Genomic DNA, 46,413 nt, shown 5'->3' with positions numbered 1-46,413 from the left:
TCGCCAGGGAGAATCCTCGAATCGCGTGCATCCGATGCAACTCCACAGGGTTCTCAGGTGCGCTCATCTACATAGGGAATATTGGGAGCGGCTTCACCGATCGTCAGCGTCGCGAGCTACGCGATCAACTCATCGAACTCGAACGGCCCACCAGCCCCTTCGCAGTTGCTCCTCCGCGAGGAAATGTACGTGAATGCCGTTGGGCTGAACCTGTATTGGTGTGTGACGTCGAGTATCGAGAATATGTCGGCGGTAGCCTCAGGCACCCAGCTTTCAAAGGGATCCGAGGCGATAAACGAGAGGACGAAGTCGTTCTTCCAGGCAGGCACTGACGCACCAAAGATCACGACAATGATCGAGAGGGCCCACCATGGCAAACACGAGTGGTCAAGATTTGGCGAACGAGGTGGCGCGCCACCTTGAGTCTCTCCCGGGATACAACTCCCGGCACGAGCGAGCGAACCATCTCATCTCCTCAGCTATGTTCCAAGTCGGATTTGCGCGCATTGCTCGCGGTCTAGCCAGGTGGTCGCACGATGCCGACGGGCCCTCAGAGATGAGTGAAAAGCTCGCGGACGAACAATTCGACGGGTGCTGTCAAGTTGTTGAAAATGCCTGATCTGGGATGATCTGTAGGTGTCGTCCACGTACAAAGGGTTCCGGTTTCCTCGGGATATCATCTCCCACTGCATATGGCTGTACCACCGGTTCACGCTTTCGTTTCGCGAGATCGAACTACTGATGGCTGAGCGCGGGATCGACGTGACATACGAGACGATCCGCACCTGGTGCGCGAGGTTCGGACCCGAATACGCCCGCAGGCTTCGCCGACATCAACCAAGCACTGGCGACAAGTGGTATCTCGACGAAGTCTTCGTCAAGATCGGCGGAGTCCGAAAATACTTGTGGCGGGCTGTCGACCAAGACGGCAACGTGCTTGACATCCTCATCCAAGCGAAGCGAGATGGCACGGCGGCGAACAGGTTCTTCAGGAAACTACTGAAGAAACAAGGCCACCCGCCGCGGGTACTGATCACCGACAAACTCCGCAGCTACGAGGTCGCGCACCGGAAGACGATGTCGACAACTGAGCACAGGCAAAACAAGTACTTGAATAATCGGTGCGAGAACTCCCATCAACCGACCCGACAACGTGAACGCGCGATGAAAGGGTTCCGCTCTGTCGGTTCAGCGCAGAGGTTTCTGGCCTCATTCAGTCGCATTTCGCCGCACTTCCGCCCACCCCGCCACCGGATGGCCGCCACCGATCACCGCACCGAAATTGCCGCCCGATTTCAGGTGTGGGATCAGGTCACAGAACAGGTCCTCGCTGCCTGAACGTCGCTCGGCGTGATGGCGTGATGTGCCCGAAAACAGTTGCACACCAGACAACTTGACAATACCGTCTCGGACGCAGCCGGCTGCTTCCGTTCACGACGTCCGCGCAGCGGCACAACCTGAAGTCGCACGCGCTGAAATTCCTGGAACTGGCCGGTCTTGCCGTGCCGGACCGCATCTACAGCAAATACCCGCACGAACTGTCCGGCGGTATGAAGCAGAGGGTGCTGATCGCGATCGCGCTGTCCGGCGAGCCGGCACTCCTCATCGCCGACGAGCCGACCAGCGCGCTGGACGTGACGGTGCAGAAGCAGATCCTCGACCACCTCGACCGGCTCCGGACCGAGCTGAACATCGGCATCCTCCTCGTCACCCACGACCTGGGTGTCGCGCTCGAACGCGCCGACCGTGTCGTGGTGATGCGTGACGGCGGCGTAGTCGAGGAAGGCAGCAGCGACACCCTCTTGCACCGCGCCTCCGACCCGTACACGCGACGACTTCTCGCCGCCGCTCCCGGCCTGCAGACCGGAACCCTGACCCCGCGGCCGATTCGGGTCGACGCGCTCACCCCCCACGCCTCCGAGGAGCGCGCCTCCTCCGAGTATGCGATCGAGGTGATGGGTGTGTCGAAGACGTTCCACGCCGCGCACAGCAAGGCAGAACCGGTGGTCGCGGCCGACGACGTCTCCTTCCGCGTCGCAACCGGCACCACCCATTCGCTGGTGGGTGAGTCCGGGGCAGGAAAGTCCACGATCGCCCGGATCGTCGCGGGATTACGCACACCCGACGAAGGCGAGGTCACGCTACTCGGGCAGAGCGGCACCTGGGATCGCACCCGGCTGAGCAGACGCCTGCAGTTCGTGTACCAGAATCCCTATTCCTCCCTGAACCCGCGGATGTCGGTCGCCGACCTGATCACCGAACCACTTCGGGTGCACCGCAAGGACATCGACCGCGCACGGCGCCGCGTGATTGCCGAGGAACTGCTCGACGGTGTGCGACTGGACCGCAAGTATGCAGACCGCCGGGCAGGCGAGCTGTCCGGCGGACAGGCACAGCGCGTCGCGATCGCCCGAGCCCTGTCCCTGAACCCCGAAATCGTTATCCTCGACGAGGCGGTATCCGCACTCGACGTGTCGGTTCAGGCGGAGATCCTGCAATTGCTCGTGGATCTGCAGGCGGCGTACAAGTTGACGTACCTCTTCATCACCCACGACCTCGGTGTCGTACGCCTGATCGCCGACACGGTGACAGTGATGCGGCACGGATCGATCGTCGAAACTGGTTCGACAGCAACGATTCTCGACAATTCCGTCGACGAGTACACGCGACGCCTCGTCGATTCTGTGCCGGGCACCCACCTGTTCCTCTGATCACTCAGCTGCCCGGCCGATCGATCCCGACAAGTTGACAGTACCGGGTTGATCACCCGGTGTCGTGGTGTCGATGGTGTTGTCAAATCATCGGGTATGGAACAGATAACGAGAGAGTCGGGTCATCGCACGGAGAGTCCGGTCAGGAAGTGCGGGTATCGGTCGCCTCTGAGATCCTCTTCGGCAACGTGAGGTTGCCCGCCAGCGCCATCCTGCCCGGAGTTTGCGGAATGAAGGGGCTTCTCTCCTGCCTCAACGAGCACGCTTCAATATCCTGTTCAGCGAAGTGGCGCGTTACCCGAAACCGGCTACTGAACGAAATCTCATGCCACAATCCGCGCTTGAATCGCGGCTCACCTGGCCGACTGTCCCTCGTGTGGCGCTGCCTGCCTGCCTGTCCGCTACGCTGCAGCGTGAGATCTTAGGGTTTGTTGGCGCGACGTTCAACGAGCAGCGGCACGGAGTCGCGGATGTGGTTGTCGTCGAACTGTTCGTATGGTTGGGCGACGGCGCCATCAACATTCTCGTGCGCCGTGGAGGGAAATGGCGCTATGAGGTACTGCTTGACCTGAAGGACGTGTCGGGGCTCTTCTGCGGAGTCCATCATCTCTTTGCGATCATGCTTGCTCTGCCGGACACCTTCCAGGAAGTACGGGCGTTGACCATGTCACGAGCGGTGCGAGTATTGGTTTTCACGTGTTGTTTCGTCGGGTGTAGTCCGAGGATTTGAATTCGAGGAGTGGGAGCAGGGCGACGGCGGCCACCAATGCGAGTACGCCGCAGACCACCAGAAACCGCCAATCGGCGAGCCACGCGCCGAGCAACGGCGAGCCGGCGCGAGCCAGCGCTGTCGGGATGGTGATCGCGGCAAGGACACTCGCGAAGTGAGTCACGCCGAAGTTGTCGGCCAGGATCGATGGCCGTGCGATGACTCCGACGCCTTGTCCGAGACCCACGGCCGCGACGCACAGCAATGTCAGGGGTATCGACAAGCCCGCCAGTGGAAGCAACAGTAGGCCGAACCCTTGTATGGCGAAGGCGCACGACGTGACCGGTGTGATGGCCAGGCGGGTACCCGCCACTGTGAGTATCAACCGCGAGAGAATCTGCAGGACACCGACGGCGATGGGCACTGATGTTGCGACCGCAACGGAGTGGCCTTGGTCGAGCAAGTATGCGATCACGAGTAGGAGGAATGCCGATGCCGATCCTGCCTGAGCGACGAAGGCGATCAGCAGCAACCAGAATCGTCGCTGCCGCAGTGCTGCACCGAAAGGCGTTCCTGACCTTGTCCGGACGCGGTTGCGATGCGCGGCGCGCGACGGTACGGCCCATAGATGCCCGGGTACGGCTGTAGCGACGAGGATGGCCGAGAGGATGATCAAGGTGGTGCGCCAGCCGAAATCGCTGTTCATCCAACCGAGGAGCGGATATACCAGATAAGTGGACAGGCCGGCGATCATCGTGACGGTGAGAATTGCCTGATTTCGTTGATGCGCTTCGGTCGCAACCACGATCACGGCGAACGTCGACTCGTATGTCGACATCGCCAGTGCCAGCCCGATCAGCGCAAAAGCCGCGTACAGCGACACCAGATTGGTCGCTTGCGACCACATCAGCACCGAGCACGCCCCGATCAGTGAGCCGGTGGCCATGAGCGTGCGTCCACCTCGGCGGTCAAGGATGCGACCGATCGGCAAAGCGGCCAGTCCGCCGACGAGAGTCGATATCGTCGAGGCCCCGGCGACCGCGGTGCGTGAGACGTCGAGATCGGTGGCGATAGGAATGAGAACTACCGGCAGGATCTGGATCATCGCGATGAAACTGATGGTATTCGTGAGCGCGAACACCATCACCAGATGGCGGCGGTACTTGGGGCTGAGAGTAGTTGGAGTGTCGGTCTCGGCGGTCATCCGCGAAGTAGCGGAAGCAACTGGTTGCCTTGGCGTTCGATCTCGTGCAGGTACGGGGTGTCGGACAGAACGAAGTGGCTGATTCCGAGATCTTCGTATTTACGAAGCGATTTCGCTACGTCTTCGGCGGAACCGACCAGCCAGGTGGTCGCCGCACCACCACCGCCCACCTTGCCGGGGGTGGTGTAGAGGTTGTCGTCGAGTACTTCCCCGCGGCTGGCCAGATCGAGCAGGCGTTGTTGTCCCACGGCGGTACGACGGTGCGGATTCTGCGCGAGCGATTCGCTCGTACCGGCGTCGCGCTGGCGGGCCGCCATCTGCGCTACCTTTTCCTCGGCTTCTTTCCACGCTTGCTCGGTGGTGTCCCGGACAAACGTCGTGATGCGCAAGCCGAATTCGAGTGGGGCGTGTTCTCTTTCGATCCTTCCACTGAGCGTTGTGAGTCTGTCGATGCGTTCGGCGACACCGTCAAGTGTTTCGCCCCAGAACAATTGAACATCGGCCTCGGCGGCTGCGACATTCTCGGCTGCTTCGGAGGCGCCGCCGAAGTAGAGCTTCGGGTGTGGTCGGCCTGGCCTGGGCTGGATGCGTGGCCCAATGGTCGAGTTCTCCACGTGGAAATGCTGGCCGCGGTAGGTCACGTTCTCCTCGGTCCACAGTTTGCGAACGAGTTGGAGGAACTGTCGGGTCCGAGCGTAGCGATTCGCTTGATCGCCATCGGTGTCTCCGTAAGCTGCGAGATCGTCTTTGCCGGATACGATGTTGACCCGCACGCGACCGCCGGTGAGGTGGTCGAGCGCCGCCGCAGACGCCGCAAAATGTGCCGGCCGCCAGTATCCGGGGCGGATCGCGACGAGTGGCTCGAATGTGGTTGTCCTGGCTGCCAGTGCCGTTGCAACTGTGAAGGTGTCCGGACGGCCCCAACCGGCACCGAGCAGAGCTCCGGTCCAACCGTTCTCTTCCAGCGCGAGTGCCTGACGAGTGAGGGTGTCGAGGCTGTTGTGCCCGGCTTGTGTGTCGTCGCCGCGGTGGCCGGGGTCAACCTGGTTGGGGATGTACCAGAGGAATTCGGTGCTCATTGATTCTTCCTGATCTGATCGGAGACTGTCCGCTCGGCGTAGGTGCTTACTGCGCGAGATGGGACAATTGGGCGTCGCGTACCTCGGCTGTTTGTCCCTGCACCAAAACGAAGAGGGCTGCGCGTGCGTACAACTGCGCGGTGTTGTCGCGAACGATGCCGCGCCCCGCTCGGGCAATGACGAGCGCGTGGGTGAGGGTGACGAGGGCTTCGCCCATGGCTACTTTTGCCGCGAGCCGCTCATCGATGCGGTGCCTCTCGTTCCCCGTGCCCTTGGCTGCGTCGGAGAGCGCGTAGGCATCGGCCCGAAGCTGCGCGATCCGCGGGCGCCACAGGTCCGCGACCTCACGGGAAAATGGATGTGCTTGCTCGAGTTCGCCGAGTACCCGCTCGGCGAGCCCGAAATGATGTGGCCGGGCATCGCTGGCAGTGCTCAAATCACTTGTGCGGTACTGGGATAACGGGACCTTGCTGATGACGTTCTCTTGCGGCACGAACACCTCGGACAATGTCACGCGTTCGGTTCGACTACCGGCCACGGCGCTCAACTCCAGATCGGCGGACCGAATGCGGGCGCTGATCGGCACCAACGCGGTCACAACGGTGCGGGTCGAGCTTTCGACTGCAGCCACCATCAACACGGTATTCAGGCCCCAACCGCTGACCCACGATACGGTGCCGGAGAACGTCCAGCCAGCCGATTCGCGAGTCGCCGCAATGAAGTGGTCGGGGTATCGCCGGACATCGCTGATCGCTGCGCCGGTAAGGAGGCGCCCGCGGAGAATTTCGTAGCCGATAGAGGGCAACTCGGTTCCGCCCGCGTGCGCATCGGCCAGTCGCCCCACAACTGGAGCATGCTGAGCCCACACCAGCCACGTGTTCAGACAGGCTCCCGCCAGGACTTCGTGGAGGAGGCGATCGCCGCAGCGATCGAGAGCCGCCCCGCCGAATTCGGCTGGTGCCAGATGATTCAACAGCTGTAGGTCGGAGAACTCGGCGATGCGCTCGTGGGTCACACCTAGCCGATCTGTCTCGAGCGCGGTGGGCAGTAATACAGCATTGGCATACTGCTGGGCACTGGCAACCAGCGGATGAGTGTCGGCGGACGTAACTGTCTGCGTCGCCGCGCGTGTGGCGCGTTCGGAGACAGTCATACAGGCACGGTTCCTCTCTACGTGTGGATTTCGGTTGCGCCGAAACGAGGATGGGATCGATGTGGGGAGAGTCGAGGAGAGGTCTTCGCCATGATCGCGTGTACTCCTACGAAGGAATCTACTGCGGGGGAGACCGATTCGCCAGTTTGTGATCACGGTGAACGCAAGAGGTGACGTGGGCTCCGGGATCGGGTTGACTCTGATGCAGTGTCTATCTGACCCGCGACAGCTGCGTGCCATATTCAGTCGCGACGGTGATCGTATGGTCTCTCCCCGACGCCCTTTCAAGAAAGGCGAACTTTCGTGTTCACCAATAAATTCCACCGTGTCGTCAAGTCTGCGGCGGCGGCGACGATACTGGCCGTAGCGCTTGCCGCCTGCGCTGGAGCGTCGGCGTCGGACGACACCACCGGCACGCCGGTGGAGGGCGGGACACTGACCTTCTACGACCCCGTTGATTATGCGGCGTGGAAACCTACGAACTCCCTCTGGTCGAACAGTCAGGTGTCCAACAATCTTGCTGAGCGGCTGATCTGGCAGGACCCGGAGACTGGCGAATACAGGCCCTGGCTGGCACAGTCCTACCAGATCAGCGATGACCATCTCACGTACACGTTCACGCTCAAACCGGGCGTCACCTTCAGCGACGGCACTGCGCTGACTGCCGGGGTGGTCAAGGCGAACTTCGATCAGCACGGCATCGGCGATCCGCAGAAGGGCATCACCGCGGATCCGTTCTGGACGGACTACGTGGGAACCGATGTGATTGATGATCAGACGGTTGTTGTCAAGCTGTCGAAGCCGAATGCTGGCTTCATTCAGATTCTGTCGAACTATCGGGCCAGTTCGATCCTCGGGCAATCGCTTCTGGATCGAGACCTCAACGGCCAGAGCGATCTTCGCAACTGGGTGGGAACTGGCCCCTTTGTGGTCGAGTCGGTGAACGGAACCAGTGGCGTCACCCTCGTGCGACGCGACGATTACAACTGGGCGCCTGAAGGTTCCGGTCACTCAGGCAGAGCGTATTTGGAGCGGATTGTGTTCAAGACCGTTCCGGAGGCCGGGACGAGGGTTGGCGCATTGCAGTCGGGTGAGGCGCAGGTCGCACGCAACATCGCGCCGTACGACGAGGAGACCGTGACAGCGGGAGGCGGGGTTCTGCTCCCAATCGCGGTGCAGGGCGAGACCAACGACCTGACCCTTCAGTTGAAGGATCCGGAGGCACCCACTCAGGACAAGCGGGTCCGGCTCGCTCTGCAGGCGGCCACGAATCGCACAGAGATCAACCAGACTGTGCTCTCCCCGAACTACCCAGTTCCATCGAGCGCGCTGGTTCAGGGAACGCCGCTGCGTGGTGACGCGAGCAGTTATCTCACCTACGACCTCGACAAGGCCAAGTCCCTGCTCGACGAGGCGGGCTGGAAGCCGGGAGCCGACGGGGTGAGGGAGAAGGACGGTAAGCGTTTGGCCTTCCAATTGCGGGTCGCGCCCTACTATCAGGTCTCGCAGTCGGTTTTGGAGGTCGTGCAGTCGCAGTGGCGCAAGGCCGGTGTCGATGTCACACTGACCCGACCGTCGTTGACGGAGTACGAGTCCCAGTTGGCTTCCGCGCCGGACTGGTACTTCACGCAAGGCCAGACCTCCACCGCCGAGCCCAGCGTTCTGCGCACGTCGTACGGGAGTGACCGCCAGAACGGGACGAAAAACTTCCAGAAGGACGAAAAGTTCGATCAGCTCTTGGCTGCGCAGTCGTCCGCGTTCGATCCGAACGAGCGCAAAGCAGCGATCCAGGCGATCGAAGACCACATCTTCGCCGAGGGCTACTCGATACCGCTCTACGACGAGACCCAGGTCTTCGGCCTCGCTCCCAGCGTCCACGGCTTTGCCACTGAATCCACTGGCCGGTCGTGGTTCTACGACACGTGGGTTTCCCAGTGAGAGGCAATGGCGGAATGCGTACGTACATCCTGAAACGAATCGGACAGTCGGTTCTGGTGATGTGGGCCGCTTACACGCTGTCCTTCTTCCTCCTCAGTGCGCTGCCCGGCGACGCGGTGAACAACCGTATTCAGAACCCCGAGGCTCAACTAACCCCGGAGTCCGCGCGGGCGCTGGTGGAGTACTACGGACTCGATCGGCCCCTACTGGAACAGTACGTCAGTGGTCTGGGTGGAATCCTGCGAGGAGACTGGGGGTATTCCCTCACCAACGGCACGTCGGTGACCGGTCTTATCGGTAATGTGCTGCCGAGCACTATCCAACTCACCGGTCTGGCACTGGTTTTCGGCCTCGTTCTTGCTGCTGTCGTCGCGGTGGTGGCGAACTACGCGCCCTGGGCGTCGGTGCGAAGTGTGGTCGGTTCGGTTCCGGCACTGTTCGGTTCGGTGCCCACGTTTGTGGTGGGTATCCTTGTGCTGCAGTTCTTGTCGTTCAAGTTGCATGTGATTCCGTCGTCCGACGACGGTTCGTTTCTGGCGCTGCTGGCGCCGGCGGCAACATTGGCTGTTCTCATCGCGGCGCCGTTGGCGCAGGTGTTCACTACCTCGATTGCTGCAACCCGAGACTTGCCGTTCGTTCACGTGCTGCAGGCGAAGGGCGCTGGGGAGGGGTACGCCTTCCAGCGGGGTGTGTTGCGAAACTCGGCATTGCCGGTACTGACGCTTCTCGGACTTGCCTGCGGTGAGTTGATCGCCGGATCTGTGGTGACCGAGGCCGTCTACGCCCGGCCGGGGCTCGGTCAGCTGACCGTGAATGCAGTTGGTACCCAGGATCTCCCGGTGCTGCAGGGAGTGGTGTTGGTTGCGGCTTTGGCGTATGTGGCAGTCAATCTTGCGGTCGACCTGGCGTACCCGTTCATCGACCCGCGAATTCTGGTCGACGGGCGAAGACAACGCTTTACGTCTCTTCGGGCCCGTGCGAAGATCGTGCTTCCCGGTCTCGGCGTGAAAGCAGCCGGCGGCGTACCCGTATCCGTACCCGTTTCGGTTCAGCGTGGCTTGCCGGCGGAGGTGTCGATGCCATGACCGCAACTCTCGAAGACACGACGGGGCGCAACACGACCTCGCCGGGTGCAGGGGAGCCTGCGTCAGCCGCGTCGAACGTCGGCGAAGTAGTGCAATGGGCGGCCCGGAACTGGGGGTTGGTTCTGTCGACCGCGATTTTCATGCTCGCGGTACTGTGGGCGCTGCTTCCAGGTGTGTTCACCAGCTTCGATCCGATTGCCATCGACAACAGCCGTAAGCTGTTGCCGCCGTCGAGTGAACACTGGTTCGGCACCGATCTTCTCGGTCGTGACATGTACGCGCGCGTTGTCTACGGCGCCCGGGCGTCGTTGCTGGGCGCGAGCATGGCGGTGACTGTCGCCGTGATCGTCGGTTCGCTGCTCGGCGCAGTTGCTGGCTGGTTCGGCGGCTTCGTCGACACCGTCGTGATGCGGCTCATCGACGTGGTGCTCTCGGTCCCCGGGTTCTTGCTGGCTATCACAATCGTGGTGGTGTACACGGCAAAGGCCGGACAGGCAGGTCTGATCCCCGCCGCGATCGCGGTAGGCCTGACCTCCGCGGCGACCTTCGCGCGATTGATCCGATCCGAGGTCCTCAAAGTGCGGGCAAGTAACTATGTCGAGGCCGCGATCACCAGCGGGGCAACAACCTTCACGGTTCTGCGTCGCCACGTGATCCCGAATTCGCTGGCGCCGACCGTCTCGCTGATTGCCGTTCAGCTCGGCATCGCCATCATCTGGATTGCCTCGCTGAGCTTCCTCGGGCTAGGCGCTCAACCGCCGAATCCCGAATGGGGACTGCTCGTTTCGGATGGACGACAGTTCATTGCCACCCGAGGCTGGCTCACCCTCTACCCCGCGCTCACCATCATCGCGGTGGTTCTGGCGACAAACAACATCTCTCGTCACCTCACGGCAAGGAGCTCAGGATGAGCCTGGATCCGGTCTTGTCCGTCAAGGGCCTTACCGTTGGCTACCGGACGAATCGCACCCTCGCACCGGTGGTGCACGATGTCAGCTTCGACGTCGACCCCGGCCAAGTCCTGGCTCTGGTGGGGGAGTCGGGGTCGGGTAAAACCACCACCGGCCACGCAATCCTCGGCCTGCTCCCCACGAACGGAGAAGTGATCTCGGGCTCGGTCACCTTCCGCGGCCGAGAACTGACCGCGTTGAACCCCAAGGGGTGGCGCGATATTCGTGGCCGGTCGGTGAGTTTGATTCCGCAGGACCCGACAGTGTCCCTCGACCCGGTCCGGCGGGTAGGCCCTCAAGTCGAAGACGTGTTGCGTCTTCACACCGACCTCGACGCGGATGCGCGGCGTGAACGTATTCACGAGCTGTTCGGGCTCGTCGGTTTCGATGATGTCGAACGCCGATATCGGCAGTATCCGCATGAGCTGTCAGGGGGTATGCGGCAACGAGTGCTTGTTGCGGCAGCAGTCGCAGCGGAACCCGATCTGATCATCGCCGACGAACCCACATCGGGACTCGACGCGACCGTGCAAAAGCAGGTTCTCGATCTCATCGACAGTCTGCGGGCTCGGTCGTCGACGAGCATGGTTCTGGTGACACATGATCTTGGTGTTGCCGCAGACCGCTCCGATCTCATCGGAGTCATGCGCAACGGACATCTGGTGGAAGTCGGATCGACAGCGGAGGTTCTCGCGAATCCGCAGCACGCCTATACCCGGCATTTGTTGAACAGCGTGCCGTCACGGTTGCCGCTGCGCGAGAATCGACGCTCTGTGCTCGCGGCACGGAAGACGGTTATCGAGGTCACCGACCTGCAGAAGGATTACGGTGAAGTCCCTGCCGTGGACGGTATTTCGTTTCATGTCAAGCAGGGCGAGACGTTTTCGATCGTGGGCGAATCCGGTAGTGGAAAGTCGACCACCGCCAGGATCCTCGCGGGCCTCACCAACGCGACGTCGGGGCACGCATCCGTGCTGGGCACCGACATCACAGCACTGAGTCGTGCGGAGTTTCGGCCACTTCGGCGGGACGTGCAAATCGTGTACCAGAACCCGTACTCGTCCTTCGACCCCAGGTTCACTGTCTTCGACGTGGTCGAAGAGCCGCTGCGGTCATTTCAGAAGGCGCGGTGGGGGCGGCGCCGAGGCAACGTCGACCGGGTGGCCGCCGCACTGGAAGCCGCTGCACTTCCGGCGGATTTCGCGCGGCGTCATCCACGTGAACTCTCCGGTGGCCAACGCCAACGCGTGGCGATCGCCCGTGCGCTTGTGGTCGAACCGAAAGTGGTCGTGCTCGACGAACCGATCTCGGCACTGGACGTATCGGTAGCCGCACAGATTCTCGAACTCTTACAGCGTCTCCAAGAAGACCTTGGTCTCACCTATGTCTTCATCTCGCACGACTTGTCCGTTGTCTCCGCAATCTCCGACCGAGTCGCGGTGATGCAGCGCGGACGAATCGTCGAACAAGGTTCTGTGGAACAGGTCTTTTCGAATCCGACGGACGACTACACCGTGCGGTTGCTCGACGCGATCGCCGGACGCGAACTCACCACTACCCGAGGAATCTCATGACTACTCGACCCGACACACTCGAAGCCGCACTGGTTCGGTTCCGGTCCATTTTCGGCGAACTGGCAAAAGGTGCCGGTGAGCGTGATCTTCTCGGTGAACATCCGTACGAGCTGGTACAGGAGCTTGCCGACGCCGGATTCGGCAAGCTGCGCGTACCCCGCGCGTACGGCGGATTCGACGTCGACCTACCCACCTTGTTCGCCTTGCTCGCGGAGGCAGGCCAAGCCGATTCCAACGTGCCGCAGATCTGGCGTGGGCATTTCACCACTACCGAGATCTTGCGGTCGGAAACCGATTCTGACGTGCGTCGGCAGTGGTTGGCCGCCGTCGCCGGCGGCGCGGTATTCGGCAACGCGCAGTCGGAGCCGGCCGATCGTGTGGCAGGTCTGGATACAGGCTCGGGCTGGGGCACGATCACCACGCGGGTCAGGAAGAGCGATGCGGGCGAACAGGTAGTCTCCGGCACCAAGTTCTACTCGACCGGCTCTCGCTTCGCGGATTACATCCGCGCGGCGGTCGTGGACGGCGACGGGCACCGGGAGTTCGTGGTGCTGCCCGCCCGGCACCAGGGCGTGGACCACATTGACGACTGGGACGGCGTCGGGCAACGTCAGACTGGCAGTGGTACAACAGTTTTCACCGACGTCCCGGTGGAGTCCCACGGTGAGATCGGCCGCCACACCGAATCTCTGCGCGGACTGGACTCGTTCGTTCAGATCGTGCATCTGGCGAACCTGGTCGGGATTGCACGCAGTGTGCTTGCCGAGACCGTCGACATCGTCCGGAATCGAACCCGCACCAGCCGACATGCGCTGACTCAGGACGCGGCAGCCGATCCGGACGTGCTCGGTGTTGTCGGAACGCTCTACACCCGCACGCTCACCGCCGAGACATTGCTCGGTCACGCCGCGCGGCGACTCGAAGACGCGCATGCCACTGGCGCCGAAGCCGACTACGCCGATGCCTATATCCAGTCCTCTGCAGCGCAGGTGGCGGTCATCGACGCCGTCCTTGCCAGTGCCACTGATGCCTTCAATGCCGGTGGTTCGTCAACGGCTCGCGCGCGAGTACATCTCGATCGGCACTGGCGGAACGCGCGCACCCTCGCGTCGCACAACCCGGTCATCTACAAGCCGAGGGTCATCGGCGACTACTACGTCAACGGAAACGCGCCGGTGTCAGGCTATTACGCGGATCGACCGTCCGTCGCCGATGCCGACGGTGACATCGAAAGGGCTCAGTCGTGAGCAGGCAACTGCACCTGAACGTCAACATCCTCAATGCCGGTGTGTTCGGAGGTTCCTGGCGGTTCCCGGATACCGACCCGCTGGCGAGCTACACGATCGAGCACTACACAGCGATCGCCAAGAAGGCCGAGGCGGCCAAGCTTGACGCGGTCTTCCTCGCCGACGGACCTCTACTGGACCCGAGTATCAGGCACCGATCCGGCAACAACCTGGAGCCCACAACCGTATTGGCGCGGGTGGCCGCACAGACCGAGAAGATCGGACTGATCGGGACACTGTCGAGTTCGTACAACGATCCGGAGGAAATCGCCAGGCGACTCGGAGACCTCGATTACGTCAGCGGCGGGCGATTCGGTTGGAACGTAGTGACAACAGCGGGGCCGGTCGCAGCGCGCAACTTCGGCCATACTGGCGAGCCGGAGCACGGTCTCCGCTATCGCCGAGCCGCGAGTGTGGTCGACCAGGTGGTCACCAAGTGGGGAGCGCGAACTGAACTCGTATCACCGCAAGGACGGCCGGTTATAGTGCAGGCAGGAGGCTCCAGTGACGGAAAGCGGTTGGCCTCGCAGATCGGTGAAGTGATCTTCTCCGCGGAACAGGACCTGGACAAGGCGCGAGCATTTCGCACCGAGATCCGCGAAGGTGCAAGGAAGTTCGGTCGTTCCCCGGACGAGGTGGTCGTTCTTCCCGGGCTGTCGACAGTGTTGGGCAGCACGGAGGCGGAGGCCACAGCGCGCCGCGAACTCCTCGACGAGTTGCTGCCCGATGCGTACGCCCGCGATCGGCTTGCCGGACAACTCGGATTCTCCCTGGACGGACTCGACGACAATGCGCCGATTCCTCCTGAGCTACTGAGAAATCCAGATCACGCCGGCGGATCTCAGACGTTCTACCGGGTTGTCCTCGGCATCATCGAGCGCGAGAATCCGACCCTGCGTCAACTGTTGAAGAAGCTGTCCGGAGGTGGCGGTCACCGCATAGTCGTCGGCACTCCGGAACAGATCGCCGACGACATCGAGCGGTGGTTCCGCCATGGCGCGGCCGACGGATTCAACGTGATGCCGGATGTATTGCCTTCGGGGTTCGACGATTTTGCCGACCATCTCGTGCCGGAGTTGCGCCGGCGAGGCCTGTTCCGCACCGAATACGAGGGGACCACTCTGCGTGATCACCTCGGGCTCGGTGTGCCTGGCGTCCCATACACCACCACAGACGAGTACCCGCTCGTGAGCGCGGAATGAGGAGAAACAGATGACCGTGTTCGTGGAGTTGGCGGTGGGTGAGTCGGCGGGACAAGTATCAGTCTCCGCCGCAGATGCAATCGCACGAGTTGCCCAGAGCGTGAACGCAAGTGGCATCAGACTTGTCGACGAGGTCGACAGCCTGCGCACGATCGATCCTTCGATTGTCGGCAGCTACCTCGCTGGTCGGTACGGACACCTCGGGTACCTGATCGATGCGCGGACGACGCACAATGCGCCGTACAACCTGGCTCGGCGAGTGCTCTCGCTCGATCGCGCGACAGACGGCCGCGTGGGTGTTGTCCTCGCGCCGGGGGAGGGCGACGAGGTCAGCGATGCGACAACCCCAGACCCCCAGGCATCGGATACATCCGAACGGTGGGTCGAGTATGTGGACATCGTCTCGCGGCTGTGGGAGTCGTTCCCGCGGGCGGCACTGCTCGGAGACCAGGAGCGTGCCACCTTTGTCGACGACACGTTGATCGCACCGATCAATCACGAAGGTCGGTTCTATCGCGTGGCCGGACCGTTGGACGGACCGGCGTCGGTGCAAGGTCGCCCCGTGGTCGTGGCTGCCGATCCCGACGCTCTGGGCTGGTCGCGGATCGCTGCGGTTGCCGACGTGGTCATCGTGGAGCGCAACAACATCGACGGGGCCGACGCTGCCCTGTCGGGCGCACTTCATTCCGTTGGACGCCGGCGATCCGATGTTGCCCTGTTGGCGCGGTTGACCGGTGCCGTCAGTGCGGTAGAACTCAAGCAGTGGGCGCCTGACAACGGTGTCGACGGATTTGTCCTCGCGACAAGGGGACGTGACGAAGCTGCGATTGTGGACCTTGTCAGGGACGTGGTGCCTCAACTTGCGGGACCGATAGGGCGCACGCTGCGTTCGACACTCGCACTGCGTGAGAGCGCGGAGGTGTTTGCATGACCGCCGTACATGTGTCTGCGGCACCCGTACCGGAGCACGGCGTGGAGCGTCGGGAGGGGTACGTGACCGTCGCCGGAATCCGAGCAGCCGCCGCTCCGGTGTTGACCCGCCTCGGTGCCACTGCTCGGGCTCGCGAAGAGACACGTGACTATGCGTTCGGCGAAGTCCGTGAACTTGCCGATCTCGGAATTGCCCTTACCGGCATCGCCACTGCCGAAGGTGGCGGCGGAGGAACCGTCAGAGACGTCGTGGAGCTGGTCATCGACATTGCCCGTGCGGATTCCAATGTCGCGCAGGCACTTCGGCCGACCTTTTTGGCTGCGAACCAGGTCGCCAGTCGTGAGGACGTTCCGCTTCGGGAGATCAATCTGGAGCGTCTACGCCAGCGGGCGCTGTTCGTGGGTACCGGCAACGAGCGCAACGGCGGGGCGAGTGGAAGCGTATCCACCACAGCCCGGCGCCACGGAGATGGTTATGTCGTCAACGGACGAAAGTTCTATTCGACGGGCGCGTTGTACGCGACGTACTTCTCGTCGCAAGCAGTCACCGAGGACGGCACCATCATCCGATTCACGGTGCCCGTTGATCGCGCGGGCGTAGACCGACGTGACGACTTCGACGCTATCGGCCAGCGGCTGACACAGAGCGGTTCCACCTGGTTCAACGATGTGTGGGTCTCGGATGACGAGGTTGTCGTCGCGGAGGACTCGCGTCCGGACAATCCGTGGCAGGGCTCCTTCGCGCAGCTCTATCTCGCGGCGGTACAGGCGGGCATTGCGGCGCGCGCGCTCGATGATGCGGTGTGGTTCGTGCGGGAGCAGGCTCGTCCCATCAAGCACAGCTCGGCGACACAGAGCGTCGATGATCCGTACGTGCGGGCGACCGTCGGAGAACTCGGTGCGCGGGTACGGGCAGCACGCGCGGTGGTGTTGTCGGCTGCCGAAGAGCTCCAGAACTTGCGGGGATTGGCGGGCGAGGATGCGCGGCGGGCCGGCGCGAGCGCAGCCGTTGTCGTCGCCGAATCAGGCGTCATCGCGATCGAGTCTGCGCTTCGCGCTTCGGAATTGCTCTTCGATGTCGGTGGCGGTTCGATTACGAACCGCGAGTGGGGTTTCGACCGTCACTGGCGTAATGCCCGTACGGCTGCGAACCACAATCCGCGTCAGTGGAAAGCGGCAGTCGCCGGCGCCTATCACCTCACCGGGGAAGAGCCCCCTCTCACAGGGTTGTTCTGAACAGATTTGTGCACAGCACCATTCATGTGAAAGGAAATCAATGACCATCGAGGTTGACCGCATACTCGGCCGAACCGGTGTCCGGATCACTCCACTGACGCTCGGGACGATGAACTTCGGCCGCTGGCAAGAGGAAGGGGAGAGCCTTCGGATCATTTCGTCCGCTCTGGATCTCGGTGTCTCGGCTATCGACACCGCGGACGTGTACGCCCAGGGTGTTTCCGAGGAGATTGTCGGGAAAGCGCTCACCGGTCGGCGCGACGACGTGTTCCTCGCGACGAAGTTCCACGGCCAGATCGGGACCGACCCTCGTCACGCGGGCAATTCACGCCGCTGGATCACGCGGGCGGTCGAGGACAGCTTGCGCAGGCTGCGTACCGATTACATCGATCTCTATCAGGCACATCGCCCAGATCCGGATACGAGCCTGCTCGAGACGTTGCAGTCACTCAACGACCTGATCCGTCAGGGCAAGATCCGGTACTACGGAACCTCCGCGTTTCCGGCACATCTACAGGTCGAAGCCCATTGGCTTGCCGAGAAGTACGGTCTTGTCGCCCCTCACACCGAGCAGCTCCCTTACTCGCTGCTGGTGCGTGGCGTCGAGCGTGAGGTGTTCCCAGTGGTGAGGAAGTACGGTGTTGGCGTCCTCTCCTACGGCCCGCTTGCCGCCGGGTGGTTGTCCGGCAAGTATCGGCTGGGCGCGCAGCAACCGGAATCGGCTCGTGCCGAACTGATCCCGGGTCGCTTCGACGTGAGTGCCGAGCGCAACCAACGCAAACTGGTGGCAGCTGATGCACTTGCCCAGCTTGCGGAGGACAACGGACTCACACTCGTCGATCTGTCGATCGGATTTGCCCTCAATCATCCGGCGATCAGCAGTGTCATCATCGGCCCCCGAACGCAAGAACATCTCGAAGCGTATGTGAAGGCCGCGGCGGTGCAGCTGAGCGATCAGATCCTGGATCGCATCGATGAGATCGTCGACCCGGGTACACAATTCTCCGAGCGAGACACCGGGCGAGACACTCCGTCGTTGACCCCGGCCGAGCTTCGCCGCGACCACCGCTGACTTGTCGAAAACTACCGAAAGACATTCACACTCATGAGCTATGGCACTTTCGAAACCACCTACACTGCTGATGCCGAGCGCTACACCAAGATTCCGTACCGCAGAAGCGGTGCGTCCGGGCTCGATCTTCCGGCGTTCTCTTTCGGGCTGTGGCAGAAGTTCGGTACCGATTACGCGTACGAGACGCAGCGGGAGATCATCCTGCACGCTTTCGATCTGGGGATCACCCATTTCGACAATGCGGACCGGTACGGCCCGCCGCACCGCGCTGCGCAACAGAACTTCGGGAGGGTTCTGGCGAAGGACTTGGCGTCCTACCGGGACGAGATCATCCTGTCGACCAAGGCGGGGAACGCGATAGGACCCAGCCCGTACCTCAAGGGCGGCTCTCGCAAGTCCCTTCTGGCCTCGCTCGATCACAGCCTGCGTGACTTCGGCACGGACTACGTGGATATCTTCTACAGCCACAGCCCGGATCTGTCGACTCCCCTCGAAGAGACTGTCGGAGCACTTGTGTCGGCGGTGCAGCAGGGTAAGGCCCTGTACGTAGGACTCTCGAACTATCTCCCCGAACGTGCGCACGAGGCCGCAGTGTTACTGCGCGAGGCTGGTGTTCCACTGCTCATCCACCAGCCGCGGTACTCGATCTTCGATCGGCGCATCGAACAGAACGGATTGCTCGAGCTGGCGCAAGAGGACGGCTTCGGTCTGGTCGTGTATTCGCCGCTGGCTCAAGGCTTGCTCACGAACAAGTACCTGGAGACCATCCCGGCTGATGCCCGGGCAGTCAACAGCACGTTCCTCAGTCCCGATGTCCTCACCGACACCTATCGGCAGCGTGCGTCCGAGCTCAACAAACTGGCGGAATCGCGTGGACAGTCGTTGGCGCAGTTGGCGCTTCAATGGGTTTTGCGGCAGCCCGCGGTCACGTCGGCGTTGGTGGGGGCCAGCTCGACGTGGCAGCTCGACCACAATCTGCAGGCACTGAGCTTTCCGGAGTTGACCGACGAGGAACTCGCCATCATCGAAGAGCACGGTGTTCACGGCACCGGGCTGAACCTCTGAGATGACGTCTGTCGCAGCGCCGATCGGCGCGGGCATCGAGGACGGACGACCGTTCCGGCTCAATTTCCTGCTCCATCTGGACCGGGATCTGTCACCAGCGCAGGCCTACCGCGAGGCGATCGAATTGTTCGTTGCCGCTGAGGAATTGGGCTACGACTCCGGGTGGGTGATCCAGCGTCATTTCCGTCAGGGCAATGAACATATCTCGGCCCCGCTGGTGACACTTGCGGCGATCGCCCAGCACACAAGCAGGATTCGTTTGGGCACCGGGGTATTGGTGCTTCCCCTCGAGGATCCGTTGAAGGTTGCCGAGGACGCTGCGACGCTTGATGTGATCAGTAATGGGCGGTTGGAGTTGGGCCTGGGTTCAGGGCCTTTCCCGGGGGCCTGGGAAGCGTTCGGGCGAGATCTCTCAGACAAACAGCGGTTGGTTGACGAGTCGATCGACCGACTGCACGGAGCACTCGAGGGGAAGTCTCTCAACAGTGCCGGGGAGGTCCTGTACCCACCTGGTCACGGCGTACGGGATCGATTGTGGCAGGCCACGACGAGTGAACCCACGCACGCTCACGATGCGGCCAGAGCAGCAGCTCGCGCCGGCGACGGCTTGCAGTTGTCCAGGGCAACCACGTGGCGGGGTGGGAGCGCGCGAGAGGCACAGGAACGACAGGCAACGTGGATCGACAGCTACCGCGGCGCCTGGAATGATCCCGTGCGCTCGCCACGGGTACAGGTGTCGCGCGCGGTGTATCCACATCCGGATCGGGAAGCGGCAACACGATTGGTGACCCCAGGTGTGCAGCGTTGGCAGAGTTGGAGCACGTCGGGAAAACAGACCCGCAGCCAGAGCGTCGAGGACTATCTCGCGGCTGACAACGCACTGATCGGACCCAGCGAGACACTGGCAGCTGAACTTGCCGCCGACCCGACACTGCGTGACATCACCGATTTGCTGGTGAGCTTTGTTCCCGGCGTGCCAGACCGGGACGAACATCTCCGATTGCTCGAAACCAGCGCCCGGGAGCTGGCCCCTTTGCTGGGCTGGCGATCGGCCGCTGCGTCCGTCCCTTCATAACCCGATTGTGAGACTTCTGCGATGACTGGATTGCACCTGAACTTGTCCCTCATGACGCCGGGTCATTTCCGGCACGCGTGGCGGTTACCGCACGCTGATCCACTGGCCTATCTCGATATCGATCATTTTGTGCGGCTCGCTCAGATCGCAGAAGTGGCCAAGATCGACGCCGTCTTCCTCGGCGATGGGCCAGCGTTGCGCGGCGAGATCGAAGAGGCACCTGGAACCGGAATCGATCCGCTGGTGCTACTCGGCCATCTGGCGGCGATCACCAAGAACCTTGGTGTCGTAATTACCAGTTCGACGACCTATAACTCGCCGTACAACTTGGCCCGCCGATTTCAAGCACTCGACCATGTCACCAAAGGCCGAGCCGCCGTCAATATCGTGACCACCGGGACACCGGCCGCGGCCGCGAACTTCGGGTTGTCCGAGCACCCGGACAAAGAGACTCGCTATCGTAGGGCGTGGGAGTTTCTCGAGGTCGTGACCAGCCTGTGGGACAGCTGGAAACCGGATTGGCTTGTTGCGGACAAGAAGTCGGGTCACTACGCAGATGTCTCCAAAATTCGCTCCAGCGACCATGTCGGGGAGTTCTTTTCGGTGGCCGGTCCGCTTCCGGTCCCGCCGGGGCCGCAAGGGCGTCCGGTGTTGGTGCAAGCCGGCGGATCAGAGGGTGGGTTGAAGCTGGCCGGAGATTTCGCCGATGTCGTGTTCACAGTGGCACAGACGCAATCGAAAGCGGCGGAGTTTCGCGATGACATCCGCCGTCGGGCCGTCCTTGCCGGTCGCCGTGAAGACGACGTGAAGATTTCACTCGGAGTGGTTGTGCTGGTTTCGGCAACGGAGGCGCAGGCGCGGGCACGAGAAAAGGAACTGTATGCGACATTGCCGATCGATCGACTGACTGCGGTGCTGCTAGCGAATCTGGGCTTACCCGAAGGCTCGTTCGGTCCAGACGACGTGATCTCCGAAGCCGATTTGCCGGAAGAGATTCCGGCCAGCGCATTCTCGACCGGATTCAGCGTGTCGACGCGTGCCCTGATCCGCGAGCGTCCACTGACACCGCGCGAGCTGGTCGCGCGCGGGGCGGGCGGATCGGGACATCGCCTCGTGGTGGGCTCGGCGGAGCAAGTTGCCGATGATCTTCAGGCCTGGTTTGAGGCCGGAACGGCGGATGGTTTCACCATCATGCCTGCGGATACCGCCGTCGACTTCGAGAACTTCGCGACCCTGGTCGTCCCCATTCTGCAATCGCGTGGTCTGTTCCAGCGTGAGTACACAGCACCAACGCTGCGAGAGAGATTTGGCCTGCCCTTCGGGGCCCATCGAAACCCTGGCCCGCATCGATCTGGCGCCGAGTTGCCTGATGGATCAGCGCGTGTGGCGGTGACCGTGCCGGTTCCGGTGTGAGCGTGAGATTGGGAGCTTGACGACGAACGTGGTCGGCAGGGACGTGGGCCCCTGGTTCAGCTGGTGAGATTGACGCCTCAGTCGCATCGATGAGGTCACCTGTATGAACATCGTCCAGCTTGCCGGAGCGCGGAACTTCGCTTGTCCCAAGGAATATGCGGTTGTGTCCACGATAATAAGCCAAGCCTGATCGCCCCGAAAGGCAATCGCCACTATCGCGACGACGACCAGACAGTTTGCCCGAGCCCGACCTTGTCGACGTTCGCGCATCTGTGTACTACGCGGAGTCAGCCGAGGCCATGTATTCGGTCTCGCAGCCAGCAGGTAGGCGGGAGCATTTCGGTGGCGTATTCGGCGAACACGGGACAGTCTTGTTGTCGATGTAGGGCGTCGAGAACGCCACGGAGCTCGGGGGCGTTCGGAATCGGTCGACGCGCCGCTCTGAGCGGCAGGAGTAAGCACTAAAAGGAAATTTTCGAGAAGCATTAGCCGGAGTGAATTTCGGGTCCTTCATCGTGGTGCGACAGGACCACCGGCGAGTAACCGGTGGCCGCCGTCGGCGCGTAACACACTTCCAGGGGCGAGAGTCATCGCGCGGTCGAGTACGAGTGTCACCAACTCGGCGACGTCCTGGGGTTTGGTGACGCGGTTCAGCGTGGAATGTTGCGCCAACGCGCCCTCAGGTTGGGGTGAGGATTCGGGAGGTGGCAGCGGTGTTCACCGCTCCGGGTGCCACTGTTGTCACGGTGTTCGCCGATTCGGCGTCCGAGCGGTAGTTGATGATCACGCGGGCACCGCGGCGGCCGAGCGTGTGTGCGGTCGTCGCGCCGATTCGCCGGCCTGCACCCGAAATGATGACGACGTCTTTGATGGTTCGCCTCCGCTCATACTGGTTCAGTGTTTGGCGTTTTCGTAAGGAGCCACAATTTGGTGCGAAGCTAACTACGAGTAAGTTTCCGGAATGACGTTGAATGCGCGAGAACTCCTCAGACGGGACTGCCCGGGTCGGGTGATGTTGGATCACATCACCGCGAAGTGGGGGTTCTCGTCCTGACGACGCTCGGTGCTGGACCTCACCGCTTTTATCAACTGCGTGCGAACATCGAGGGTGTCAGCGACAAGATGCTCACCCAAACCGTGCGGACCTTCGAAGTCGACGGACTCGTCCATCGCACTGTGGAACCGGCCTCACCGCCGGCCGTGACGTATGAACATCACTGATGTCGGGTACCAGGCGGCTCGCGAACTCGAGCCGTTCCTGCGTTGGATTCGGACGGTTGCGTCGCCAAGGCAGTGATATTCAATCGTGTTCTGCTGTGACAGCGAACCACGATTTGCGGGTCGGAAACTTAAGGTGGGGCCAGGAACATGGCAAGAGATCGTCGTGACGCGGCAGAAGGCCTCGCGGGCCATCTCTACCCGATTACATGACCCTGCTAGGCCCTTTCGAAAGTGGTCGTGCTGGCCGGCGGCGCCGAACTGGAACACCTGGGTAGGCAAGATTCGGTCCCGAATGCCGATCGGCGGAATGTTGGTCATCGCCGGCGGTCTCGGCGGACCCGCGGAGCGTCAGCCGCCCGGTTGCCAGGGCAGGTGTACCCGAGCAACGAGCGCTGCCGCTGGCACTGCGCCACGTGGCCCGCCGCAGTAGGGCGCCGAACATCGGTAAGGCGTTTGGTACCAGGTCCTCTAAAGCCATGCTTCCGTCGGGTTCACGGTGACCGCGCTCTCGCACCGCAGCGACTTATCTGCCCAGAGAGCGCCGAGAACTGATGCGGTGTGGTTCCCCACGGTGACTGCGGGTGTTGGGCCGGTGGGCACCGGCCATAGCTGAGTGCGGAGTCCGGTAATGCTGCCATCGAGAACTTGCGGTCAGGTCACTTCGCATACCAGTCTTTGTCAGGTATCAGACAGTCACGGATGAGAGCTACCTTCCTTTTGCTGGTGGAAGGTCCGACGGCCTACACCTTCGGGTGGGGCAACTCCGACGACACGCAGATAGGGGCCGATGGGGCTGAAAAAACGCCGCCGTAGCCGCGCGAAATTTTCATCTCGAATATTCCTGTCACGGTGGGGGTGTCGACGTTCTCATTCTCGATGTCACCCTGTTTGCACTGTGCTGGATGCAGATTCGCCGGGTATTTCCAGCTGACACGTGGGGAGATCCCGCCGGGGTCCTTGGATGGGGATCACGTCAGCCGGACACATGCCGCGGTGCTCTCTGTGCAGACCGAGCCGTTCGGCCGGGGATATCCACTTTCCGTCGTAGACGATGGTTTTGCAGCGTCGGCACTGCGTGCGATAAGCGCTGTTCGTCATCAATGATCGCCTTTTCCACTGTCAGAGAACTTTATCCGATGAGAGTTCGGGTGGCCCACCGGTTCGCCATGTGAGTGTTGCCCCGGTGGGCCGTGCGCACCGGGGAACCACCACGGAGTGCGGCGCGCAGAACAGGACGGCCCACTGATCTCGTGGTGGCAGCTACCGGTGGGCCGCGTATCGCCCGGACCCAGCAAGGCTGAAGGCGCGCACTCGAGATACTACTTCGTTATGCCCGTTCGAGGGCCACGGTGTGAGCTAGGCTTTACCGGGAGCTATCGGATGGTTCATCCGACTCGAGTACAAGCTGTCAGTAGGTGTTACGCGCTGGTCGTAGCTGTTCAGGCGCCGTCCACGTTGATCGGTGATCTCACCTCGCTGAGGTAGTACTTCGTCTCCGCGAGCCGTGGGAGTGGCCGGGAGTTCACGACGAGTGACGAGCGCGGCAGCGATGCGCAATCTGTCGGTGTGGAGCTTGTCGTACGTTCAACGTGGCGAACTTTAACGGGGCGACCACGAGGACCGCGACTGGGTGTGCTGCGGCGGTTTCCCGCGCCGAGAGCTGAATCTGTCCGTCGGGATTCGTCAAAACGCTGGCCCGGGGTAGGCATGGCGTCGAGTTGTCGATAGAGCGACTCGTGTGGCGGCACGGGTCCTGTTGTTAGAGCGTGATCGAGAACTCGACGACGGAGCGTTCTGCGGTAGTGAGGCAGGGAAAAGCACTGCTGGACCGGGCCGTTCACTTTCAGTCGGCGGCGTCGGCCCGGGGCTTTCCCTCAGAGTGCAGCGCAGCCGAAACGTGGAATCACCTCGAGTGAAATGCTTCGAGTTTTGTCGATGGTGCGCTATAGATCGGAAGATGCTGTGGCAGTGTACGATTGGTGAATCGATGCGTGATATTGTCGTGTTCACGGTTATGAGTACCAGCATCGAGCCCTGGCTTGCTGGTCGGCAACCCTCCAGCGCGGCGGGGTGCTCCAGGTGACGACCCGGCGGAATCGACCCCCGATTCCGCAAGCGCGCGAGTAGTCCGAGATGTCGGGCATTCGTGCGCATCCGCACTTGTGTCGAAAGGTCTTCTCGTCGTGGCCGCTACGGGCAATTCACTTCATCTGGCAGTCGAAATCGACGGTGCAGGCAGCCATCCGGCTGCGTGGCGCGAGTGGGGTCATGCCCCGTCCGAAGTGCTGTCACCGAAGATTCTTCGGAGTCTTGTCGGCGTAGCCGAGCGTGGCGGATTCGCGCTGGTCACGCTCGCCGATCGCATCGTTCCCGAAGACGGAGGGGGACCGATCGGGCGCCTCGACGCCGGCACCAGGGCCGCCTACCTGGCGGCGACGACGGGATCTGTCGGATTGGCGCCGACCGTGCAGACATTGACGACCGAGCCGTTCCACTTGGCAACGCAGTTGGCAAGTCTCGATCATGCTTCCCGCGGCCGTGCCGGCTGGGTAGTCGGCGGCGACAACTCGCCAGAAGCGAATGTTGCGGTTGGGTACAACCCCCGTGAGGTGGACAGTGCGCCGCGCGAGGTGCGCGAAGTCGTCGAAGTTGCTCGCCGATTGTGGGATTCGTGGGAGGACGATGCCGTCGTCCGGGATGTCGCCACGGGCCGTTACCTCGATCCGGACAAGGTGCATCACGTCCGATTCTCCGGGGAGTTCTTCAGCGTCGTCGGTCCGCTGATCACGCCCCGCCCGCCGCAGGGGCAGGTTGTGGTGCTGGGCGACACAGATCTCGGAATCTCGGATCTGCTCGATGTTGCATTGGTCTCCGGTCCCGATGTCGCAGCGATCGAGGCGGTTGCACGGGCGCAGGGGACACCGCTGACGTTCGCCGAGATCGACGTCGTCTTCGATTCCGACGCGGACACTGCACAATCGCGCCTGGCAAGACTCGACGCGCACACTGAATGGGTGGAGACAGGACATCTCCGTTTCGTGGGATCGCCGGCGCAGTTTGTGGACGTACTCCGAAGTCTGGCAGGCATCGTCGACGGCGTACGCCTTCATCCGGCCGTGGCGACCACCGATCTGACCGTATTTGTCGACAAGGTTCTTCCAGTCCTCGCGGACTCAGGTGTGCACCATGCGCCTCGTCCGGGTTCGACACTGCGCGAAACCCTCGGGCTGGCCCGGCCCGTCAATCGCTACGCAACCGCCACGAGCAACTAGGAGCATTGCTGATGACCATTCCGGACACCGGCGCCCCGTACGACGACGATGCACATGTTCACCTCGGCGTCTTCTATCCCGGCATCGGGCCTCAGACAGTGTGGGAAGACCCCAAAGCCGCAGACCAGGTTTCCGCGGACACATTTTTGCACGTCGCTCACACCCTCGAACGTGGCCTGTTCGACGCATTTTTCCTCGGTGACGGGCAGCGAGTCCGCGAAAATCGCGGCGCTGTGCTCTCGACGGACATAGCGGGGCGCCCCGATGCGATCACACAATTGTCGGCACTGGCGGGTGCTACGAGTCGAATCGGCCTCGTAGCAACGCAAAACACCACCTACAGTCTGCCGATCGATCTTGCCCGCCGCCTTGCGAGCCTCGACATCCTCTCGGACGGGCGAGCCGGGTGGAACATCGTGACCACCGACAATGCGTGGACGGGTGAAAACTTCAGAGTGGGAGGATGGCTCGAACACGAGAGGCGATACGAACGAGCCACCGATGTCGTCGAGGTAGCCAAAGAGTACTGGTCGGCATGGTCGCAGTCCGACGTCGCAACAAGCAGTGATGCACCGAACTGGCTCAGCGCGCCAGGGCCAGCCGTAGTCGAACGTGATTCGGACCTTCTGAAAGCCCGGGCGATTCCGACGGTTCCGTCGAGTCGGCAGGGATGTCCGGTGCTGTTTCAGGCCGGCGACTCGGCAGGTGGTCGGGACCTCGCCGCGCGCCACGCGGACGTCGTGTTCTCCGCCAACCACGAGTTCGACGCCGCGGTGGCCTATGCCCGTGACTTGAGAACCAGGCTCGCCGCCTACGGTCGCTCACCGGACTCACTCCGGATACTCCCCGGCGTCACGGTAATCATCGGGGACACAGAGAAAGACGCGCAGGAGAAGGCCACGTGGCTCCGCGAAAGCGCCTACAACCCGCAGCGTTCGATCGCATTTCTCGAACACTATTGGGGGCAGGACCTCTCGGCCTACGATCCCGACGGCCCACTACCGGACATCGAACCGGTGGACGGCGAACTGGACCCGTCGAGAGGAACATTGTCGATTGCAGACAGAACCGGCAAGCTCGACCAGATTGCACGCTGGCGTGCGCTTGCTGCTGAAAAGAATTTGTCGATCCGCCAACTTGTCCTCGAGGTAGTGCCGAGTTCGCGATACCAGGCAGGCACCGCAAGCTCCATCGCCGATCAATGGGCCTACTGGGTTCGACATCGCGTCGTCGACGGTTTCAACGTCAACCCCTATCATCTTCTCGATTCAGTGAATGACCTTGTCGACAAGCTTGTTCCGGCGCTGCAGGAACGTGGTGTCTACCGAACCGAGTACACGGCCTCGACGCTGCGGGAGCATTTGAATCTTCCGTCGGTCGACAGATGACCGACCTCGCGAGAAATCGCGTGGTAGTGGCCGGGGTCGTAGGAGCATGATCGGTTCCCCCGACCGGCGCAATCGAATATCCCCAGAATCCGCGTTGCGACTATGCGCCGCGGGAAGTTGATTTTCCAATGCGTGTGGCTGTCCTGCTACTGGGCATCCCCTGCCAGGGAGGGGCGCACATGACAACTTCCACGCCGCAGGATGTGGCATCCATCGAAAGCCGGCCTCGGTGACATGGCGACCTCTTCGCGCCGCGAGGGAGCTCCGAAGCGGATCGCCGAGCTCGAGGGCAAGAACCGCGCGAGGGTCCATGGTGCCAGACTTGGGAAATCTGTAAAGCGTACGACCTGACAGGTACAGCTCGCAGACAATCGCGGTATCGGACGACCTGGGGGTATCGGTGAGCGCGGTTACCCTGGAGATCGTTTCGGAACCCGGGCAATCGCCCGTTCGACCTTGGTCGGGTGATGACTGCAGTCAGAGAATGGTGCACACCTGGGGCCGTCGGCGGCGGCGCCGACGGAAGGTCATGTCGGATACGGCGGCGATACTGACGAATGCTACTGCGCAAGAACGTATTTCGATGCCACAGTGATGACTGGAATCGGTGCACGTCTCGAAGGGGTGGGGTGGGTGCTGGGCTGCTTTCTTCAGCCGACGTGGCCGTTCATCGCATCGGCCCGGACTCAGCAGTGGGTAGCCCCGCTACCCGATGACGATCCGCTATCTCAGATGTGGTCGCGGCTGACCGCGGCCTGCGAGCAGATCGGGCGGGCACCGCCTCAAGGCCGCAAACGGGCAACGATCACGGCGCTGAGACTGATGATTCATCGTGACTACAACCGACGCACCCGGCGTGCCGATGCGGATCTGCGAACTTCCTGCGCATGGATCCAAGCCGCAGGTTTGTCGGTCATTTCGGTCCCACCGACTGTCCCCTCGGGCAGGTTCTTGAAGCTACCAAGCAAACTTCCTGCGTACTCAGGTGTGCAGAACAACGCTACGTCGGTCGTGGGTGATGGCTTGGTTTCAGGGTCTAGACAGGTATCTGAACCTATCGTCGTATATGGAATCTTGGCCATAAATTGCTATAGTTTCCGATATGGACCTGGAGCTGAACCCGTTCAAGCCTGGATCGGGCCTCCGCCCTCCGGCGCTCGAAGGCCGAGACAAGCAGCTCGCGGCCTTCGATCTCCTCGTGGCGCGGAGCAAGCGCCGTAACTACGACCGCGGCATGATCTTGTCGGGACTGAGGGGAGTGGGTAAGACGACCCTGTTGAATACCCTTGCCGAGCATGCTGATCGGCATGAATGGTTGACGATCGGTATCGAAGCACGACCTAATGCCTCCGGCACCGCAGCGGTCCGCGCGAAGCTTTCGCAAGAGCTGACGGTCGGCCTGCGCCGCTACAGCCGCAAGCACAAACTTCAACAGGTCATCGACCCACTGATCGACCTTGCTCGGGGGTTCTCCCTGCAAGTCGGGCTCGGACCGGCGACGGTGAAGGTCGGAGCGGCGCAGCCCGCGGCAGCGAGCGGAGACATCGACCTCGACATCGAGGAGCTCGTCGAGGCGATCACCGCGGCACTCAAGCCGCGGGGCGGTGCCTTCGGGTTGTTCATCGACGAGATGCAAGATCTCGACACGGACCTGCTGTCGGCATTGCTGGCGGTCCAGCATCGGGCGAGCCAGCGGGAATGGCCGTTTTTCTTGATCGGAGCCGGCCTGCCGAATCTGCCGGCGACGTTGGCGGAGAACCGCTCCTATGCCGAGAGGCAGTTCCTCTACAACACGATAGGGCCACTTGATCGAGAAGCCGCTGCCGATGCATTGCGGATCCCTGTCCGCCGCCACGGCGGCGACTTCACGGAGGAGGCGCTGGCGCTCCTGGTCACAGCCAGCGGTGGCTACCCGTACTTCCTGCAGGAGTACGGCAAAGCGATCTGGAATCTCGCCCCAGACACACCATTTCAGCTCGAGGATGCCGAACTTGCTGTCGAAGTCGGCCGGAGTCATCTCGATGAGGGGTTCTTCCCATCCCGTTGGAACCGTTCCACGGAACGTGAACGTCGGTATCTTGTCGCGATAGCTGCTACAGGCGAGGACACACCCCGATCGGGGAAGGTTGCCGAACTGATGGGATCGACCTCGAGTGGAGTCAGCGATGTTCGCGACTCCGCTATTCGTAAGGGCCTGATCTGGGCGCCGGAACACGGCCGGATCGCCTTCACAGTCCCGGGCATGGCCGACTTCATCAGGCGCCAACCGAGGGCGTAAACATATCCGGCACAGTGTCGCTGGCGGTTTTCCTCGCTCTGCCACGATCTCGTTCAGAAGGAGAGATAGGAGAGCTCCGGCCGGATCCCAATGGCGCAGTCGCCGAATCGATGTGACTCGTCTCTCTGAGGTGGAGGGAACGTCGATGCCGGGGTTGTTACTCGGGTGAGGAATTGTTCGGGGATGTCGCGGAGTTTGACGTTCGTTTGTTGGAGTGCCAGACGAGGACGTCGAAGGCGCGGCCGGCGGGGATGCGGTAGACGAGCATGCCTTTGGCTTGCCCGATCGCGCCGCGGAAGGCGGTGAGGTCGCTGACGGCGGTGTCGGTGATGTCGCTGTAGAAGCCGGAACTGCCGATGGTGTTGCCGTGTTCGTCGAGGAGGCGATCGCCCACGACTACGACCGAGCGGGTGATCCCTCGGGTGTCGATGATGCGGTGGCGGCTGCTGAAGGCTCCGCCGGAGGTGCGGATCGTGTGCAATGTGTGGGCGACGTGGGCCCTGTCGTCGGGGTGTTTGTGAGAGAAGGGGTTCGGTGGTCGGTGTGACAGCGGCGGGGCGTATCCGTGCATGCCCGCGACGGTGTCCGGCCACTTCATCGGTCGCCGTCGCAGTGGTCGAGAAATCTTCCGACTCAGTGTGGGGCACCGGCTTTCGCTATAGGCCCTAGTGTTCCTTCATCTGCTACCGACACTCACGCGCCCTTTCGATCCTGATCTTCTTCCCAGCTTGCCTGTCCGATGACGTTGTACCGATATGGCGGGGAGTGGCGACGCGTGGTTCCGGCAGAGGCACAGGCGAGGGGCAACGGTGTGATCGTTATAGCCTATTCGTTGGGTGTGCCCGGGGTGCCGGGCGAGGGAGGGCGTGGTGAGTGTCGATATGTGTCGGGAACGGTTTCTGCAGGCGTTGGGACAGCTTCGCGGGCAGTTTCCCGAGGACGCGGTGTTGATCGGTTCGTACAAGGCGGTCGTCGCCGGCGAGGACGATGTGGTCTTCGGCTTGTTGATCGGATTGGTGGGCCCATCGGCGCCGGTGTGCGCGGATGCGTTGGGGGAATGCGTGAGCGGGTTTCTTCTCGTTCGGCGGCGGGTGGAGTTGTTCGGCGGGCCGGTGGAGTTGAGAAGCCCTCAGTCAGGGCGTTATTCGCGGTACACGCCGCCGTCCGGTGCGTCCGGTCGTCCGGCAGTGAGTCAGTGGGGCGAACTTTGCCCGGTGGCGACTACGTGCGCCTGATAGACACTGAGCCTCGAAGGGCTGATTCGTGTCCGCGCCGGGCGCTTCACGTTTGCTGCTCACGGCAAGTTCCTGACTGTTGATTGTCAGATCGAGGCGTTCATCAGTCGTCCTGTGCGCATCTCAGTTGAGGATTTCGCCGCATTCGCTCTTCGAGGAGCACCGTCACCCGCTCCCGCCCGGTCTGGAGCTGCTCGGGAGTCAGTCGCGTCCACTCAGTGATCTCACAGACGATGCGTAGGGGTCGCCTTGCGCCGGGCTCAATATTCCTATTCCGTTGCCGCTGAAGATCTTTTGCGGAGGCTCGTAACATTCCTTGCGTTTCGATTCGGGGGTGACCATGTTCTTCGAGGGCTATGGTCCGAGTCATTGCTTCGACTCCATCCGTGCCAGGTCGGTTCCGTTGCCGCCGATGGATCGCTGCGCCGACTCCCATTGAGCGTCATCGAGCTCGAGGGCATGTAGGAGGAAGGCTGCTGCAGTCTTGCGCAGCAGTCGCACCGTCGCGGGGTTCTCGTCGGTGGTCTCGCGGACGTCGTAGCCGGGAATGCCGCCGAGGGAGTGTTCGCCGCCGTGCAGAGTAAGTAGGTGCTTCTCGCCCGGGCTGTCGGTGTACGGGTCGGCAGACCAATCGGGGCCGCGGGTACTGAGCGGTGAGTCGTCCTTGTCGCCGAGGACGACGAGGGCAGGTGCGGTCATGCGGTCGAAGACCGGGTTCATGAACGGGAAGTGCTCTGCGGCAAACGGTGACAGGTCGCTGCCGCGTCCGGCCGTGGCCATGAGAACGCCGGCGCGCACCCGCTCGTCGCGGGAGTACACGATGGCGCCGGTATCTGGATCAACGACGCCGAGGCCGAGCAGGATTCCGGTGGTCTGGCCGCCGAAAGAGTGTCCGGCGGCGGCGATACGCGTGGTGTCGGTGCGTTCGCGTAGTCCCGGGACGGTGTCGAGGATCTCGCCGAGGTGGTCAAGGATCCGGGTCGCGTCGTTGGCGCGTTGCCGCCAGATGCCGGCGCGCCGGGGGTCCTCCTCGGTGAGGCCCACGCTGCGGGAGTCGAGATAGGTGGGCTGCAGGACAACGAAACCGTGCGATGCCCACCAGTCCGTGAGTGGACCGTATCCGTCCATCGACTCACCGAAACCGTGGGAGAACAGAATGACGGGGAGATCGGTCCCGCTCGTGGGCGCGGATATCCGAAGCTGCAGGGCGGTTCCTCGCGCGTTGCTCGGCACGGCGATGGGTTTGACGGACACGATCGGCACTTCAGCGGCGATCAGATGAGTGGTGTTCTCGAACATGGGGATACCTTTCGAGTGGATTGGTCGGTTGGCGCTATCGGGTGCGTTCCGCTGCGGCAGCGAGGAGCGGGAATGGTGCGGTCAGTTGCTCGGCACAGTGATGTACGTGGAAGTGCGCGTCGTCGATGCCAATTTCTTCCGCTGCGACGACCAGTTCGATCGACTGTCCATAGGCCTCTGCTGGGTCCGTGTGCCGGATTTCCGGGAATCCTGTCAGTGTCCACACGAAAGAAAGGCGAGCGGCTTCCGTTTCTCGTTGTGAGTGAACTCTCCATCCGATTCCGTATATGAAACAGCTCGACGGGCCATTGCGATTCACCCTCCACATTTTGGTTGCACCGGCAACTATATAGAAGAGCGGTTGCAGGTGCAACTACTTTGGTAGGATCGTTGACATGTCAAGAGGGCTACCCGGATTGAGTGATACGGAGGCGGAACTGTGGATTGCACTCACGGTGATGTCCCAGCTATTCACACCATCGATGGACCAGCGTCTCCGGGCGGTCGACTTGACTTTGTTCGAGTACGGGGCGCTGATGTCGCTGCTGGACTCACCGAAGCACACGTTGCGGATCAGTGAGATGGCTGAGCGTACCTACGCCTCCTTGCCACGTATGTCGAAGGTCGTCGTGCGACTCGAAACGCGCGGCCTTGTGCGTCGCGTCCGGTCTACTGAGGATTCACGCGCCTTCGACATCGAGCTCACGACGGCAGGGCGTAGTCGGCTGCGTGATTCGGCGCCGATCCAAAGCGCCGCAGCCCGCGACCTCGCATTGAGCTGCTTGTCCGCCGACGAGGTAACGACGCTCGGCGCCCTTCTCGCACGGTTGGTGCGAGGCCTGGACCCAAAAAGTCCTTTAGGTACGGAGCGGCAAGCGGCAGGCGGGCGTGACACAGAGCCGGCGCAAGAATCTCGGCCTTAGTGCGCGGAGCTGACATCGTAAATCGCTTTGTCTGCAACTGAACTCGGCGCCACGCGACAGGGATTGCCGGTCTGCTGGCCGGATAGGATCTGGCGAGCTGGATAGCAGGCCTCACTACGGCAAGCATCCGCTCGATGGACCGACCCTCGAACGCCATTTCGGCCCGGGTCAATTGGACCGCATCAGAGTGCTAAGGCAGAGATGTACGGGCAGCCGAGCATAGACCTCTTCCGCAGGGAAGATTGTCGGTGTGAACGCAACTGTGCCGTCGACCGAATCGTGACGGACGAGGGCCTGTCCGGCCTCGTCCGCGGCCATGGCTGCCGGCGCCGGACCACCACGCCGGTCGGAAGGACGACCTGAGGGCTCGACTAGGCTGTGGCCGCTGCTGGCCCGAGCTCGCCGCAGTCGCGAAAGTCTTCGTGACTGGCGTCGTCGACCGGCGGTCAGAGGGTCGCAGTACGCAAGAGGCCGACGACTACGGATACGACCGCGAGTGCGGCTGCCGGGGGCATGCCGGGAAAGTCTTTGACACGTAGGTGTGCGGTGACTGCCCCGAGAAAGTAGAGCGTCACACCGACCGCAGCAGCGATACCCATTGGTCCCCAACAGGATCCGGCGATGAGGCCGCACGCCCCGGCAATCTGCGCCACGCCGAGAAACGGCAGCACGCTATCGGGCAGGGCAAGGGTGGACATCTGTGCGACCAGCCGGTTCGGTCGGGTGAATTTGGCTGCGGCTGAGGACAAGAGAACCGCGGACAAGAGTGCGGCGACAATGACATACGCGATGAACATGAAAGGGCCTTTACTGCTTCGAGGTTCGATGGTATGAGTTCGAGTTGCGGGTCGCGATGTGCCGACTGTCGGATGTCGACCCGAGCCGCCGGCGCACCGCGGGGGCGACGCCGTTGGCGAGCCTTTCGATCGACTTCGGGACGGCGGTGCGCGGTAATTCGCCGAGGTCGGTCAGTCCGATGAAGCGACTCGCACCGAGCAACTGATGTTGCACGGCAACCATTTCCGTGATCTTAGGTGCTGTCGACCGACAGGACTTCGTCTGGGCTGGCCATCGCGTCGAAACTCGCCGGTCGAGATGCGTCCCGTGGCCCGCGGCGAAGTAGGAGCGGTAGCGCAGGTAAAAGGTTTCTCGGCCACCCTGCGAGGTGCCGCCCGCGTGCAGATGGCTCGCAAGCCCACTCCCAGCGTGGAGCGTGGGTGCCCTGCAGCCTCTGCTGACGGCCGGTATAGGTCGACCGCCGGGCGTGGCCCGTGCCGCACTGCTGCCGAGATCCGCCAACGTCATGGGCAGACCCGCACGGCCTGCGTGGCCGGCGCTGTCCACGAACCTCCGCTCCCTACCCTCACCGGCAGTGTCGCCCAATCGGGGAATGACAGTCGCCCGATCGAGCGAAGTCCGGAAGCGCACTGCCCATGCGGCGACCTCTTCGGTGGTGGTTATGCGCAACAGGTCCAGCTTCTCGGCGAACACGTCGTCGTACTGCCCGCCGTGGACGCCGAAGAAGTCGAACGGCTCGGCGTAAGCCCTACGAACTGCGGTGATCTCCGCTCGCCCAGCTGAGGCCAGGTCGAGTTGCGCGAAATCAGAGCGGCCGGATCTAGCACGTTTAGCACCGAGGTTGCGCTGGCGAGGGTGATGGGCGAGGTGCGGGCAGCGACGGCGGCAAGGACGACCGCAGGTGAGGGCATGACGAATCGAGACGTGTGGTGCTCTCCGGCATCGAACACGTTGATTCCGAGCTGATTTGCTGTGGCGCCGTAGTTCACGATGTCCCGGATACGGCGCACAGGGTCTCCGCTGAAGTCATGTCGACGGGGGAGTAGATGTCGATGTCGATGTCGGCATTGAAGAGCAGTCAATGGCATGCATATGACACTAGAAGGCCGATAGGTACCAGCGGGTACCCTTCGGAATATGAGTCTTCGTCCCGGTAGCGTGTTCCTTGCCGATTGCCCCGCGAGGCTGGCCATCGAGATCATCGCCACCAAGTGGGCTGTGGTCACTGTGTTCGGGCTGAGCGACGGTCCACTTCGGCACGGCGAGTTGGCGGAGCTGATCGGCGGGATCTCACGCAAGGTACTCACGCAGACACTGCGCCGACTTCAGGACCACGGACTCGTTGCACGCCAGGTGTACGCCGAAGCCCCACCACGCGTCGAATACAGCCTGACCGAGTTGGGGCGCACGCTCGAGGAGCCCATCAGAGCTTTGACGGCGTGGGCGCGAACCAACGGCGAGACCATCGCCGCGCTGCACGAGCGGGCAGATCCCGACGAAAAATGAAGCACAACAACACTGTTTGGACTGCATGACGAAAAGGCGCGGGGCTGCCTGTGTGCCTTGCCGGATTCGTCGACCGGAACTTCAGTTGCACCGGGGTAGTGAGAAGCCCAGTTGGTGCTCCCATCGTGCGCGTCATCAGGTCGGTGGCCGGGCAGATCGTCTGGCGTGGCGTTGAATCTGTCATTCAACGCGACCGGTAGATGATCGGCGGCGCACTCGCCGCCGGGGCGACGGCAACGACGGCGCGGTCGATCGGTGTTGACATTGGTACGGCAATTGCTTTACTGTGCAGCACTTTCGATCATTGTGAGCGCAATCATTCCCTGTAGTCTCGCTCTCGGCGAAAGCGCAGTAGAGTTTGTTCTTGTTGGTTCGATCGATGCATCCGACGCCGCGGTTTGCTTCGGTGAGTCTGCGAGCGACCCTCCAGGCTTTCGTTCAGAGGCTGGTGCGAAGAATATTGTTCTCCAATACATCCATGCCAGTGTGAGCGCACCGGCGATGTTTCGCATTGCTTCATCGCGTGAAGTAGCGTCGCCGGTGCGTCCACCTCCGTCGGTTCGGACGTACACGGCCCGCCTGAGTCGATACTGACGATCAACAATGGCGGGCCACCGGAATCTGAATGAACTGAGTAACCCTCAAGTGCTGTGGGTGAATTGGGGATAGTTCACTCCTTGGATATCTGTGACTCCACGAAGACTGGTATCCGGCACCCAGTGCACATATTCTGCGAAGGCTGTTGTCGACACTCGGCTGGGTTGCGGCGACGCAGCCTCGCCGGAGCGCAAGTCACTCTGTAGATCCGGCGAGGTCTCACAAAACGGCGCGTCGGCGGGAAATCAAGGGCTCGTCTACGCGCACGGCCCACCGACAGTTGACACTCACATCCACGTCGGTGGGCCACCCGAACTGCGTGTCGGTATCGAGAGGTGGCGGCCGTCGGCGCGCACCGGTCCGCTGGTCCGTCGTATCCGGATCAGTGGACCACCGGAATCGCATACCGAAACTGGGGAGTTGATCGGCATACCGGGTGTGCCGGGTCGGCGCATTTCCTCCAGCCCGGTACACCAACCCCAACGACGACAAACCCACCCCCTTCTTTCAAGGCCAATTCTTGCCTATCCGAATCGTTTGCCCAGAACCCTGGATCCGAACTGCAGGCCAGTTCCAGCGTTGACGTATGGGGTTGAACACACGACTCGCACGGAATCCGGGTCACCGCACCACGAGACGGAAGGCGCTCGATACCCTGGACTGAGATTCCCCCGTTTCGCCGGAGAATTTCGATCTGACTCCGGTGAGCTAGGATTCGATGGCATCTGCTTCCTGTCGATCTGGTCGATCGTGCTAAATCTGTTCGTACTCGTCGGGTGAGAGTCCACCCCAGCCGGCCTGGATCCTGCGCGGGTCGTACCAGACGTCGATATAGCGGAACAACGCCGCCTCCGCCTCGGGCCGTGCGGCGAAAGTCTTTGAAGGCCAGTAGATCAACTCAACCGTGAGTGTCGACCCGCCCCCGAACATCTCGTGCAGGAGGGGCCCGGGTTTTCGGCGAGGACGTTGTCGAAGCTGTCACCGACACTTCCGGTCGACGGGGCGATGCCCCGTCGACGAGCCGCTGGGTGAGCCGAGCCGACGGACATCAGCGCCCCTTGCCGCTGTGGAAAATTGACTCTCCGCCGCGCGGACGTCGCGGGAGAACAGGGCGTAGTCGAGCACTGAGAGAACAAGATCGGTGTCCGGACGCGGACCGCACCTCCAGCCCACCACCTTGCTGGAGAACGCATCACGTACACTTGCCAGCCACACCACTTTCTCGCCGGTGAGGATCCGCGTCCCACTTGGTGTTGGGTGCGGTCGAGGTGAAGTTCCGCTCCAGCAGGTCCAGGGCGGCGATGTGCCGCAGATCCTGCATGCTCGACCCACGATTCCGTCCTTTGTGCAGATAGGCCCCGCGCAACCCGTTCTCGCGCGTGATCCGCTCGACATGTTGACGGCTGACCCGCATCCGGCGCCCGCACTACTCCAGCAATACCCGTGGGAATCCGTGGGTGCCGGTGAAGTCGTATGAGGTGCGGATCTCCCGTATCTGCCATGCCGGTGAGTTCTTGTATTTGGCCGCGGTGATCGACTGTTTCTCCCGCCGACTGGTCGGGTGGTCGATCGCCGAGCACATGCGCACCGAACTCGTCGAGAACGCTTTGGGCGCCGCAGCACTGACACGCCGCAGTCTTGCCGGTGCAGTGTTCCATGCTGATCACGGAAGTCAATACATCTCAAAGAATTTCGCATCGACAATGCCCTGGCCGAGTCGTTCAATGCGACACTCAAACGCGAAACGCTGCAAGGCGCAGCCCGCTGGGAATCACCTCGGGCGGCAAGGCTCGCGGTGTTCCGGTGGATCGCCCGCTACAACACCCGACGACGGCACTCGTACTGCAACTATCTCAGCCCCGCCGACTACGAAACCGACCACACATCCGATAGCGTGCAGCAAGCCGCTTGATCACAAACCCCGTGTCCAGTCCCCGGAGTCAAAGCCCGCTTACGCAGCTCCGGCGGATACTTACTCGTTCCCACAGTGATGTCCTTCCTTGGTCTCCACGATCAAATACGGTTCGGAAGTCTCCGGGGAAACGGGGGAATCTCACATCACTATCGGTGTTCGATGTCATTCACGTTGTAGCGCGGGGCCGAAGCCCAGGACGAAAATCGGCCATGGTGAGGAGGCTGCGAGGTCTGTCGGCGTTTCGTCGAGTCCTTCTTGGAGACGGGCTGCGAAGCCGGTGATGGATGGCTGGCGTTGTGTCGATAATCTTACGGGGGCTCACTTGTGGGAGTCCGGTTCAACATTTACGTCCGAATTCCGACGCGGCCGGGGTCGCAACGCATGTCGGAGCGCAGGTCCGGTCAGATGATGTCATGGTCGCCGGGTGGGCGCCGAGAATGAACTGGTCGAGTTGTTGCATGGTGGAGGATCTTTCGCCATTATTGAGAGTTTTACACACATCATTCCTTCTTCGATATGAGGGGCTTCATGCCTGCACGTTCGACACCTTTACAGAAGCTAGGGTTTTTGACGATCGGTCTGTTCGACGAGCATCGACCCGAACTCGGCCACGAGTCAACTCTTGCGATCATCGAACTGGGCGAGCAACTCGGGTTCGACAGTGCGTGGCTGCGGCATCGGCACTTACAGTTCGGGATCTCTTCGCCGGTCGCCGTGATGGCAGCCGCATCGCAACGCACCCGCAGGATCTCGCTGGGAACCGCGGTGACTCCGCTGGGCTGGGAGAACCCGCTTCGGTTGGCGGAGGATCTCGCGACAGTCGACGTTCTGTCCGGTGGTCGGGTGAACGCCGGCGCCAGCGTGGGCCCACCAATGCAGTACGAACGGGTCAAGTCTGCTCTCTATCCGGCTACGGCAGATCGCGAGGACTTCAGCTATGAACGCGTGCATCGGCTTCTTCGCGCTGTCGAAGGGCAACCGGTGTCGGGGTGGAGCGGCACCGAGGGAATGGAACAGTTCTCCGATAAGGCGCAGCCGCATTCGCCGGGTCTACGAAGTCGCATGTGGTACGGCGGGGCGAGTGTGCGGTCCGCGGAGTGGGCAGGTGCAACGGGGCTGAATCTCTTGGTGAGTAGCGTTGTCAAAGCCGAGGAGTCGACGGGCTTCGACGAGATCCAGCTCTCGCACATCCAACGATTCCGTGCCCGTCATCGTGATGGTGAGACAGCTCGGGTGTCGCAGGGCTTGGTGGTCATTCCGACGGACTCCGCGTCGAATGAGCAGACTTCCAAATATCGAGACTATGCGCAGAGCAGGCTCGCTCGCACGACACAGCCGCAGGGACCTGCGCGGATGATGTTCGCACCAGACCTTGTCGGCACTTCGGACGAGATCGCGGACATGCTCTATGACAACGCATCCTTTCGTGCTGTTGACGAGGTGGCTTTCGCTTTGCCGTTCAGTTTCGACAATGAGGATTACGTGCAGATCCTGACGGACATCGCTACGAAGCTGGGCCCGGCTCTAGGATGGGCCCGCCCCGAGCAGTGATGTCGGAGAGGGTCATTGAAGGATGGGCTAGTGGTTCGTAATCGATTCGAGCTGTAGTCCCTCGACGATCGCGTGGGAGTTGCGCCGAAACGCGTCAATACGGGCACCTCCTCCTCGATCGGTCTGCAGTGAACGTGGGAACCACCAAGGGACTCCCGACCACTGGCCTTTTCTGGAGGGGCGTTCAGCGACGTGGACCGGCTGGCACCTGTGCTCGTCACGAGGGATGCCGATACGGTGGCTTGCGAGCGATGGCCTTCTGTTTGTCATCGAGGACGGGCGGTCTCCCGCCTGTGCGCCCGTGTCTTTTGGCTGCTTCCAAACTGCAAAGATTCTCTCCCTCAACAGATTTTGCGCGAACTCGACGAGGATGCCGAAGATCGTGAAGCTCAGCCGGTCGCCGGAAGTGGTGGTGTTGATTTCTTCGGTCGGAGAGGTGAACCCGACGTCGATCGATTCGAGGTGGGCGACCGTTTCCAGCAAGTGGGAAGGCTTCGCCCGAGGCGGTCCAACCGCCGTACCACCGGTGTGTCGCCCGGTCGCAATGCATCCGTCGTGGCGGCCAGCTCGGGACGATCGATCTTCGCTCCTGATGCCTTGTCTGTCCAAACACGGAAACAGGCGGCCGCATTCAATGTGTCCAGCTGTAATTCCGGGTTCTGGTCGGTGGCCGAAACCCTCGCGTAGCGCTGGGACTTGGAATTGTTTGGCAGGTTTTTCACGGAATTATTTGGGCAGGGAGTGCTCGGCCGTGGATGTGAGGGATCGCCTGACTGGGCGGGATCAGAGTGCAGGGAGTCTTTCAGAGTCCTGCTCAGCGCGGGTCGGCTCGATGTTTGCATTCAGCGCTGAACACTTCAAACCTGTTTTACTGCACAGTTGTTCGATTTTGAACTGCTGCCACGATGCTTTGGTGCTGCTACTCGAAGCTCGAGTCGAGGCTTTCTTCAAGTCACTCGTGGGACTTCCCTCGTGGGGATTTCCTTGGGGCTATATCCGGGATGCTCCGGCACAGCCCCAAGCCTCAGAACAAGGGCTTCGAGTTGATCAGGCGACCGGCGCGAACGTCGCCCGTCCGTGCATGGCGGAGGATCCCAGGTCGCCCTTGGGGAGCGCGATTCCGGCCTCGACGGCCCGCACCCAGTCGTTCGTGGTGGCAACGGCGGCAAAGTTGGAGTGCACCAGCACCAGCAAGGTTTCGTGCAGTTGCTGCGCGTTGACCTGACCTAGTTCGTTGGCCAGGTGGATCGCCCCGCTGGCGTCGGACAGCAGCTCTACTCCGAAGCCCAGCGGTTCGGCTGCTGAGGCGGAGGCCAGGTCGCAGTTGTTGGTCATGTAGCCGACCACAGTGATGGAGTCCACCTGGTTTTCTCGAAGCCAGGCCTCGAAGTCGGTGCCGGCGAAGACGCTGGCGTAGCTCTTGATGACGTGCTTCCACGAATCCTTGCGGCGGGAGGAAATCTCCGGGTGCAGTTCCCAGCCTTCGGAGCCCTCGGCGAAGACCGGTGCCCCGGCCGGGTGCTGGTGCTGAACCACGGCGATCGGCATCCCTGTCTCTTCGGCAAAGTCGATGGCGCGGGTGATGTTGGCCAGGGATTCGTTGCGGTCCGGGTACTGGATCTCCAGTGGGCCTCCTACTGCAAAGTACTCGTTCTGGACGTCGACAATAACGAGTGCTCGGCGCAATTCAGACACGGTGGGCTCCACTTCGTTGGTTGTTCGGTTTGGTGATTCCATCTTGGTGATGCCGTCACTGGTACCGTGAGTGGCGCATACGCATACTTTCGATGAAAATAGGCCAAGGTGAAGATCGCCATCCATGCCTTCGACGGAATGACCCTGTTCCATCTGGCTGCCCCGCTGCTCGTATTCGACGAAGTAACTCGACTAGGCCTTGCCGACGACTGGGAGACAAGAATCTTTACCGAGGTGGGCCAGCCTGTGCGTAGCGTGGAGGGCCACCTGATCAGTGAGGTCTCAGGACCGGAGATTGCCACCGAGGCCGACCTCGTAGTTTTCCCGTCTTGGCTCTCGCAGCTCCAGGATCCCTCCGGGGACTTGCTTCGGCTCATCCGACAATCGCATGGGCGGGGAGCGATGATTGCAGGCCTGTGTTTGGGTGCTTATCCGGTGGCGTGCAGCGGCGTGCTGGACGGCCGCACGGCGGTGACCCATTGGGAAGCGGCACAGGCCATGGCCGCCAAGTCGAATGCCGTGGAATTCAACGACGCAGCGCTCTATATCGACCACGGCGACGTGCTCACCTCCGCCGGAACAGCCTCAGCGCTGGATGCCTGCCTGCACATCGTGCGGAGGCATCTGGGCTCGGCTTCGGCAGCTGCCGTGGCACGCCATATTGTCGTTGCGCCACACCGAGAAGGAGATCAGGCGCAATACATTGCCCGCCCGTTACGGGATCCTGACTTGGACGGCCCGCTGGGAAGAACCATCGAGTGGGCACTGGCGAACCTGGACCAGGACCTCGAGGTCGAGAGCTTGGCGGCCCACGCCACCATGAGTAAACGCAATTTCACACGAAGGTTCAAAGAGTTGACGGGGCTCTCTCCGGCGCGTTGGGTGCTGGGCCGGCGACTCGACGATGCTCGACAGCTGTTGGAAACCACCAGTTGGAGCATTGCCCGTATAGCCGAATCCTGTGGCTTCGGCAGTCCGGTGACCTTCCGGCAGAATTTCATCGCAACCTTTTCCACGACCCCGACCTCGTACCGGAGCCGCTTTACCAGACGCTAGGACCCCTCCTTGCGCTGCCTACTGCGGATTCGATCTGGAATCGCTCCGGGCATCCTGCGGAACTTTTGTCCTGCTTGCGGGCATACGCGCGATGGGCGCGTTGCCTGGCACCGCATCGTTCTGAGCATCACTGGCGTCTTGGCGGGACCGGGACCTCAAGTCTCATCGCTACCAATTCTTGGCGCCGAGTCAGCACATTCAGGATTTGCTGGATCCATCGACAGTAGTGGGGACCCGATCTTCTGGGGTTGATCCGTTCACAACAAACTGGAGCACGCCTTCCAGGCCAACAGGTTTGTTCCGACTCGAGGTGTGACGGGACTCATGATTACGAAACCGTGACACCTGGACCGGCTGCCAGTGATTATCTGGCAACCGATCGATGCACGGGTGTGCGTGTGCGGCCGGAATGTCTAGGTGAGTGCGGTGGTGCGGCGGGGTAGGGGTTCTGCTTCGGTCAGGCGCGCGTACGACGGTGCATCCGCCGGGACGGGCGGGTGATGATCGGAAATCCGGAGTTTGGTGGCGATGTCGACGAGCAGTTGCAGTGAGGCTGCGGAGAGCCCGTTCACTGCCGCCAACAGCACCTTGATCGCCGCATCGTCGAGACAGTCCAGGATCTCCGCGTCCTCACCTTGCACACGGACGCAATCACCGGACCAGGGGATGGTGGAGAAGTCGCCGGGTGAGACGCCGAAGTAGCCGGCCAACGCGGCCACCACCTCATCGGAGGGGCTCGTGCGGACCCCGGTACGCAACTGGGAGAGGTACGGCGTCGAGATCCGGCATCCTCCGTGCCAGAAGACCTTTCGCTATCGCAGCGTTCGTCAGCCGCCGATCAGCGGCGGCGAACCACTCGTTGAGACGGACCTGGAAAACACTGTCCTCCGTCATCCGTCCTACCATCACCGACTCCGTTTCTTTTCTTTCGACATTCCGCACGCAGCTGGTGCGCTCGTCGGCAGGTATGGCGGTCAGCAGATCAGCCACCGACCGCTCGTCGGCGTCAACGTCAGCACTGCGCTGACAGCGGTATCGGTGCGGGCATAGGGGTCGGTGGTGGTGTGGCCGCGCACCGTCGCCGATACCTCCGTACTCCGGACGGTGATGTCCTAGACGGTGCCGAGGGTGATCGCCGGCAACGCACCTTCGGCGGTGAGTGTCTGCTTCTGCGGGCAGGTTCTGGTAGCGGCATCGTCCACCGAGCCGGTACGCAGTGCAGCGAGGTGAGATTCGATGAGCGCGGTGATCTGCTCGGAATCGGTGGACATCTTCAGTGGTTGCCTGTCCTCGGTGTCCGGATCCACCGAGGCGCTCGAGCATCCCGAGAGCAGAAGAGTCGACATGGCAGCGGCGAAGGCAGCTCCGGTCGATCGCCGGCCGTGCGTGGCGGGTGTGTTCATCGAAACTTCCTTGATTCCTCACAGTTTTCATTCGACATGTCCCTGTCGGCGCGACAAGATCAGAGAAACAGGACAACGGCCGCCAGCACCAGCGCAAGAGCGGCGCTGCCGTTGGCGGCGCGAACGAACACGCTCCGCCGACTGCCGCGGCCGACGAACAGCGCGGTGATCTGCAACGCCAGCGACACAAGCCCACCACCGACGGCTCCGAGGGCGAACACTTGCGGAGCGTCCATCAGCAGTCCCCGATCCTGTTGAAGGTCAACGTCACAGGCGAGCCCACTCGTTCGAACGCGAACTCGGCAAGAGCGCGCCAAACCGGACCCGGCACCAACTCTCACGATGTGTAGCGTGTGCGATTTCAGCACCCGCACACGATCCCCACGGCGAACAGGGTGACACCGATCGCCGCTGCCGGGACGGACAGGTCCGTCACCAGCCGACGATCGTCCGGATCGTCGATCACGAGGACCGCGAACCGTAATGCTGCCGCGATGCCCGCGATGAGGAACCCCGCAGCACCGAGGTACTGGTCGCCCATCACCAGTCACCGCGCCGTACCTGGCTCCGGCTCTTTACCAGGCGCTGACGGCGTAGAAGATGTTCCCCTGATTGATCGCAGGGTCGATGAGATAAAGCCCGACGACACCGAAGGGATGCGCTGCTGCTTCGTCGACGAACTGATCGCCGGTCACCGGGGTCCAGCCCCCGGTGTTCCAGATCGAATCATTCGGCAACCCGACTGTCCAGCCGTCCCCGAACGCGGCGTTGATCAGATTGCCCGCATTGATCTGGCCGGCGGCCTGCGTCTCGTGGTGATCGAGAATGACACCGGCATACCCGTTTCCGGAGATCGGAGTCGCAGCGGTTGCGGACCCGGCACCGGCAACAACCACAGCCCCCGCAGCCACCGGGATCGCAAGAGCAGCAACAGTTTTATATATACGAGCCATGGGAAAGTTCCTCTTCTCTCGTCCTGGTCCCGGCCGAATGCCTGAACCCGAAAGCCTCGTAAACCCGGTTTGTCGGATTTTCGTACCTTCAGTGAACGACATCAGGCAAACAATCGGCAACCGATTGGACTTACTCGAGAGTCAGATCACACCAAGCAAAGGACGAAGGACCTCCCCCTGCGAGGGCGGCCGTTTCGGATATTCGCATGTCAGCAGCTCACCGGAAGTTCCGATCATCACGAACAGGTGGCAGATCTCCAGCTACCTCCCCGTGTGCCAAAGGACGGAAGGGGCGCACGTGCCGCGTGTCTGACGACCCCAGGCGGGGATGACGACGAGTGCGCGGAGCGTGAGTATCCGTGCGTTCGGGAAGGCTTCAATCCTTTTCGCGCGTACCGGAAACACGAAGTGGGGCTGGGTCTGTCGATGGGTGGCGGTGTTCGGCGATGGCCATCCAGATGTCGACGAGGTGCAGCCACGTAGTCGGTGTCGGTGTGTGGTGGGTTCGAACGTGCGGGTGCGTGGACAGTGCTGATCGGACCGATTCGAGATGCTCGGTGTCGGCGTCGAAGACCACGTGCAGCCGCTGATCCTGATTCGTCGTCGCACCTCGTCGGCAGAACGCAGCGATGCCCTCGTCGGGGGAGGGGTGGGGTAGTTGCCCGAAGGTCGAGCCCGTCGCGATGTGCGAATCGGCGGCCAGGAGCATGTCTCTGCGCCGGAGGTAGCAATGAAACTGCTGAAGGCGCACCGCGGAGTGGAGCGGCGCCTGTTCAGCTCGGCCGGGTGTGCCGGCTACCGCCAGGATGATCGCGTTGCCCTGCGGCCCGATATGCAGGTCGACAACCGCAGTAACCGTCGCGGAGAACGCCGGGACGGTCGCGAAGGTGAATCTGTCCGGCCCGCCGGGTTTGACGCCGTATTCCTTCCACGCCGCCTGCACTGTCGTCTTACTGATTTGCAGGTGTTGCGCCAGCAGGCGAGAGCTCCAATGAGGAACCTCGAACTTTTCTGGCGGTGCGGTCAGAAGCATGGAGATGATCGTGTGCGATTTGACGACGCGAGGACGGCCCGGTTTCGGAGCATCGACCAGCCCGTCCATTCCGTGCTCGGCGTAGCGAGTGCGCCAGGAGGTCACCGTGGGACGCGAGATGCCCAACTCCTTGGCGATCGCGGTGTTCGAGTGACCGTCGGCGGCCAACAAAACGATCTGTGCGCGCATCACCGCGTCACGCGACGAGGAATCCGAAGCCGAGACCTCCTGAACGCGACCGCGATCGCCCTCGCGCAGGATCAGTGGGCGCGGGGCGGGCATGGGCGACGATCAACGGCGAGACGCCACCCGAGTGTGGTTTCTGCGTCTACCGAAACCCAATATGGGAAGGCGGATGCCGATGGGCATCGATGTTGCCCAGAGGTGACCATGATCGGGAATGTATCAGTGAACATTCATTCCCGATGTTGCCCAGAGGTGACCATGATCGGGAATGTATCAGTGAACATTCATTCCGTGTTGCTCAACTACTGCGCACAGACTTTTTACGACCATATTCTGAGATAACTTGCAGATGTCCGAAGTGTGGGTGAGTTGAGTCCCGGATAGTGGTGTAGCGCGGTCGCCGAGATCGTCCCGATGCTGGA

At 62.1% G+C, this 46,413-nt stretch carries 45 protein-coding genes, 3 pseudogenes and 1 riboswitch; of the genes and pseudogenes, 28 read left to right on the top strand and 20 right to left on the bottom strand.

Annotated elements, in window-relative coordinates:
* The first annotated feature begins 20 nt into the window (after positions 1-20).
* The 3 genes from H7C86_RS32045 (at position 21) to H7C86_RS32035 (ending at position 2,711) form a co-directional block, all read left to right on the top strand.
* Positions 21-332: a hypothetical protein gene (locus tag H7C86_RS32045; protein ID WP_310649169.1), complete on the top strand. Its 312-nt coding sequence runs from the start codon at positions 21-23 to the stop codon at positions 330-332.
* Between the two features lie 304 nt (positions 333-636).
* The gene (locus H7C86_RS32040; RefSeq protein WP_182263006.1) at positions 637-1,338 is read left to right on the top strand and encodes an IS6 family transposase; all 702 of its coding nucleotides are present in this window, start codon (positions 637-639) and stop codon (positions 1,336-1,338) included.
* Between the two features lie 83 nt (positions 1,339-1,421).
* Positions 1,422-2,711, top strand: coding sequence for an ABC transporter ATP-binding protein (locus tag H7C86_RS32035; RefSeq protein WP_310649168.1), 1,290 nt, complete (start codon positions 1,422-1,424; stop codon positions 2,709-2,711).
* Between the two features lie 421 nt (positions 2,712-3,132).
* Here H7C86_RS32035 and H7C86_RS38035 read toward each other — a convergent pair whose 3' ends face one another.
* The 4 genes from H7C86_RS38035 to H7C86_RS32015 form a co-directional block, all read right to left on the bottom strand.
* Positions 3,133-3,315: a three-helix bundle dimerization domain-containing protein gene (locus H7C86_RS38035; protein ID WP_397517283.1), complete on the bottom strand. Its 183-nt coding sequence runs from the start codon at positions 3,313-3,315 to the stop codon at positions 3,133-3,135.
* An 88-nt stretch (positions 3,316-3,403) separates the two neighbouring features.
* A complete protein-coding gene (locus H7C86_RS32025; protein WP_182263004.1) occupies positions 3,404-4,624 on the bottom strand; it encodes an MFS transporter in 1,221 nt (406 codons plus the stop codon).
* Entirely contained in the window at positions 4,621-5,703 is a 1,083-nt protein-coding gene (locus tag H7C86_RS32020; RefSeq protein WP_182263003.1) for an LLM class flavin-dependent oxidoreductase, read from the bottom strand. The genes H7C86_RS32025 and H7C86_RS32020 overlap by 4 nt, the downstream gene beginning before the upstream one ends.
* Before the next feature lie 46 nt (positions 5,704-5,749).
* Entirely contained in the window at positions 5,750-6,856 is a 1,107-nt protein-coding gene (locus H7C86_RS32015) for an acyl-CoA dehydrogenase family protein (RefSeq protein ID WP_182263002.1), read from the bottom strand.
* A gap of 303 nt (positions 6,857-7,159) precedes the next feature.
* Here H7C86_RS32015 and H7C86_RS32010 point away from each other — a divergent pair, with 303 nt between their 5' ends.
* The 12 genes from H7C86_RS32010 to H7C86_RS31955 are packed head-to-tail and all read left to right on the top strand — an operon-like array spanning position 7,160 to position 21,682.
* Positions 7,160-8,794: an ABC transporter substrate-binding protein gene (locus H7C86_RS32010; RefSeq protein ID WP_182263001.1), complete on the top strand. Its 1,635-nt coding sequence runs from the start codon at positions 7,160-7,162 to the stop codon at positions 8,792-8,794.
* Between the two features lie 14 nt (positions 8,795-8,808).
* Positions 8,809-9,879, top strand: coding sequence for an ABC transporter permease (locus H7C86_RS32005; RefSeq protein WP_182263000.1), 1,071 nt, complete (start codon positions 8,809-8,811; stop codon positions 9,877-9,879).
* The gene (locus tag H7C86_RS32000) at positions 9,876-10,790 is read left to right on the top strand and encodes an ABC transporter permease (RefSeq protein WP_182262999.1); all 915 of its coding nucleotides are present in this window, start codon (positions 9,876-9,878) and stop codon (positions 10,788-10,790) included. Before H7C86_RS32005 ends, H7C86_RS32000 begins: the two co-directional genes overlap by 4 nt.
* Positions 10,787-12,403: an ABC transporter ATP-binding protein gene (locus tag H7C86_RS31995; protein ID WP_182262998.1), complete on the top strand. Its 1,617-nt coding sequence runs from the start codon at positions 10,787-10,789 to the stop codon at positions 12,401-12,403. The genes H7C86_RS32000 and H7C86_RS31995 overlap by 4 nt, the downstream gene beginning before the upstream one ends.
* A complete protein-coding gene (locus tag H7C86_RS31990; RefSeq protein WP_182262997.1) occupies positions 12,400-13,650 on the top strand; it encodes an acyl-CoA dehydrogenase family protein in 1,251 nt (416 codons plus the stop codon). Before H7C86_RS31995 ends, H7C86_RS31990 begins: the two co-directional genes overlap by 4 nt.
* Positions 13,647-14,891 (top strand): LLM class flavin-dependent oxidoreductase, encoded by a 1,245-nt coding sequence (locus H7C86_RS31985; RefSeq protein ID WP_182262996.1) that lies wholly within the window; start codon positions 13,647-13,649, stop codon positions 14,889-14,891. The genes H7C86_RS31990 and H7C86_RS31985 overlap by 4 nt, the downstream gene beginning before the upstream one ends.
* 10 nt (positions 14,892-14,901) lie before the next feature.
* A complete protein-coding gene (locus H7C86_RS31980) occupies positions 14,902-15,822 on the top strand; it encodes an LLM class flavin-dependent oxidoreductase (protein ID WP_182262995.1) in 921 nt (306 codons plus the stop codon).
* The gene (locus H7C86_RS31975) at positions 15,819-17,057 is read left to right on the top strand and encodes an acyl-CoA dehydrogenase family protein (protein ID WP_182262994.1); all 1,239 of its coding nucleotides are present in this window, start codon (positions 15,819-15,821) and stop codon (positions 17,055-17,057) included. The genes H7C86_RS31980 and H7C86_RS31975 overlap by 4 nt, the downstream gene beginning before the upstream one ends.
* A 40-nt stretch (positions 17,058-17,097) precedes the next feature.
* On the top strand, positions 17,098-18,129 hold the full coding sequence (locus H7C86_RS31970; protein ID WP_182262993.1) for an aldo/keto reductase: 1,032 nt from the start codon (positions 17,098-17,100) through the stop codon (positions 18,127-18,129).
* 33 nt (positions 18,130-18,162) lie between these two features.
* Complete coding sequence (locus H7C86_RS31965) at positions 18,163-19,194, top strand: aldo/keto reductase (RefSeq protein ID WP_182262992.1); 1,032 nt, start codon at positions 18,163-18,165, stop codon at positions 19,192-19,194.
* A gap of 1 nt (position 19,195) precedes the next feature.
* Entirely contained in the window at positions 19,196-20,269 is a 1,074-nt protein-coding gene (locus H7C86_RS31960; RefSeq protein ID WP_182262991.1) for an LLM class flavin-dependent oxidoreductase, read from the top strand.
* A 21-nt stretch (positions 20,270-20,290) separates the two neighbouring features.
* Complete coding sequence (locus H7C86_RS31955; RefSeq protein ID WP_182262990.1) at positions 20,291-21,682, top strand: NtaA/DmoA family FMN-dependent monooxygenase; 1,392 nt, start codon at positions 20,291-20,293, stop codon at positions 21,680-21,682.
* Between the two features lie 510 nt (positions 21,683-22,192).
* Here the strand turns inward: H7C86_RS31955 and H7C86_RS31950 are convergent.
* Positions 22,193-22,354, bottom strand: a complete 162-nt coding sequence (locus H7C86_RS31950) for a hypothetical protein (RefSeq protein WP_182262989.1) — start codon at positions 22,352-22,354, stop codon at positions 22,193-22,195.
* A 363-nt stretch (positions 22,355-22,717) separates the two neighbouring features.
* Between H7C86_RS31950 and H7C86_RS38030 the strand changes: the two genes are divergently transcribed.
* From H7C86_RS38030 to H7C86_RS31930, 4 genes are all read left to right on the top strand, one after another.
* Positions 22,718-22,903, top strand: coding sequence for a helix-turn-helix domain-containing protein (locus tag H7C86_RS38030; protein WP_220463490.1), 186 nt, complete (start codon positions 22,718-22,720; stop codon positions 22,901-22,903).
* A 2,010-nt stretch (positions 22,904-24,913) separates the two neighbouring features.
* A riboswitch (SAM riboswitch) is annotated at positions 24,914-25,027 on the top strand.
* A 59-nt stretch (positions 25,028-25,086) separates the two neighbouring features.
* Positions 25,087-26,175, top strand: a complete 1,089-nt coding sequence (locus H7C86_RS31940) for an LLM class flavin-dependent oxidoreductase (RefSeq protein WP_182262988.1) — start codon at positions 25,087-25,089, stop codon at positions 26,173-26,175.
* 11 nt (positions 26,176-26,186) lie between these two features.
* A complete protein-coding gene (locus tag H7C86_RS31935) occupies positions 26,187-27,563 on the top strand; it encodes an NtaA/DmoA family FMN-dependent monooxygenase (RefSeq protein ID WP_182262987.1) in 1,377 nt (458 codons plus the stop codon).
* Between the two features lie 1,102 nt (positions 27,564-28,665).
* Positions 28,666-29,841 (top strand): ATP-binding protein, encoded by a 1,176-nt coding sequence (locus H7C86_RS31930; RefSeq protein WP_182262986.1) that lies wholly within the window; start codon positions 28,666-28,668, stop codon positions 29,839-29,841.
* Between the two features lie 157 nt (positions 29,842-29,998).
* Here H7C86_RS31930 and H7C86_RS31925 read toward each other — a convergent pair whose 3' ends face one another.
* Entirely contained in the window at positions 29,999-30,439 is a 441-nt protein-coding gene (locus H7C86_RS31925) for a hypothetical protein (protein WP_182262985.1), read from the bottom strand.
* A 271-nt stretch (positions 30,440-30,710) separates the two neighbouring features.
* Here H7C86_RS31925 and H7C86_RS31920 point away from each other — a divergent pair, with 271 nt between their 5' ends.
* Positions 30,711-31,076 carry a hypothetical protein gene (locus H7C86_RS31920; RefSeq protein ID WP_182262984.1) on the top strand — a complete coding sequence of 122 codons (366 nt, stop codon included), beginning with the start codon at positions 30,711-30,713 and terminating at the stop codon, positions 31,074-31,076.
* Between the two features lie 366 nt (positions 31,077-31,442).
* On the opposite strand, the gene H7C86_RS31915 is transcribed toward H7C86_RS31920, so the two are convergent.
* Positions 31,443-32,375: a chlorophyllase/cutinase-like alpha/beta fold protein gene (locus H7C86_RS31915; protein ID WP_182262983.1), complete on the bottom strand. Its 933-nt coding sequence runs from the start codon at positions 32,373-32,375 to the stop codon at positions 31,443-31,445.
* A 34-nt stretch (positions 32,376-32,409) separates the two neighbouring features.
* Positions 32,410-32,601, bottom strand: coding sequence for a hypothetical protein (locus H7C86_RS31910; RefSeq protein WP_182262982.1), 192 nt, complete (start codon positions 32,599-32,601; stop codon positions 32,410-32,412).
* A gap of 169 nt (positions 32,602-32,770) precedes the next feature.
* Between H7C86_RS31910 and H7C86_RS31905 the strand changes: the two genes are divergently transcribed.
* On the top strand, positions 32,771-33,298 hold the full coding sequence (locus H7C86_RS31905) for a MarR family winged helix-turn-helix transcriptional regulator (RefSeq protein WP_182262981.1): 528 nt from the start codon (positions 32,771-32,773) through the stop codon (positions 33,296-33,298).
* A gap of 446 nt (positions 33,299-33,744) precedes the next feature.
* Here the strand turns inward: H7C86_RS31905 and H7C86_RS31900 are convergent, their stop codons facing one another.
* Both H7C86_RS31900 and H7C86_RS31895 read right to left on the bottom strand, forming a co-directional pair.
* A complete protein-coding gene (locus H7C86_RS31900) occupies positions 33,745-34,095 on the bottom strand; it encodes a DoxX family protein (protein ID WP_182262980.1) in 351 nt (116 codons plus the stop codon).
* 10 nt (positions 34,096-34,105) lie between these two features.
* Positions 34,106-34,318: a hypothetical protein gene (locus H7C86_RS31895; protein ID WP_182262979.1), complete on the bottom strand. Its 213-nt coding sequence runs from the start codon at positions 34,316-34,318 to the stop codon at positions 34,106-34,108.
* A 75-nt stretch (positions 34,319-34,393) separates the two neighbouring features.
* Here H7C86_RS31895 and H7C86_RS37565 point away from each other — a divergent pair, with 75 nt between their 5' ends.
* Complete coding sequence (locus H7C86_RS37565; RefSeq protein ID WP_259349359.1) at positions 34,394-34,879, top strand: hypothetical protein; 486 nt, start codon at positions 34,394-34,396, stop codon at positions 34,877-34,879.
* 35 nt (positions 34,880-34,914) lie between these two features.
* Here H7C86_RS37565 and H7C86_RS38025 read toward each other — a convergent pair.
* A pseudogene (locus tag H7C86_RS38025) lies at positions 34,915-35,184 on the bottom strand (LLM class flavin-dependent oxidoreductase); the annotation flags it as partial.
* Between the two features lie 49 nt (positions 35,185-35,233).
* Here H7C86_RS38025 and H7C86_RS31885 point away from each other — a divergent pair.
* Positions 35,234-35,602, top strand: coding sequence for a helix-turn-helix domain-containing protein (locus H7C86_RS31885; RefSeq protein WP_182262977.1), 369 nt, complete (start codon positions 35,234-35,236; stop codon positions 35,600-35,602).
* 1,350 nt (positions 35,603-36,952) lie between these two features.
* On the opposite strand, the gene H7C86_RS38020 is transcribed toward H7C86_RS31885, so the two are convergent.
* Positions 36,953-37,129: an IS3 family transposase gene (locus tag H7C86_RS38020; RefSeq protein ID WP_182262976.1), complete on the bottom strand. Its 177-nt coding sequence runs from the start codon at positions 37,127-37,129 to the stop codon at positions 36,953-36,955.
* A 211-nt stretch (positions 37,130-37,340) separates the two neighbouring features.
* On the opposite strand from H7C86_RS38020, the gene H7C86_RS31875 reads away from it, so the two are divergent.
* From H7C86_RS31875 to H7C86_RS31865, 3 genes and pseudogenes are all read left to right on the top strand, one after another.
* Entirely contained in the window at positions 37,341-37,676 is a 336-nt protein-coding gene (locus tag H7C86_RS31875; protein WP_182262975.1) for a hypothetical protein, read from the top strand.
* 28 nt (positions 37,677-37,704) lie between these two features.
* Positions 37,705-38,111, top strand: a pseudogene (locus tag H7C86_RS31870) (transposase); the annotation flags it as partial.
* Positions 38,112-38,642: 531 nt separating this feature from the next.
* Complete coding sequence (locus H7C86_RS31865; RefSeq protein WP_182262973.1) at positions 38,643-39,665, top strand: LLM class flavin-dependent oxidoreductase; 1,023 nt, start codon at positions 38,643-38,645, stop codon at positions 39,663-39,665.
* A gap of 27 nt (positions 39,666-39,692) precedes the next feature.
* Here H7C86_RS31865 and H7C86_RS38015 read toward each other — a convergent pair.
* Together H7C86_RS38015 and H7C86_RS31855 are read right to left on the bottom strand one after the other, a co-directional pair.
* A pseudogene (locus tag H7C86_RS38015) lies at positions 39,693-40,507 on the bottom strand (recombinase family protein).
* Positions 40,508-40,712: 205 nt separating this feature from the next.
* On the bottom strand, positions 40,713-41,360 hold the full coding sequence (locus tag H7C86_RS31855; protein WP_182262972.1) for an isochorismatase family protein: 648 nt from the start codon (positions 41,358-41,360) through the stop codon (positions 40,713-40,715).
* Positions 41,361-41,468: 108 nt separating this feature from the next.
* Here H7C86_RS31855 and H7C86_RS31850 point away from each other — a divergent pair, with 108 nt between their 5' ends.
* Positions 41,469-42,416, top strand: coding sequence for a GlxA family transcriptional regulator (locus H7C86_RS31850; RefSeq protein WP_182262971.1), 948 nt, complete (start codon positions 41,469-41,471; stop codon positions 42,414-42,416).
* A 413-nt stretch (positions 42,417-42,829) separates the two neighbouring features.
* Here H7C86_RS31850 and H7C86_RS31845 read toward each other — a convergent pair whose 3' ends face one another.
* Positions 42,830-43,135 (bottom strand): hypothetical protein, encoded by a 306-nt coding sequence (locus H7C86_RS31845; RefSeq protein WP_182262970.1) that lies wholly within the window; start codon positions 43,133-43,135, stop codon positions 42,830-42,832.
* Positions 43,136-43,154: 19 nt separating this feature from the next.
* On the opposite strand from H7C86_RS31845, the gene H7C86_RS31840 reads away from it, so the two are divergent.
* A complete protein-coding gene (locus H7C86_RS31840; RefSeq protein ID WP_182262969.1) occupies positions 43,155-43,466 on the top strand; it encodes a hypothetical protein in 312 nt (103 codons plus the stop codon).
* A gap of 62 nt (positions 43,467-43,528) precedes the next feature.
* On the opposite strand, the gene H7C86_RS31835 is transcribed toward H7C86_RS31840, so the two are convergent.
* The 5 genes from H7C86_RS31835 to H7C86_RS31815 form a co-directional block, all read right to left on the bottom strand.
* On the bottom strand, positions 43,529-43,819 hold the full coding sequence (locus tag H7C86_RS31835; protein WP_182262968.1) for a hypothetical protein: 291 nt from the start codon (positions 43,817-43,819) through the stop codon (positions 43,529-43,531).
* Positions 43,820-43,878: 59 nt separating this feature from the next.
* Positions 43,879-44,055, bottom strand: coding sequence for a hypothetical protein (locus H7C86_RS31830; protein WP_182262967.1), 177 nt, complete (start codon positions 44,053-44,055; stop codon positions 43,879-43,881).
* A gap of 125 nt (positions 44,056-44,180) precedes the next feature.
* The gene (locus H7C86_RS31825) at positions 44,181-44,360 is read right to left on the bottom strand and encodes a hypothetical protein (RefSeq protein WP_182262966.1); all 180 of its coding nucleotides are present in this window, start codon (positions 44,358-44,360) and stop codon (positions 44,181-44,183) included.
* A gap of 34 nt (positions 44,361-44,394) precedes the next feature.
* Positions 44,395-44,772, bottom strand: coding sequence for a hypothetical protein (locus H7C86_RS31820; RefSeq protein WP_182262965.1), 378 nt, complete (start codon positions 44,770-44,772; stop codon positions 44,395-44,397).
* A gap of 376 nt (positions 44,773-45,148) precedes the next feature.
* Complete coding sequence (locus H7C86_RS31815; protein ID WP_182262964.1) at positions 45,149-46,087, bottom strand: IS630 family transposase; 939 nt, start codon at positions 46,085-46,087, stop codon at positions 45,149-45,151.
* Between the last annotated feature and the right edge of the window lie 326 nt (positions 46,088-46,413).

Source organism: Rhodococcus sp. UFZ-B548, assembly GCF_903819475.1.
Lineage (GTDB): Bacteria > Actinomycetota > Actinomycetes > Mycobacteriales > Mycobacteriaceae > Rhodococcus_F > Rhodococcus_F erythropolis.
The sequence above is the reverse complement of the archived record's forward strand: the minus strand, read 5'-3'. Positions and strand labels throughout refer to the sequence as shown.

Excerpts from the sequence above, each read along its gene's own strand:
- H7C86_RS31835 (WP_182262968.1), bottom strand. The coding sequence starts at position 43,819 with ATGAACACACCCGCCACGCACGGCCGGCGATCGACCGGAGCTGCCTTC.
- H7C86_RS31990 (WP_182262997.1), top strand. The coding sequence starts at position 12,400 with ATGACTACTCGACCCGACACACTCGAAGCCGCACTGGTTCGGTTCCGG.
- H7C86_RS31965 (WP_182262992.1), top strand. The coding sequence starts at position 18,163 with ATGAGCTATGGCACTTTCGAAACCACCTACACTGCTGATGCCGAGCGC.
- H7C86_RS31900 (WP_182262980.1), bottom strand. The coding sequence starts at position 34,095 with ATGTTCATCGCGTATGTCATTGTCGCCGCACTCTTGTCCGCGGTTCTC.
- H7C86_RS31980 (WP_182262995.1), top strand. The coding sequence starts at position 14,902 with ATGACCGTGTTCGTGGAGTTGGCGGTGGGTGAGTCGGCGGGACAAGTA.
- H7C86_RS31925 (WP_182262985.1), bottom strand. The coding sequence starts at position 30,439 with ATGAAGTGGCCGGACACCGTCGCGGGCATGCACGGATACGCCCCGCCG.
- H7C86_RS31905 (WP_182262981.1), top strand. The coding sequence starts at position 32,771 with ATGTCAAGAGGGCTACCCGGATTGAGTGATACGGAGGCGGAACTGTGG.
- H7C86_RS31830 (WP_182262967.1), bottom strand. The coding sequence starts at position 44,055 with ATGGACGCTCCGCAAGTGTTCGCCCTCGGAGCCGTCGGTGGTGGGCTT.
- H7C86_RS31960 (WP_182262991.1), top strand. The coding sequence starts at position 19,196 with ATGACGTCTGTCGCAGCGCCGATCGGCGCGGGCATCGAGGACGGACGA.
- H7C86_RS32005 (WP_182263000.1), top strand. The coding sequence starts at position 8,809 with ATGCGTACGTACATCCTGAAACGAATCGGACAGTCGGTTCTGGTGATG.
- H7C86_RS31915 (WP_182262983.1), bottom strand. The coding sequence starts at position 32,375 with ATGTTCGAGAACACCACTCATCTGATCGCCGCTGAAGTGCCGATCGTG.
- H7C86_RS31970 (WP_182262993.1), top strand. The coding sequence starts at position 17,098 with ATGACCATCGAGGTTGACCGCATACTCGGCCGAACCGGTGTCCGGATC.
- H7C86_RS31955 (WP_182262990.1), top strand. The coding sequence starts at position 20,291 with ATGACTGGATTGCACCTGAACTTGTCCCTCATGACGCCGGGTCATTTC.
- H7C86_RS31885 (WP_182262977.1), top strand. The coding sequence starts at position 35,234 with ATGAGTCTTCGTCCCGGTAGCGTGTTCCTTGCCGATTGCCCCGCGAGG.
- H7C86_RS38020 (WP_182262976.1), bottom strand. The coding sequence starts at position 37,129 with ATGTTCGGGGGCGGGTCGACACTCACGGTTGAGTTGATCTACTGGCCT.
- H7C86_RS31935 (WP_182262987.1), top strand. The coding sequence starts at position 26,187 with ATGACCATTCCGGACACCGGCGCCCCGTACGACGACGATGCACATGTT.
- H7C86_RS32025 (WP_182263004.1), bottom strand. The coding sequence starts at position 4,624 with ATGACCGCCGAGACCGACACTCCAACTACTCTCAGCCCCAAGTACCGC.
- H7C86_RS32020 (WP_182263003.1), bottom strand. The coding sequence starts at position 5,703 with ATGAGCACCGAATTCCTCTGGTACATCCCCAACCAGGTTGACCCCGGC.
- H7C86_RS31975 (WP_182262994.1), top strand. The coding sequence starts at position 15,819 with ATGACCGCCGTACATGTGTCTGCGGCACCCGTACCGGAGCACGGCGTG.
- H7C86_RS31895 (WP_182262979.1), bottom strand. The coding sequence starts at position 34,318 with ATGGTTGCCGTGCAACATCAGTTGCTCGGTGCGAGTCGCTTCATCGGA.
- H7C86_RS31865 (WP_182262973.1), top strand. The coding sequence starts at position 38,643 with ATGCCTGCACGTTCGACACCTTTACAGAAGCTAGGGTTTTTGACGATC.
- H7C86_RS31995 (WP_182262998.1), top strand. The coding sequence starts at position 10,787 with ATGAGCCTGGATCCGGTCTTGTCCGTCAAGGGCCTTACCGTTGGCTAC.
- H7C86_RS32015 (WP_182263002.1), bottom strand. The coding sequence starts at position 6,856 with ATGACTGTCTCCGAACGCGCCACACGCGCGGCGACGCAGACAGTTACG.
- H7C86_RS31825 (WP_182262966.1), bottom strand. The coding sequence starts at position 44,360 with ATGGGCGACCAGTACCTCGGTGCTGCGGGGTTCCTCATCGCGGGCATC.
- H7C86_RS32000 (WP_182262999.1), top strand. The coding sequence starts at position 9,876 with ATGACCGCAACTCTCGAAGACACGACGGGGCGCAACACGACCTCGCCG.
- H7C86_RS31815 (WP_182262964.1), bottom strand. The coding sequence starts at position 46,087 with ATGCCCGCCCCGCGCCCACTGATCCTGCGCGAGGGCGATCGCGGTCGC.
- H7C86_RS31820 (WP_182262965.1), bottom strand. The coding sequence starts at position 44,772 with ATGGCTCGTATATATAAAACTGTTGCTGCTCTTGCGATCCCGGTGGCT.
- H7C86_RS38035 (WP_397517283.1), bottom strand. The coding sequence starts at position 3,315 with ATGGACTCCGCAGAAGAGCCCCGACACGTCCTTCAGGTCAAGCAGTAC.
- H7C86_RS31930 (WP_182262986.1), top strand. The coding sequence starts at position 28,666 with ATGGACCTGGAGCTGAACCCGTTCAAGCCTGGATCGGGCCTCCGCCCT.
- H7C86_RS37565 (WP_259349359.1), top strand. The coding sequence starts at position 34,394 with ATGCGTCCCGTGGCCCGCGGCGAAGTAGGAGCGGTAGCGCAGGTAAAA.